Genomic DNA, 57,326 nt, shown 5'->3' with positions numbered 1-57,326 from the left:
GCACAACGCTGTAGAGCGCTCCGGTGGATTTCCGTCCACGAGAATCAAAACCAAGAAACGCCGTGGTTGGCCCATCACGCTTCGGGGGTCACATCCGGCTAAGGAGAAGCGAAATGAAACTGAACGAATTGCGCGACAATCCTGGCGCCGCACCGAAACGCACCCGCGTTGGCCGTGGTCCGGGTTCCGGCAAAGGTAAGATGGGTGGCCGTGGTATCAAAGGCCAGAAATCCCGTTCGGGTGTGGCCATCAACGGCTACGAAGGCGGCCAGATGCCGCTGTACCAACGCCTGCCCAAGCGTGGCTTCAACAAGCCGAACCGCAAGGAATTCGCCGTTATCAACCTGGGCCTGATCCAGAAATTCGTCGATGCCGGCAAGCTGGACGCCAAAGCTGCGATCACTGAGGACGCACTGGTTGCCTCTGGTCTGGTTCGTCGCAAGCTGGACGGCATCCGCGTTCTGGCCAAAGGCGAAATCAGCGCCAAGGTGAACCTGGAAGTCACCGGTGCCTCGAAAGCCGCTGTCGAAGCGGTCGAGAAAGCGGGCGGCTCACTTAAGGTCACAAAAGCTGCTGCGGCAGAGTAAGCGCTTGTGAGCGGGCCCAGACCCGCTTACATAGACCTCACAGTTTTCCTAGACGCCGTCCGAGCCGGAAAACGGTTCCGGGCGGCGTTTGCATAAGAGAGACCGATTTATGGTATCAGCAGCAGAACAAATGGCAGCCAATACAAGCTGGGCTGCCCTTGGCAAAGCCACCGATCTGCGCAACCGCATCCTGTTCACGCTGGGTTTGCTGATCGTCTATCGTCTGGGCACCTTCATTCCGGTGCCGGGGATTGACGGACAGGCGCTTCGCGAGTTCATGGAACAGGCGGGGCAAGGCATCGGCGGCATGGTTTCGATGTTCACCGGCGGGGCGCTGGGTCGGATGGGTATCTTTGCCCTCGGCATCATGCCTTATATCTCGGCCTCGATCATCGTACAGCTGCTGACATCCATGGTTCCCGCGCTCGAACAGCTCAAGAAAGAGGGCGAGCAGGGGCGCAAAAAGATCAACCAATACACCCGTTTCGGCACTGTGGCGCTGGCCACCGTTCAGGCCTATGGTCTGGCTGTGTCGTTGGAATCGGGCGATCTGGCGACCGATCCGGGGCTGTATTTCCGCTTTTCGACCATGATCACTCTGGTTGGCGGCACCATGTTCCTGATGTGGCTGGGTGAGCAGATCACCGCGCGCGGCATCGGCAACGGGATTTCCCTGATCATCTTCGTCGGCATCATTGCCGAGGTTCCGGCCGCGCTGGCGCAGTTCTTTGCCTCGGGCCGCAGCGGCGCGATCAGCCCCGCCGTGATCGTTGGTGTGATCGTCATGGTCATCGCCGTGATCACCTTTGTGGTCTTCATGGAGCGCGCCTTGCGCAAGATCCACATCCAATACCCGCGCCGTCAGGCCGGTATGAAAGTCTATGAGGGTGGATCCAGCCACCTGCCAGTCAAGGTCAACCCAGCGGGCGTGATCCCGGCGATCTTTGCCAGCTCGCTGCTGCTGCTGCCGGTGACGATCTCGACCTTCTCGTCGGGGGCGGCCAACGGTCCGATCATGTCCTGGATGCTGGCCAACTTTGGCCCCGGACAGCCGCTGTATCTGCTGTTCTTTGCTTCGATGATCGTGTTTTTCGCCTATTTCTACACATTCAACGTGTCGTTCAAACCGGATGATGTGGCGGACAATCTGAAAAAGCAGAACGGCTTTGTTCCCGGTATCCGTCCGGGTAAGAAAACCGCCGAATATCTGGAATACGTGGTCAACCGCGTGCTGGTTCTGGGCTCGGCCTATCTGGCGGCGGTCTGTCTGTTGCCTGAAATCCTTCGGGGCCAGTTTGCCATCCCGTTCTACTTCGGCGGCACCTCGGTTCTGATTATCGTCTCTGTAACCATGGACACGATCCAGCAGGTTCAGAGCCATTTGCTGGCGCATCAATACGAAGGGCTGATCGAAAAGTCCCAACTGCGCGGCAAAAGCAAGAAACGCGGCAGGAAGGGACCCGCTCGTCGATGAACATCATTCTTCTTGGCCCCCCGGGGGCAGGTAAAGGGACGCAGGCGCGTCACCTGGTCGAAACACGCGGCATGGTCCAGCTGAGCACTGGTGACATGCTGCGCGAGGCCAAGGACAGCGGCACCGAGATGGGCAACCGCGTGGCCGAGGTCATGGCCAAGGGCGAACTGGTCACCGATGACATCGTCATCGGCCTGATCCGCGAAAAGCTGGAACAGGGTGCCGAGGGTGGTTTCATCTTTGACGGTTTCCCGCGCACGCTGGCGCAGGCGGACGCGCTGGGTGAATTGCTGGACAGCACCGGCAACAGCCTGGACGCGGTGATCGAGATGGAGGTCGACGATACCGCGCTGGTCCAGCGCATCACGGCCCGGTCGACCTGCGGCGGTTGCGGTGAAGTCTATAACGACATCACCAAGCCGATTCCTGCAGATGGAAAATGCACCAACTGCGGCAAGGAAAACGACTTCAAGCGCCGCGCCGACGACAATGAGGAAAGCCTCAAGACCCGTCTGATGGAATACTACAAAAAGACCTCGCCGCTGATCGGCTATTACTATGCCAAAGGTGCGTTGACCAAGGTCAACGGGCTGGGCGAGATCGCCGAGGTTCAGGGCTCGATCGCGCAGGTTCTGGACGCCTGAAAAGGTTGAACCGTTTATGGGCTTGACCTGAACCGGAAAAGCCCATATCGACCCCCATCCCCATAGGGAATCAAGACCGCAAGCGGGATTCGTTCCGTTTGCCCCGACTACCTCGAAATAATGCTGGATCCTCTGGCGTCACTGCCAAGATCAAGTGTTGTGAAAAAAGGTTCCGGAGTTACGGAACCGCAACAAAAAGGAAAGTGACACGTGGCACGTATTGCCGGCGTAAACATCCCGACCGCCAAGCGGGTACCTATCGCCCTCACCTATATCACCGGAATCGGCAACACCTCGGCCAAAGCGATCTGCGAAGCCGTGGGCATTGAAGCGACCCGTCGCGTCAACGAACTGTCCGACGCCGAAGTTCTGAAAATTCGCGAATACATCGACGAAAACTACACCGTTGAAGGTGATCTGCGTCGTGAAGTTCAGATGAACGTCAAGCGCCTGATGGACCTGGGCTGCTATCGCGGTCTGCGTCACCGCCGCAACTTGCCGGTTCGCGGTCAGCGCACCCACACCAACGCTCGTACCCGCAAAGGCCCCGCAAAGGCCATCGCTGGTAAGAAGAAATAAGGGAGGGTCTGACTGATGGCACGTGATAAGACTCGCGTTAAGCGCAAAGAGCGGAAGAACATCGCATCGGGCGTCGCCCATGTGAACTCGACCTTCAACAACACCAAGATCCTGATCTCGGACGTACAGGGCAACGCCATTTCGTGGTCGTCTGCCGGTACCATGGGCTTCAAGGGATCGCGGAAATCGACCCCCTACGCCGCTCAGATGGCTGCTGAAGATGCAGGCAAGAAGGCGCAGGAACATGGCGTCAAGACGCTGGAAGTCGAAGTTCAGGGCCCCGGTTCGGGTCGTGAATCGGCTCTGCGCGCGCTGGCTGCCGTGGGCTTCAACATCACGTCGATCCGCGACGTGACACCGATTGCTCACAACGGCTGCCGCCCGCCGAAGCGTCGCCGCGTCTAAGCGATTTTGAATTGAGCTGGGGCCAGTGTTTTTGCACGGCCCCAGCACGTCATTTTGAACCTCGGGCGTCTGCACCTTGTTGGTCATGGGGCGCGGACAGGAATGGAGGGATTACATGATCCACAAGAATTGGGCAGAATTGATCAAGCCGACCCAGCTGGACGGCAAGCCGGGCAACGACCCTGCACGTCAGGCAACCCTGGTTGCTGAACCGCTGGAGCGTGGCTTTGGTCTGACCTTGGGCAACGCCCTGCGCCGCGTTTTGATGAGCTCGCTGCAAGGCGCGGCCATCACCAGCGTTCAGATCGACAACGTCCTGCACGAGTTCTCCTCGGTTGCGGGCGTGCGTGAGGACGTCACCGACATCATCCTGAACCTCAAAGGCGTGTCGCTGCGCATGGAAGTCGAAGGCCCCAAGCGCCTGTCGATCAATGCCAAAGGCCCCGCCGTTGTCACCGCTGGCGACATCAGCGAAAGCGCCGGCATCGAGGTTCTGAACCGCGACCACGTCATCTGCCACCTGGACGATGGCGCCGATCTCTTCATGGAACTGACCGTCAACACAGGCAAGGGTTACGTTTCGGCTGAGAAGAACAAGCCCGAAGACGCGCCCATTGGCCTGATCCCGATCGACGCGATCTATTCTCCGGTCAAGAAGGTCGCCTATGACGTTCAGCCGACCCGTGAAGGTCAGGTTCTGGACTATGACAAGCTGACCCTGAAGATCGAAACCGACGGGTCGATCACGCCCGAGGACGCGCTGGCCTATGCTGCGCGCATCCTGCAGGACCAGTTGTCGATCTTCGTCAACTTCGACGAGCCGGAATCGGCCGGCCGCCAGGACGAGGATGACGGTCTGGAGTTCAATCCGCTTCTGCTGAAGAAAGTGGACGAACTGGAACTGTCGGTCCGTTCGGCAAACTGCCTGAAGAACGACAACATCGTCTATATCGGCGACCTGATCCAGAAGACCGAAGCCGAGATGCTGCGCACCCCGAACTTCGGCCGCAAATCGCTGAACGAGATCAAGGAAGTGCTGTCCGGCATGGGTCTGCACCTTGGCATGGATGTCGAGGACTGGCCGCCCGACAACATCGAAGATCTGGCGAAGAAATTCGAAGACGCGTTCTGAAGTGGTGCCGGGCTGAACGCCGCCCTACTTCGGACCAACCCCTAGGCCGGGCTTCAGCCCGGCACACGCAACAACAAATGCCCGGACTACCGGGGACAACAAGGGCAATGATGCCCCAAGGAGAGCGCCTGACACGCATCGGGTGCCAGACAAAGCAAAACGCGAAAGAAGGAACTGAAAAATGCGTCACGCACGTGGTTACCGCCGACTGAACCGTACTCATGAGCACCGCAAGGCGCTGTTTGCGAACATGGCTGGCTCGCTCATCGAGCATGAGCAAATCAAAACAACTCTGCCCAAGGCAAAAGAACTGCGCCCGATCATCGAAAAGCTGGTCACTCTGGGCAAGCGCGGCGACCTGCACGCCCGCCGTCAGGCCGCAGCACAGTTGAAAGAAGACAAAGACGTCGCCAAGCTGTTCGAAGTTCTGGGCCCCCGCTACGCCGAGCGTCAGGGCGGTTATGTCCGCATCCTGAAAGCTGGCTTCCGCTATGGTGACATGGCGCCGATGGCGATCATCGAATTCGTTGATCGTGACGTCGATGCCAAAGGCGCGGCCGACAAGGCCCGCGTTGCTGCCGAAGAGGCCGCAGAAGAATAAGTCGATCCGACGATCTGACTGTCAGACCCCTGCGTCCCGGACGTGGGGGTTTTCTTTTTCCCGAACGCGGTCACGGATGCCGCGCTTGCATTACCGGCCCGGTGGCCGCATATCCTACGGGTCTCTGAAGATTGAGGTCGGAATGCTGCGCGCGACAGTTTTAGCTTTCTCCATTTTGTCGGCATCACTTGCCACGGCGGAAACACGGGTTCCGCAGTCCCAGGCTGAAATCAGCTTGGGTTTTGCCCCGGTCGTCAAACAAGCCGCCCCGGCGGTTGTGAACATCTATGCCAAGATCATCCGGCAGGGGCGCGCCAACCCGTTATTCTCGGATCCGTTCTTTCAGGATTTCTTTGGTGGCGGCTTTGGCACCCCGCAGCCGCGAGTGCAAAACTCGCTGGGTTCGGGCGTGATCCTTTCCGATGACGGTTATGTGGTGTCGAATTACCATGTTGTGGGCTCGGCGACCGAAATCCGTGTGGTGACAACCGACCGGCGTGAGTTTTCGGCGACAGTCGTTTTGGGGCATGAGGAAAGCGACATCGCCATTCTGCGGCTAGAGGATGCGTCTGACCTGCCATACCTGAACCTGCGGGACTCGGATCAGGTTGAGGTGGGCGAGCTTGCGCTGGCCATCGGTAACCCGTTTGGCGTGGGGCAGACGGTGTCGTCGGGCATTATCTCGGGTCTGGCACGGACTGGGACAGCCACGGGCAATGCGCGAGGGTATTTCATTCAGACCGACGCGGCGATCAATCCGGGCAATTCGGGCGGGGCGCTGATTGATGTGAATGGCGATCTGATCGGGATCAATACCTCGATCCTGACCCGCTCGGGCGGGTCCAACGGGATCGGCTTTGCCATTCCGGCCAATCTGGTGGCCGAGTTTCTGCGGCAGGCGCAGGCCGGCAATGACAGTTTCGTCAGCCCCTGGGCGGGGATCACTGGCCAGCATATGAGCGCTGATATCGCCGAGTCGCTGGGTCTGGCCATCCCATTGGGCGTGGTGATTTCAGATCTGCATGACCTTAGCCCACTGGCCGAGGCCGGTCTGAGGGTCGGCGATGTGGTAACGCACGTGGACGGGGATGAGGTGAACTCTCCCGCCGAGATGAAATTCCGCATGTCCGTTGCCGGGGTCGGTGGAACCTCGGTTCTGACCCGGTTACGCGGCGAGGATCGCGAAGATGTGGAAGTGGCTCTGATCAAAGCGCCTGAAACACCTGCCGCTGAAGAAACCACTCTGGACGACCGTACGGTGCTGCCCGAATTGAAGGTATCAGGGGTCAACCCGGCGGTTATCACAAAGCTGGGGCTGCGCCTGACCCAGACCGGGGTCGTGGTCATTGATCCCGGGCCATATGGTGCGCGCGCCGGACTGCGCACTGGGGATGTTCTGGACGCGATCAACGGTGCCGCCATTGAACGCCCGCGCGACGTTGTGCAAGCGCTGACCGATCCCAGCCGTCGGGTGCAGATGACGATCCAGCGCGGCGGGCGCACCCTGTCACTGCGGTTCCGGCTGTAACGCCATGAGCGACCTGTTCGACACCGGCGCGACCGAGCCTGCACCGGCCCCTCATCGCCCTTTGGCGGATCGGCTGCGCCCGCAAACGCTGGCCGAGGTGATCGGGCAGCAGCAGGTGCTGGGACCGGATGCGCCTTTGGGTGTCATGCTGGCCTCGGGCAGCCTGTCCAGCCTGATTTTCTGGGGGCCGCCGGGTGTCGGCAAGACAACGATCGCCCGGCTTCTGGCGCAGGAAACCGATCTGCATTTCGTTCAGATCAGCGCTATTTTCACCGGGGTTCCGGACCTGAAAAAGGTGTTCGAGGCGGCAAAGATCCGACGTCAGAACGGGCAGGGTACTTTGCTTTTCGTGGATGAGATCCATCGCTTCAACAAAGCCCAGCAGGACGGATTCCTGCCGCATATGGAGGATGGCACCATCCTGTTGGTCGGGGCGACGACCGAGAACCCGTCCTTCGAGTTGAACGCCGCTGTGCTCAGCCGGTCGCAGGTGTTGGTGCTGGAGCGTCTGAGCCTTGCAGATCTGGAGCGTCTTGCCCAACGGGCCGAGAAGGAACTGGGCAAAACCCTACCTCTGACTCCGGCGGCACGCGATGCGCTGCAGGAAATGGCCGACGGCGACGGGCGTGCCTTGCTGAACCTGATCGAGCAAGTCGCCGCCTGGAACGTCGATGCACCGCTGGACCCGGATGCGCTGTCGACACGTCTGATGCGCCGCGCGGCCAAGTACGACAAGTCGGGGGACGAGCATTACAACCTGATTTCGGCCCTGCATAAATCAGTGCGCGGCTCGGACCCGGATGCGGCGCTTTACTGGTTTGCGCGGATGCTGACCGGCGGCGAAGACCCGCGCTATCTGGCGCGGCGCATCACCCGGATGGCGGTCGAGGATATCGGTCTGGCTGATCCTCAGGCGCAGGCGATTTGTTTGCAGTCGTGGGAAACCTACGAACGGCTCGGCTCACCCGAGGGCGAGTTGGCGCTGGCGCAGGCGCTGGTCTATCTGGCGCTGGCTCCGAAATCGAACGGGGCCTATGTGGGCTACAAGGCGGCGATGCGGCTGGCCAAGCAATCGGGCAGCGAGCCGCCGCCCAAACACATCCTGAATGCGCCGACGTCGTTGATGAAGGATCAGGGTTACGGCGCAGGTTACGCTTATGATCATGATGCCGAAGATGGTTTTTCAGGCCAGAACTACTTTCCCGAGACGATGAAACGGCCCGTTCTGTATCAACCGGTCGAGCGCGGGTTCGAGCGTGAGTTGAAGAAACGACTGGATTACTTCGCCAAGCTGCGGTCGCAACGAAACAACGGGTAACGCTGGGTCAGGTCCGCTGCTGCCGTGGCGTCACAGGAGACAGGTGGCGCAACTCGGGTTTCCCTTGGATCAGTGACTGCAAGGGAGGACGCGTCATGCCCGTATCAATCAAAAAATCCGAGGATGTCTGGACCGTCATTCATGACCGGCCCGAGGCCCGCAATGCAGTGGATGCCGATCACGCGAAGGCCTTGGCAGATGCCTTTCTGGAGTTCGAGCATAGCGACGCCAAGGCGGCGGTGTTCTGGGGCAAAGGCGGCAATTTCTGCGCCGGGTGGGACCTGAAGATGGCCGCAACCCTGGCCGATCCGGAACTGGGTGAAGCATATTACGAGAGACACGGCTTTCCCATCGGAGCAGCCCCATCGACATTGGGACCAATGGGGCCATCGCGTCTGGATTTGTCGAAACCGGTGATCGGTGCGATTGAGGGGGCCGCCGTGGCGGGCGGGATGGAGCTTGCCTTGTGGTGCGATATCCGGGTGATGGCCGAAACCGCCTATCAAGGTGTTTTTTGCCGCCGCTGGGGCGTGACCTTGATGGATGGCGGGACAGTCCGCCTGCCGCGTCTGGTCGGGCAGGGCAAGGCGCTGGAAATCGCGCTGACCGGGCGCAAGGTCGAGGCCGAGGAATGCTATCGCATCGGGCTGGCCGAGAAGGTTGTACCCCATGGCGAGGCGCGGGCCGCAGCCGAGGCCATGGCCCACGACATCGCCCGTTTCCCGCAAGAGGCGGTACGGGCTGACCGACGCTCGATCATCGAAACGCGCGGGATGTCTGTGCGCGATGGGCTGAAGCTCGAATGGGCCAACGGGTTGGAAGCGATCCGCCGCGAAGGCACCGCAGGCGCGGGGCGGTTCCGGGACGGGGCCGGGCGGCACGGAGATTTCCGGAACATCTGACGGGCCGCTGATTGCTTGACTCTAGCGCCGTTGCGGGCGACAGACGCGCATGTTTTCTAGGACACTGGCAATAGCGCAATCCGGGCGGGTCAGCCGCACGGCGCAAGGGGCAATGGCATGAGTGGCGTACAGATGATTACGGTCGCAGACGGCGACGGCGACCAGCGTGTGGACCGCTGGCTGCGCCGCCTGTTTCCGCATGTCAGCCAGGGGCGCATCGAAAAGATGTGCCGCAAGGGCGAGTTGCGCGTGGATGGCAGCCGGGCCAAAGCCTCGACCCGGTTGGAGGTGGGGCAGGTCGTGCGCGTACCGCCCTTACCCGACGCGGATCACAAACCAGCCGAGGTCAAGCGGAGCGTGTCCGACGCGGATGCGAAGATGATCCAGTCCTGCGTGATTTACCGCGACGATCATGTTCTGGCGTTAAACAAACCGCATGGCCTGCCAGTTCAGGGCGGCAGCGGCCAGACACGTCATGTGGACAGCCTGTCCGAAGCGTTGCGCTTTGGCTATGATGAAAACCCGCGTCTGGTGCATCGCCTGGACAAGGACACATCCGGTGTTCTGCTGCTGGCGCGGACGCGTGAGGCCGCCAAAGGGCTGACCGCCGCCTTCCGGCACCGCGACACGCGCAAGATCTATTGGGCTTTGGTTGCCGGCGTGCCCACGCCTTATCTGGGAGAGATCAAGACCGGTCTGGTCAAGGCCGCAGGCCATGGCAAGCAGGGCGAGGGTGAGAAGATGATCCCGGTGCATATGGGCGACATCGACAGCACGCCGGGTGCAAAACGCGCCCATACGCATTATGCGACGCTTTACCGTGTCGCCGGTCGCGCCGCCTGGGTGGCGATGGAACCGATCACTGGCCGGACCCATCAATTGCGTGCCCATATGGCGGCGATTGGGCATCCGATCATCGGGGATGGGAAATACGGCGGATCGGGTCAGGAAAACCTCGGCGATGGCTGGGGCGCGCAACTGGGTGGGATCATCAGCAAGAAACTGCACCTGCACGCGCGGCGTGCGTCTTTTCAGCACCCGATGACGCGCAAACCGATCACCATCGAAGCGCCCCTGCCTGAGCATATGAAGCACAGTTGGGACACGTTCGGCTGGACCGAAGACCTTGCCGCCGACGACCCGTTTGAGGAGCTGCAATGAGCGCACCCCTGCGGCTGGTTCTGTTCGATGTCGATGGCACTCTGGTCGACAGTCAGGGCAGCATCGTCCATTGCATGACCGCCAGTTTTCAGGCGGCTTCGGTTGTTGTCCCGCCCCGAGAGGCGATTCTGTCGATTGTCGGCCTGTCCCTGCCACAGGCCATTGCGCGGCTGGCGCCGGATCAGTCCGACACGGTGCAGGCGCAATTGGTCGAGGGCTACAAGCAAGCCTTTCACGCCCACCGGCTGGACCTGGGTGCCGCCAGTTCGCCGCTGTATCCTGGTGCGCGTGCGGCGATTGAAGCCCTGTATGCGGTGCCCGAAATCCTTTTGGGTGTCGCAACCGGCAAATCTCAGCGCGGTCTGGACGCGTTGATCGAGGGGCACGGGCTTGAGCGCTATTTTGTGACCCGTCAGGTGGCGGATCATCACCCGTCAAAACCGCACCCTTCGATGGTGCAGACCGCGTTGGCGGAAACCGGGGTCGAGGCGGCGAACGCGGTGATGATCGGGGATACCAGCTATGACATGGACATGGCCGCCGCTGCCGGAGTTGCCGGGATCGGTGTGTCCTGGGGTTATCACGATCCATCAGCGCTGACCTCTGCCACCTGTATGATCGAAACCTTCGACCAGTTGCCCCGCGCGCTGGACGCTATCTGGACCTGAGACATGAGCGATTGGAAACCGAAACGCTTTTGGACAAACAGCACCGTGGTCGAGGCCGAAGGTGGCCACACGGTCGAATTGGACGGTCGTCGGGTCAAGACCCCGGCCAAAGCGGCGTTGATCCTGCCGACACATGCGATGGCACAGGCCGTGGCCGCCGAATGGGAGGCACAGGAAAAAGAGGTGGACCCTGCCACCATGCCCTTCACCCGCTCGGCCAATGCCGCCATCGACAAGGTGCGCATTCAGCACGGCGAAGTGGCGGACATGCTGGCGGATTACGGCGACTCTGATCTGCTGTGCTACCGCGCCACGCACCCGCAAGAGCTGCAGATGCGACAGGCTATGGAATGGGACCCGGCGCTGGACTGGGCCGCCGAACATCTGTCAGCCCGGTTGATCCCTGTCGCGGGTGTCCTGCACAAGCCGCAATCGCCAGAGGCGTTGCAGCATCTGCGCGCCCGCGTGCATAACATGGATGCGTTCCAGTTGGCGGCGTTCCACGATCTGGTCAGCCTGTCCGGGTCCTTGGTCCTGGGCTTTGCTGCCGCCATGAACTGGCGCAATCCGGACGAGATATGGCGCATTTCGCGTCTGGATGAGGACTGGCAAATCGAGCAATGGGGCCACGACGACGAGGCCCATGCAGCCAGTGAGGTAAAGAAAGCCGCCTTTCTGCACGCCAAGAGGTTCTTCGACCTGTCAGTTTGATCCGTCACAACCTGATTTTTGGGCGTAAGTGCATGAACCAGTGGGCCTGATCCATCGTTTTCACTGATCCGGCCCTTGACGTTTGTTTATGATTGCGCCCAAACTCATGCCCACTAAAGGGGAGACACCTTTGGGGTAACCTTACCGGCATCCACTTGCCGGACAGAGCCGCCTTTCAAAGGGCGGAAAATCAGGAAGAGGTAAAAATGAAAAAATCCGTAATCTTGGGCGCGGCAACAGTTGCCGGTCTGGCCGCAAGCGCTGCAGTGGCGGGTACCATTGACGACGTCAAGGCGCGTGGGACTCTGAACTGTGGTGTGACCACCGGTCTGGTTGGCTTTGCGGCACCCGATGCGAATGGCGAATGGAAAGGCTTTGACGTCTCGCTGTGCCGGGCTGTTGCAGCTGCTGTTCTGGGGGATGCGAACGCTGTCGAGTTCGTGCCAACCACGCCGAAAACGCGCTTTACCGCTCTGGCCGCTGGCGAGATCGATATGCTGGCCCGGAACACCACCTGGACCTTCAGCCGCGATGTCGACCTGAAGTTCGAATTCACCGGCGTCAACTACTATGACGGTCAGGGCTTCATGGTTCCCAAGGCACTGGGCGTCAGCTCGGCCAAGGAACTGGACGGCGCGACCGTCTGCATCCAGACCGGCACCACCACCGAGCTGAACCTGGCCGATTTCTTCCGCGCCAACAACATCAGCTACGAGCCGGTTCCGATCGAAACCAACGCCGAAGCGCAACAGCAGTATCTGGCTGGCGCATGTGACGTTTACACCACCGACGCTTCGGGCCTGGCCGCAACCCGCGCCACGTTCGAAAACCCCAGTGATCACGTCCTGCTGCCCGAAATCATCTCGAAAGAGCCGCTGGGCCCGCTGGTCCGCCATGGCGACAACGAGTGGGGCGATGTCGTCCGCTGGACACTGAACGCGCTGATCTCGGCAGAAGAGCTGGGCGTGACTTCGGCCAATATCGATGAACTGGCTGCGGGCACCGACAACCCCGAGGTTAACCGTCTGCTGGGCACCGAAGGTACCCTGGGCGAGATGCTGGGTCTGGACGCCGATTGGGCCGCCCGCGCGATCAAGGCGGATGGTAACTACGGCGAAGTGTTTGCTAAGAACATCGGTGAAGAAACTCCGATCGGTCTGGCACGTGGCCTGAACGCTCAGTGGACCGAAGGCGGCCTGCTGTACTCGCCGCCGTTCCGCTAAGTCATCAACAGGAGAGGGCGGAGGTCACCTGCGCCCTCTTCCAATATAAATGCTGTGGACAGGAACAGAGCGGGGACAACCTCGCCGGGGAAAAGCTGTCCGCAAGCCACGGGGATTCCATAACATGTCGACTATGACAGACCCACCGAAAGCTGATTTTCGGTTGTCGATGCTCATAAACGATACCCGCTACAGATCGCTTACGTTTCAGGTGATTGCAGCAGTCGTTATCGCTTATTGCATCTGGTATCTGGGACATAACCTGTTCCAAAACCTACGCGCCGCCGGCCTGAACATCTCTTACAGTTTTCTCGGAGATTCAGCCGGATACGACGTTGCGCAGTCTTTGATCGAATATGACAGTCAGGACACGCATGCACGTGCGGCTGTTGTCGGTCTTCTCAATACACTTCTGGTCGCGTTCCTGGCCTGTATCACGGCCACGGTGTTTGGTGTGATCGCGGGGGTTCTGCGACTGTCCAACAACTGGCTCGTATCGAAACTGATGGCGGTTTATGTCGAGATCTTCCGGAACATCCCGGTTCTGATCTGGATCATCATCATCTTTACGATCATGACGGCCGTGCTGCCGGGGCCAAGGGCGTTCCGGGGCGAAGACCCGTCTTCGACCATGCTGTTTGATGCGTTCGCATTCACCAACCGGGGTGTCTATATCCCGCGGCCCGAATTCACCAACGGTCTGTTTGGCGCGACAATTCTGAACTGGCTGCTGGTAATCGCCGGTCTGGTGGGTTCGTGGTTCGCTGCGCACGAAGTCGAAAAACGCGCCACGCTGAAACAAGAACAGACTGGCGAGCGCCCCCAGACGTTCATGATCAAACTGGCCATCTGGCTGGGTCCGCTTGTCGTTCTGATGGTTCTGATGGGCCTGACATGGGACATCCCCGAGTTGAAGGGTTTCAACTTCAGCGGTGGTATCAAGGTCGGTGGCCCGCTGATCGCCCTGTGGTTCGCGCTGTCGATCTACACTGGTGCCTTTATCGCTGAAAACGTGCGGGCGGGTATTCAGGCGATCTCGAAAGGTCAGACCGAGGCTGCTGCGGCCCTTGGCCTGCGTCCGGGTCGGATCATGAACCTGGTGGTTCTGCCTCAGGCGTTGCGGGTGATCATCCCGCCGCTGATTTCGCAGTACCTCAACATCACCAAGAACTCGTCGCTGGCCATTGCCGTGGGGTATGCAGATATCACCGCGACCTTGGGTGGAATCACGCTGAACCAGACCGGTCGCGCGATCGAATGTGTTCTGCTGCTGATGCTGTTCTATCTGACGGCCTCGCTGACGATCTCGATGGTGATGAACATCTACAACGCATCCGTCAAGTTGAAGGAGCGCTGAGCCATGGCCGATCAATCAACAAATCCGATCGCCTTTGTGGCTGACGGGACAATCCCGCCCTCGCCACCGCCCGCAAACCAGACGGGTGCCATCAAATGGCTGCGCGAGAACCTGTTTTCGGGCGTCACCAACACCATCCTGACACTGCTGTCGCTGGTCCTGATCTATCTGTTGCTGAAGAACTTCCTGCCATGGATGCTCAACGGGGTCTGGAACGCAAACTCGCTGGCGGAATGCCGCGAGATTCTGGCGGGCAAGACAGGGGCCTGTTTCGCGGTTCTGACGGAACGCTGGCCGCAGCTGATCTATGGGTTCAAATACCCGGCTGAAGCTTACTGGCGCCCGAATCTGGCCTTTGTGCTGATGCTGGTGGCGTTTGCGCCGGTGCTGTTCTTCGATCTGCCGCGCAAGCTGCTGATCTTTACCGGCCTGTACCCGTTCATCGCCTTCTGGCTGATCTGGGGGGGTACGATCCTTGCGCCACTGGTCGCGCTGGTGGGCTGTGTGGCAGCAGGTGCCGTGTTCCAGAAACTGGGCAAGAGCAGCTTTGCCGCCGGGTTCTTCGGCGCGATTGTCGTTGCGCTGATCATATGGAATGTCGGCGGGGCGCTGATCCCGGAAGGTGCGTCGGAAAATGCCTGGCTTTCGGCTGTTCCCAGCCGTGACCTGGGTGGCTTCATGCTGAACATGATGCTGGGCGTGACCTGTGTGTCGCTGTCGGTGCCGCTGGGCATTGCCCTGGCGCTGGGCCGTCAGTCCAACATGCCGCTGATCAAGTGGGTCTGCGTTATCTTCATCGAATTCATCCGTGGCGTGCCTTTGATCACGCTGCTGTTCGTGGCTTCGGTGATGCTGGCCTATTTCTTCCCGCCTGACAGCACGGTCGACCTGTTCCTGCGCGTTGTGATCATGATCACCATGTTCTCAGCCGCCTATATCGCCGAGGTGATCCGCGGCGGTCTGGCCGCGCTTCCGCGTGGGCAGTACGAAGCAGCAGACAGTCTGGGCCTTGATTACCCGCAGGCGATGCGGCTGATCATCCTGCCGCAGGCTCTGAAGATCTCGATCCCCGGTATCGTGAACGTGGCCGTGGGCCTGTTCAAGGACACCACACTGGTTTCGGTCATTTCGATGTTCGATCTGGTGGGCATGATCCGGGGTCCCATCCTGGCGTCGACCGAATGGAACGGCGTCTATTGGGAGCTTCTGGGCTTTGCCGCGCTTCTGTTCTTCGTCGTCTGTTACGGCATCTCTCAATATTCCCAGTGGCTCGAGCGTCGCCTTGCCACGGATCATCGTTAAGGAGTTCAACACATGTCTGAACTTGCAGTAGAACGCGAAATCGACCGCTCGAAAATGCAGGTGAGCGACGAGGTCGCCATCGAAATCAACAACATGAACAAGTGGTACGGTTCCTTCCACGTGCTGCGCGACATCAATCTGACCGTCAATCAGGGCGAGCGGATCGTGATCGCGGGGCCGTCGGGGTCGGGTAAGTCCACCCTGATCCGCTGCCTGAACGCGCTGGAAGAACACCAGCAAGGCAAGATCGTAGTGGACGGGATCGAACTGTCGAATGACCTGAAAAACATCGACAAGATCCGGTCCGAGGTTGGCATGGTGTTCCAGCACTTCAACCTGTTCCCACACCTGACCATTCTGGAAAACTGCACGCTGGCCCCGATCTGGGTGCGCAAGACGCCCAAGAAAGAGGCCGAAGAGCGTGCGATGCATTTCCTGGAAAAGGTGAAGATTCCGGAACAGGCCGACAAGTATCCCGGTATGCTGTCCGGTGGTCAGCAGCAGCGTGTGGCGATTGCGCGAAGCCTGTGCATGATGCCGCGGATCATGTTGTTCGATGAACCGACCTCGGCGCTGGACCCGGAGATGATCAAAGAGGTGCTCGACACCATGATCGAGCTGGCCGAGGAAGGCATGACCATGCTGTGTGTGACCCACGAGATGGGCTTTGCCCGTCAGGTCGCCAACCGCGTGATCTTTATGGATGCCGGTCAGATCGTGGAACAGAACGAACCAGAAGAGTTCTTCAACAATCCGCAGAGCGAGCGGACCAAGCTGTTCCTCAGCCAGATTCTGGGGCACTGAACCGGATCAGATTTTGGAAAGGCGGGGTTTTGCCCCGCCTTTTTCTATTTCAGCAACTCGCGCGGAATGGTGAACCCCAATACCGCCCCGCTGCGCCATGTTGCATCTGCCCAGTTTGTGATGTCGAACCGGATAACCGCTGTCGCACAGGTGGGGTAATCGTAGAACCTGGCGTGGTCTGGGCCTTGCCGCACGATGTGCTGTGCGAAACCCGCGATGCCCGGATTGTGCCCCAGCATCAGCACCGTTTCCCCTGTTGCGCCTGACAGGACGGTCAGGATCTCGTCTGGCCCGGCATGATAAAGGGTGCGGGTAAAGCCGACCGTGGCGGCCTGCAGGCCCATCCTGTCCCATGTCTCGCGGGTCCGGGCTGAGGTGGAGCTGATGACCTCATCCGGCAGCCACCCGTTTTCGCGCAGCCATCCGGCAATCGCCGGGGCCGACTTGCGCCCGCGTTTGTTCAGCGGGCGGTCGTGATCGTCAAGCGCTGGATAATCCCAACTGGATTTTGCGTGACGGGTCAGGATCAGAGTGCGGGTCATGACGGGTGGAACGCTTTCATATGGTGGGCGGACTGTTCCGGGTCGCGGCCCGCGCCTCTGCTAAGTGGGCAGGCCAGCCGGGCAAGGCATCCGCCGGTCATGCAGCTTTGCCCCTCGGGTGTATTCAGATGGCCATGGCAGGCATCGACGCTGTAAAAGGCTTCGGCATTCAGCGCCCCGACCGGGCAGGCCGTCGTGCAGGGGGCCGGGCAGGTAAGGCATGGCGAGGCGGCGTTGACCTCGGGGATGTCGAATTCCTGCGCAAAATGCAGCGCTCCACGGTACGAGATCATCATGCCGACCGTGTCATGAACCAATGCGCCAACCGGGCTGCTGAAGGTGCGTCCGGATTTCAACGCCCAGTCGATGAACGGGGCGTAAGGCGGTCCGCCGAATGGGAAATGGGCCACTGCGCCCAGTGACTGTGCCATTCCGCCGATGACACGCCTCGACCAACGGTCCACCGGATCAGGACCTTGCCATTCGGGAGACGCTTTCAAAACCGGCCAAAAAGCCGAACCCGCCCCGAGTAAGACCAGAGTCCCCCCGTCCAGCCCTTTGGCACCGCTGATCCGTGGATGGGTCGCACCCATGACGATCAGACCCGCTTGATGCGCAACGCGCCCCACCCAGCCAAAGCTGATTGCCGCCATGTAAGAGGAGGGTGGGGGATATCCGGTCATCTCTCCTCCGCAGACTGGATCAGTCGGGCCGGATCAGCGAACCCGCGCCGTGCTCGGTGAACAGCTCCAGCAGGACCGCATTGGGTGCGCGCCCGTCCAGAATGACCACGGCCCGCACACCGCTGTGCAGCGCGTCCAGTGCCGTTTCGGTCTTGGGGATCATGCCGCCCGCAATGGTGCCGTCCATCGTCATCTCGCGGATTTGACCGGCTTTCAACTCGGTCACAACCTCTCCACCTGCGTTTTTCACACCGGATACATCGGTCAGCAGCAGCAGGCGATCCGCTTTCAAAGCCGATGCAATCGCACCGGCTGCGGTGTCGCCGTTGATGTTAAAGGTTTCGCCATTCTTGCCCGCACCCAGAGGTGCAATCACCGGAATCACATCATGTGAGAACAGATCGTGCAGAATTTTCGGGTTCATCTCGGACGGCGATCCGACAAACCCAAGCGACGGATCGGCCTGATCGCAGACAATCAGGTTGGCATCCTTTCCGGAGAGCCCCACGGCACTGCCACCCTGACCGTTGATCGCCTGCACGATGCGTTTGTTCACAAGGCCGGACAGCACCATCTCGACCACCTCAACAGTGGGTTTGTCAGTGACGCGCTTGCCGTTCACGAATTCGGACTGGATGTCCAACTGACCCAACATCGCGTTGATCATCGGTCCGCCGCCATGCACGATCACCGGGTTCACACCCACCTGCCGCATCAGAACCACGTCGCGGGCAAAGCTTTCCATCGCTTCGTCACTGCCCATGGCGTGACCGCCCAGCTTGATGACGACGATGGCCCCGTCATAGCGCTGCAGATAGGGCAGGGCACTGTTCAAGGTGGCGGCGGTGGCGATCCAATCCCGGTTCATGTCACGTGTCTTCATGGCTAAGTCCCTCTGGCGTTCCGTGTTAGGAGGTTTGCACGGCGCTGCCAAGGGCCAAGCTATTCCAGATGCGCAATGATCGAGCGCAGGGTGGGAATTCCGTCGCCTTTCTCGGACGAAGTCAGCACGATTTCAGGGAAGGCCGCAGGGTGTTTGGACAGCGCAGCGCGCACTTGATCCAGAACCTTCTGGCGATCATTCGCTTTGACCTTGTCGGCCTTGGTCATGACGCATTGAAAGGTCACGGCGCTGGTGTCCAGCAGCTTCATGATCTCGGCGTCGACGGGCTTCACCCCATGGCGCGAATCGATCAGCACAAAGGCGCGGCGCAGGGTCTGTCGGCCGCTTAGATATTGCTTGAGCAGCCGTTGCCATTTCTCCACCACCTTGACCGGCGCGTTGGCGTAGCCATAGCCGGGCAGGTCCACCAGATACAGTTCCGGGCCTTGGGTGAAAAAGTTGATTTCCTGCGTGCGGCCCGGCGTGTTCGACGCGCGCGCCAGACCCTTGGTGCCGGTCAACGCGTTGATCAGGCTGGACTTGCCCACGTTAGAGCGCCCGGCAAAACAGACCTCAAGCCGGTCGGGGGCGGGCAGACCGTTCATGGCCACAACCCCTTTGACGAATTCCGAAGGCCCGGCGAACAGCTTGCGCCCACGCTCTTGCGCGAACTCGTCCGGGTCTTCGGCAAGCGGGAAGGGCAGCGATGTCATAGCAGGTTAACCTTATCGTCAAGGCGGATCTCGCCGCCCTGAATGACCTCGGCATAGACGCCGAAATCCTGATGATCCCAACTGTTGAGCGCGCCCAGGGTATCTGCGTCCCGCTCACCCGTTTCGGGATTGGCTGTTGTCGCCAGACAGCGGGTGATGCGTTCGCGAATGTGGAAAACGGCCTGACCGATTTGCACGTCGCGACCCAGCCAGTCGAATTCTTCCCATAGGGGCAGGCCCTCGAACCAGATATTGCCGCGCCAGCGCTTCGGTGACAATTCCCGGCCCAGTTTCTGTTCGATCGCGCGGTGCGAGGCCATGTTGCACAAGCTGATCGAGGGGTAATCGCTGTCGGTCATGCCACGCCCCGGCACCCGGACAATTCGGGCGGACGCTGCGCGATCCGCAGGCATCAGCGGTTTGACCCAATCCAGAAACACATCCTGCTGCGTGTCGGGCGCGAAGCTCAGATCCGGGCGTTCGGGGTGATGCAAGGTGACGCGGTCCCCTTCCATCCGGGCCGAGATCGCCATCAGCTTGGGCGCCTTTGAACCACGGCTGAAATTGGCGCAAGGCGCCCATTCGGTGCCATCGGTCTTCGCCGCCTCGTGCGCGACGGCCCAAACGCGATCCCCGGGCATGGTCTGCCCGGGGATTACTGTGACCTGATCCAGGGCTTCACGCCCATGGCTTTTGATCGGGTGCCGCCAAAGGGCTGAGACTGTCCCGATCATTTTCCGTCCGTCTTAGGCGTCCGCTTGAAGCCGGACTTGATGTTGCCGAACACGTCAGGCTTGTAGCCCTGACTGCGCATGATCAGGTATTGCTGGGTGAAGGTGATTGTGTTGTTCGCAATCCAGTAGACCACCAGCCCGCTGGCAAACCCGCCCAGCATGAACATGAACACCCATGGCATCCACGCGAAGATCATCGCCTGCGTCGGATCGGTTGGGGCCGGGTTCAGCTTTTGCTGCAGCCACATCGAGATACCCAACAGCAGCGGCAGGATGCCGATGAAGATCAGCGCCATGAAGCTTTCGGGTGCAGGTCCCGCCCAGGGCAGCAAGCCGAAGAAGTTGAAGATCGAGGTCGGGTCCGGTGCGCTCAGGTCCTGGAACGGGCCGAACCATGGGGCCTGACGCAGTTCGATGGTGACAAAGATCACTTTATACAGCGAGAAGAAGATCGGGATCTGCATCAGGATCGGCAGACAGCCCGCAGCCGGGTTTACCTTTTCCTTTTTGTACAGTTCCATCATGCCCTGCTGCATCTTCTGACGGTCGTCGCCAGCGGCCTCTTTCAGGGCCTCCATCTGCGGCTGCAATTCCTTCATCTTCGCCATCGAGACGTAGGATTTGAACGCAAGCGGGAACAGGATCGCCTTGATGATCAGGGTCAGACCGATGATCGACCAACCCATATTGCCGATCAGCACATTGATGTTGTGCAGCAGCCAGAAGATCGGCTTGGTCAGGAAGTAGAACCAGCCCCAATCGATGCTGTCGATGAACTTCTGCACGCCTTCCGCCTGATATTCGCGAATGGTGTCCCATTCCTTGGCACCGGCAAACAGCTGCGTCGTCACCTGCTCGGTCGCGCCAGGCGCGACGGTCAGGGTCGGAAGCACGGTTTCGGTTTGGTAGATCTTGCGGCGGGCGTCGTATTTGGCGGCTGCCTTGAACGTTGCGCCTTCCGCAGGGATCAGCGTCGTCATCCAATAGTGATCGGTAAACCCGACCCAACCGCCTTCCTTGACCTGAAACACCTCGGCCTGCGCGCGCTCGTTGGGGTCGATGTCAAAGTCCCGTACATCGCCATAGTCGATTTCATCCAAAACGCCGTCGGCCATGACCATGACGCCTTCGTGCAGGATGAAGAAGTTCTTGAGGCCGGGAAGGTCGCCATCTTCGCCAATGCCGTGCCGCGCCAGAATGCCATAGGGGGCCATGCTGACCTCGGCTGCGGTGGTGTTTTCAACCGATTGGGTCACCGAGAACATGTAATTTTCATCGACCGAGACGGTGCGGCGGAAGGTCAGGCCGTTGCCATTGTCCCAAGCCAGCGTGATCGGAGTGTCCACGCCCAATGTTGCGCCCTGCTCGAGCGTCCAGAGGGTGTTGGGGCCGGGGACATCCGTGCCAGTCACGCCCGAGCCCGGAGCCCAGCCATACAGCGCGTAATAAGCCGAGTCTGATCCCACCGGGGCCAGCAACTCGACAATGGGCGCGCCGTCTTCGATGGAAACCTTGTAGTCTTTCAGGAACAGCTCATCGATGCGTCCGCCCGACAGCGAAAGGCTGCCTTTCAGGCGCGGGGTGTCAATCGCGACCCGCGGGGCCTGTTCTTCGGGCAGTGTCTCTTCGGTGGCGGCGGTCGCTTCGCCCACAGCACCGGTCGCTGTTGCGCTGGGTGTCTGAATCTCGGACTCTTGGGTGGCGGCGATCTCGGTCTGATCGGTGGCAGGTGTGGGTTCCGGCGGGGGGAACAGCACGAACCAGACCAGGATCACGAGAAAGCTGAGCGCGGTTGCGAGGATGAGATTCTTGTTCTGATCGTCCATCTGGGACAGCCACCTTGAGCAGTGAAAGACACCCGCAGGGTTCAACAGAGTGCAGGCCCAAAGGTCAAGCGGAATCGGTTGTTATTTCGTCACGGCAGGGGTCTGATCGGCCTAAAGTTCGCCTTATGACCCCGTTTGGCGCCCAATCTTCGGAACACCGTTGACCTTGTTGCCATGTGCGGCAATCCAGTCCAGCGTTTTTTCAAACGGCATGGGCTTTCCGATCCCGAACCCTTGAACGTGATCGCAGCCCAGTTGTGCCATCAGGGCATGTTCACCCGGTGTCTCGACGCCCTCGGCCAGAGTTTCCACTTTCAGCCGTTCGGCCATGGTCAGGATCGCGCTGGCCAGTTGCTGTTGGCTTGGGTCCTGATCGGATTTCGCGACAAAGGATCGATCGATCTTGATCCGGGACACGTGGAACCGTTTGATCGACGCGATCGAGGCATGGCCGGTGCCGAAATCATCCAGATCAATGCAGCATCCCAGCGCCGCAAGGCCGGTGACGTTGCGGGTGATCACATCGTCCGGTCGGCGGGAAAACACGGTTTCCAGAACCTCGACAGCAAGACGGTCCGGTGTCAGGTCAAACTGATCCAGTTCCCATTTGAGGCGGTCAATCAAACCGGGGTCGCGCAACTCGTCAGATGAGAAGTTGATGCCGATCCGGGGCACGATGACCCCGGCCTGATCCCAATCGCGCATGGCCTGAAAGGCGTGGTGGCGGATGGCCTGACCAAAGCGTTCCATCAATTCGGCCTGTTCGGCAAAGGGCAGGAACACATGCGGCCCCAGCACGCCTTTTTGGGGATGTTCCCACCGGGCCAAAGCCTCAAACCCCGTGACGCGGCCTGTATCGGTCGAAACCTGCGGCTGGAACCATGGGCGGATTTCGCCGCCATTCAGGGCTGCGTCGAACTCTTTCCGCAGGTTGGTGCGAATGCGCGACCGGCGGCGGGTATCCGAGGAAAAGGCGCGAATCGTTGAGGGGCCGTTTTGCTGCGCCTCGACCAAGGCGCTGATCGCGGCTTCTTTCCAGTTTTCGGCTGCACCGTCCGCCTCTCGTGAACTCAGGCAGAATCCGATAGAGCAGGACGCATAGATACCTGTGCCATTCAGCATGACAGGGTCTTCGACGGCGGATTGAATGCGCCCTGACATCTGGATACAGGCCTCAAGGTCCAAATGTTGCGACGGGCGCAGGGCGATCAGGATCTTGTTTTCGCCCAGACGTGTTGCAATATCCTGGCCACGGATCATCGACAGGACGCGCGCGCAGACCTGTTCCATGATATGGTTGGCCGCTGCCTGCCCGTGCAGATCAAGGATCTGCGTGTGGTCATCCAGCGCGATGGCAAGGCAGGCCGACACATCGCCGCTTTGTTTTGAACGATCAAATATCCCGCTCAGTTCAATGTCGAACCGATCATTGGCCAGCAGACCGCCCGAGTGTTGCCCGCGCCCGGCTTTCGCTTCAAGCGTGCTGGCCCCGGCGATCAGCAGCGGAAGGCCAAGTGCTGTTGCAACCAAAGCACGCTCACCCCCGATCCAGAACGCACCTAGGCTGAGCGCGGGGACAAATGCCAAAGCAGACGAGGTGTTCAGAAGGGACGTCAGGCTACGCGCCAGACGGTCAAGTGAAGGTCGGTTCCGCATCGGTCTTTTGGCCCCTTGCAGTGATCGCACGGGCCAACCGTAGGAAATCAGTCTGAGTCAGTCGTTAACGCAACCGAGGAATTTCATCCGAATTTTCGGCTTTTTCGTCCGGTTTCAGCGCAAGATTGGCGAAATCGAACAGTTTCGGGTCCAAAAGATGCGAGGGGCGGGCATTGGTCAGGGCGCGAAACATCACCTGACGACGACCGGGGCTGTTCTTTTCCCATTGGTCGAGAATCTGTTTGACCTGCTGGCGTTGAAGCCCGTCCTGACTGCCGCACAGATCGCAGGGGATGATCGGGTAACGCATGGCGTTGGCGAATTTCTCGCAATCCGCTTCGGCCACATGGGCGAGGGGGCGATAGACGAACAGGTCACCTTCTTCATTCACCAGTTTCGGCGGCATGGTCGCCAGACGCCCACCGTGGAACAGGTTCATGAAGAAGGTCTCAAGAATATCGTCGCGATGATGGCCCAGCACCACGGCCGAGCATCCCTCTTCGCGGGCAATACGGTACAGGTTGCCGCGGCGCAGGCGCGAGCATAGCGCGCAATAGGTGCGCCCCTGCGGGACCTTGTCCATGACGACGGAATAGGTGTCCTGATACTCGATCCGATGGGGCACGCCCATACGCTCCAGAAACTCGGGCAGGACGGTGGCGGGAAAGCCGGGCTGGCCCTGATCCAGATTGCAGGCCAGCAGATCCACGGGCAACAGGCCGCGCCATTTCAGCTCATACAGAACCGCCAGAAGGGTATAGCTGTCCTTGCCGCCCGACAGGCAGACCAGCCAGCGGGGCGGCTTGCCGTCCTTGTCATGGGCGGTCGGGTCCACCATGCCATACTGCTCGATCGCTTCGCGCGTCTGGCGCACGATGCGCTTGCGCAGCTTCTTGAACTCGGTGGTCGAGGGCGCGCCAGCGAAGAGCGGGTGGATATCGTCTGCATCATCAAACATGGGCCGTGGTTACAGCGGACCGTTGGTCCGGGCAAGGTGTTGCGCGTTCGCCGGTTTGGGAAACCACCCCGAATATGCTATCTTCGCGGGATTTGGAGTTGGAGCTAGTAATGGACTATTTTTTCTCGGTCCGCGGGCGCAGCGGAGATCATTATTCGAACAAACTGGGCACGGCGCGGTATCTGGCGATTCCGTCGAACGTGAAGACACCGGCCCGAAAACACGAAGTTCCGGTGTCGCAATGGGTCGGAAAAGTTCAGGACGAAGCCGGTGCCACGGATGATGAGAAAGGCAACATCGTCATCTTTGTGCACGGCTTCAACACCGAACAGTACGAGATGCTGGAGCGGCACCGGAAAATCCGCAAGGGGCTAGAGGCGCATGGCTTCAAAGGCGTGCTTGTCAGCTTTGACTGGCCCAGTGACGGATCGGTATTGGGCTACAGTTCCGACCGGGCCGACGCGCGGCGCTCGGCAGACAAGCTGTTCACCCATGGGATCAGACGTCTGTCGCGCATGCAGACGGCGGATTGCCGATACAACATCCATGTACTGGCCCATTCCATGGGGACGTTTCTGGTGCGCGAGGCGATGGACTTTGCCGATGATGACCACGAAATCGCACAGCACAGCTGGATGACCAGCCAGATAGCTTTCGTCGCGGCGGATGTGTCGGCAAAGTCGTTCCGCGATGGCAGTTCCAAAACCTCGTCCCTGATGCGCCACTGCACACGGCTGACATGCTATTACAGCCCCTTTGATGAGGTGCTGTCAGTGTCCGAGGTCAAACGGGTCGGCGTGTCACGCAGGCTGGGGCGTGTCGGCATGCCGGACGATCATCCGGAAAAGGCCGTGAACCTGTATTGCGGCGCGTATTTCAAAGACAATCGCGATGACTATCCGGACGGCCCATCGGCCACCCATAGCTGGTACTTCGATTCGTCGCGGTTCTATGAAGACCTGCACCACACATTGACGGGCAAACTGGATCGCGAAGTCATTCCAACCCGAAAGTTCACTGACCGGGGCAATCTGGCGCTGTTTTAGTCGGACGGTTTGGTGGTCTTTTCGGGCACCGGGTCATAGCCATCGCCGCCCCAGGGGTGGCACCGGCCAATGCGTCGCGCGGCGAGCAATGTGCCTTTGATCGGGCCATGCTTTTCAAGCGCTTCCAGCGCATAGGCCGAGCAGGTCGGTTGATAGCGGCAGTTGAAACCGACCCAGGGGCTGAAGATCAGCCGGTATGCCCGGATGGGCAGCGCGATGATATGGGACAGAAAGGTCACTTGCGCGGCGCATGTATCTTGCGCAGCGCGTATCTCAGATCATCCAGCAGCGCCGCGAATGGGCGATCTGCCGTGACATTGGCGCGGCCGATCAGGACGTAATCCCACCCGTCCTGTCCATGTTGTGGCAAAACGGCTCTTGCCGCTTCGCGCAAGCGTCGCTTGGCGCGGTTGCGGGCGACCGCGTTGCCCACTTTCTTGGAACAGGTGAACCCAACGCGCAGCCCCGAGGCTTCGTCAGGCACGCGCTTGCGGGCCTGCACCATCATCGACGACGTGCCCTGTCGGCGCGCGCGTGCCGCTTTCAGGAAATCCGATCGGGTTTTGAGAACCGTCAGAGATACAGGCGCGCAAACGGATGCCGCCGGGGGCGTTTCCCGGGGGTGGTTTCTACCATCCTCAGGGGCCTCCGGCGGCGTCATGTTCACAACCTGATCGGTGAGCGGCTTATGCGCTCAGCGATTTGCGACCGCGTGCGCGGCGTGCGTTCAGGATCTTGCGGCCGGCCTTGGTGGCCATGCGCGCGCGGAAACCGTGGCGGCGTTTGCGAACCAGGTTCGAAGGCTGATAGGTGCGTTTCATCGCTCCGTCTCCAATCTATAGCGGTCGGGTGCGGCGCGGATTCGCCTGGCCCTAGTGTTCGAAGCCCGTCCTCTACTGCTAAGCGGGGGGTAAGTCAAACCCCAAGACCGGGGTTTTGACGCCTTTTGCAACAATTCTGTATCCCGGCCCCGGAAAAGGTTTCAAATTCCGGGTTTTGCGCCCGAAACCCTCACATTCACTGCCACATAGTTCAAGGCCGCGTGAGGGCCCTGTTGCTTGGCCTTCGGGCAGCGCATGTTGGGTCAGGAATGAAACAGACAAAGCCGGATGGCCAGATGAGCGAAACGACCCAGGCACCGCGCAGCGGAATTGCGCGTCATATCCCCTTGCTTGTTATCCTTGCCGCTGCTGCGGTCGGGTTCTTTACGCTTGGCGATTACCTGAGCTTCGAGACCCTGCGCGACAATCGCGAGGCGCTGCTGGCCTGGCGCGATGCAAATTACTGGGCAATGGCGGCCGCTTTTGTGGCGATCTACATCGTGATCGTTGCATTCTCGCTGCCCGGCGCGGCTGTGGCATCCATGACCGGCGGGTTCCTGTTCGGCCTGTTCGCGGGCACGGTATTCAACGTTTTTGCAGCGACCGTTGGCGCATCTGCCATCTTCCTGGCTGCGCGTTGGGGATTGGGCGAGTCGCTGACGGCGCGGCTGGAATCCTCGGAAGGTACGGTCAAAAAGCTGAAAGACGGGCTGCGTGAGAATGAGATCTCGGTCCTGTTCCTGTTGCGGCTGGTTCCGGTCGTTCCCTTCTTTGTCGCCAATCTGGTGCCCGCGCTGGTCGGCGTGAAGTTCCGCAACTTCCTGATCACAACCGCGCTGGGTATCATTCCGGGCGGCATTGTCTACACTTGGATCGGCGTCGGGCTGGGCGGGGTGTTCGACCGGGGTGAAACCCCAGACGTGTCCCTGTTGTGGGAGCCGTTTGTGATCGGGCCTATCATTGGTCTGTGTGTGCTGGCTGCTCTGCCGATTGTGATCAAAGCCCTGCGTGGCAAAAAGGACGCCTGACTCATGACCGAACTGAAGACCGATATCCTGGTGATCGGTGCCGGGTCAGGTGGCCTGTCCGTGGCTGCGGGGGCCGCCCAGATGGGGGCCGACGTGATTCTGCTGGAAGGTCACAAGATGGGTGGCGATTGCCTGAATTTCGGCTGCGTCCCGTCCAAAGCGCTGATTGCCAGTGGCAAGGCCGCCTATGCGCAAGCCCACGCATCACCCTTTGGGGTGTCGGATGTCGTCCCACAGGTGGACTATGGTGCCGCCAAGGACCACGTGCACGACGTAATCGCACAGATCGAACCGATGGACAGTCAGGACCGGTTCGAAGGTTTCGGCGTGAAGGTCTTTCGCGAGTTTGGGACCTTCCTGTCGCCAACGCAGGTGCAGGCGGGGGACAATGTGATCACCGCCCGCCGCGTGGTGATCGCGACGGGCTCATCGCCGCTTGTGCCTCCGATACCGGGTCTGGAGACGGTACCGTTCTACACCAACGAGACCATCTTTGATCTGCGTGAAAAGCCCGATCACCTGCTTATCATCGGCGGCGGCCCCATCGGTATGGAAATGGCGCAGGCGCATATCCGGCTGGGCTGCAAAGTTACGGTGATCGAGGGCCTGAAGGCGCTGGGCAAGGATGATCCCGAAGCCGCCGCAATCGTGCTGGATACCCTGAAGGCGGAAGGCGTCGATATCCGCGAACAGGCGATGGTCGCCGAGATCAGGGGCGCAGACGGCGCGGTCGAGGTTGTCACAGAAACCGGAGAGGTCTTTGCCGGTACCCACCTTCTTATGGCCGCCGGACGCAAGGCCAACGTTGAACGCCTGAACCTCGAGGCGGCGGGGATCGACCGCACCCGGACGGGTATCAGGGTCGATGACGCTCTGCGCACCAGCAACCGCAAGGTCTATGCCATCGGCGACGTCGCTGGCGGGCTGCAATTCACCCATGTCGCCGGGTATCATGCCGGTATCATCATCCGATCCGCTCTGTTTGGCCTGCCATCCAAGGCCAAGACCGCGCATATCCCATGGGCAACCTATACCGACCCGGAACTGGCCCAGGTTGGCCTGACCGAAGCGCAGGCGCGCGAACAGCATGGGGACAAGGTGGAAATCGCCCGGTTCGATTATCACCACAACGACCGCGCCATTTCCGAGCGCAAGACGAAAGGGTTTATCAAGGTTATGGTCGTAAAAGGCCGACCTGTCGGTGCAACGATCGTGGGGCATCAAGCCGGGGAACTGATCAACTTGTGGTCTCTTGCGCTTGCCAATAACCTTAAGATGGGTCAGATCGCCGCGATGGTTTCCCCCTATCCGACGATAGGAGAGCTTAACAAACGTGTGGCGGGTGCTTATTTCTCGCCGAGGCTGTTTGAGAATCAGACAGTTAAACGAGTGGTCAGGTTCGTCCAGCGCTGGATCCCCTGACCTAAAGAAGGAGCGCCAATTGAACTCGCTTTCGGGCCGTTTCCTGATCCTGACGACGGTCTTCGTGATGTTGGCCGAAATCCTGATCTTTGTCCCCTCGATTGCGCGCTTTCGCGAAGACTTTCTGCTGAACAGGCTTGAGCGTGCGCAGATCGCCTCGCTTGCGTTGCTGGCCGACGACATGCTGGCCGATGAGCTTGAGGCCGAACTGCTGGCCAATGCCGGTGTCTATAACGTGGTTTTGCGGCGTGACGAGGTGCGGCAGTTGATGCTGTCCTCGCCCATCCCCGAGCAGATCACCAATACCTATGATCTGCGCGATGCGGGCCCCTGGATTCTGATCCGCGACGCGGTGAACCGTATCTTCACGGTCGAAAACGAAGTCGTTCGCGTGATCGGAGAGCCGGTCAAAGGGGCCGGGCTGTTGATCGAGGTGACCATCGACAGCGCGCCTTTGCGCATGGCGATGGTGGATTACGGCCTTCGGATTCTCGGCCTGTCCTTTGTAATCTCGATCATCACGGCGTCGCTTTTGTTTCTGGCGGTTCGCGTCGTCCTTGTGCGTCCGATCAAAAGCGTTGTCGGCTACATGCAGCGCTACGCCAGCGCGCCTGAGGACGCGCGGGGTATCATTGCACCTGCCTCCAAAGTCACGGAACTGCGCGAGGCGGAAGAGGCACTGAAAACCTTGCAGACCGATCTGACCCAGGCCCTGAAGCAGCGCGAGCGTCTGGCGCAACTTGGCGGAGCCGTCGCCAAGGTCAGCCATGATCTGCGCAACATCCTGACCTCGGCGCAGCTGTTCACCGACAGGATCGAATCCAGCGATGACCCGCTGGTTGGTCGTCTGGCGCCGAAACTGGTCAACTCGATCACCCGGGCCGTCTCACTGTGCGAAAGCACCCTGGCCTTCGGCCGCGCTGAAGAGCCCGCGCCGACCCTGACAATGGTCCGGGTTCGAGACGTGGCGGCGGATGTGGCGGCCAGCGAACAACTGGCCGTTGCGGATGCCCACGTCGAAATCGTCAACGAAGTCCCCGAGGACCTGGTCGTACGCGCCGACCCCGAGCAGTTGTTCCGCGTCATCATGAACCTTGTGCGCAATGCCAGACAGGCCCTGGTCGCATCAGGCCAACCCGGCCGCGTGACCATCGCCGGATGCGAGTTCGAGACCAGCTGGTGCATCGAAGTCAGCGACACGGGCCCCGGTCTGCCGCCAAAGGCGCGCGAGAATCTGTTCACACCCTTTCAGGGCGGCGTCCGCAAAGGAGGCTCGGGTCTGGGCCTTGCGATTTCACAGGAACTGGTGCGCGGCCATGGCGGAGATCTGCTTCTGAAAGACACCAGCGCAAGCGGAACAACCTTTGAAATAAGGCTTCCCCGCGGCGACGTGACTTTTTGAAAGTTTTTTGAAGAATCGACTTGCACGTCCACCGCCCCGGGTCTAAATACCGCCTCACCAACGCGGACCGATAGCTCAGCTGGATAGAGTACTTGACTACGAATCAAGGGGTCGGGGGTTCGAATCCTCCTCGGTCCGCCACTTGGTGCTTCTTGAACGTCACACGAACCTGACCCAACCGTCATAGTGCGACCAGGAGCGAGGTGATCGCTCAACATCAGACGGCGCACCAAGCCGAAAACTACTTTTGCAATGAAATTGGTATCGAGTTGTAGATCCACGAAAGCGCGTTGCAACTCCTTCACGGGACAACAGCAATTTGGTTACATCTCGTCGCCACTTGTTGCCTTATATTGGCAATTGCTAACATTTGTTGTGGAAATCTTAAGAGCCATACCTTATTCACAGTACTGTGCAGTCGCCTGCTGTACCGAACTGTCTCCGTATGGTGTGCGTTCCATGGGTTCACATGGATAGGTCAGCAGAGCGCGCCTTCATCTAAATTCCCAAACATCGCTGATGCAACCTTGTTGAACGCCACACGAACGTGACCCAACCGTTACAGTGCGACCAGGACAGGGTGAGCGCCAAACATCAGATGGCACACAAGGCCGGATAGTAACATTGCAATGAAATTTGCTTTGAGCTGCAGATCCGTCTACCGGCTACCGAAGTTCAGACAACCACCCGGCTCTTGATATTTGACCACTATGGTTCCATATGAGAGTCGAGGCGCGAGCTTGTATTGCCCTCTTTCCGAGGCCCACGCGTAAGCGCGGGTTTTCGTGTTTTTGGAGATTGGCCTGGATCAACATTGCGTGGAGTGCATTCCTCGTTAGATTATTATTCTGATACTTGACGAACCTGTTGAACGTCACACGTGCCTGGCCCAACCGTCATAGTTGTACCAGATAATCGATGGACGCTCGACATAACATAGCACCCCAAGTCAATTTTTCTTTTATCAACGGGTGAGATCCAGGACTGCAGATCAGTCGCTGTAACTCGCAACTGTTCGATCTTTTGTGTAGTCTGTTATCTGCCAATTGCGGCCCAAACCGGCCATCGACCAAGGTCTTGCTTCGCAGCAGTGCGGCTCGTCAGATCGGACTTTCGCTGCGAGTGCGAAATCAGGATCTTCAAGAATTGCGGGCCACAGGCGGAGCATCAGTAACCACAGCCCGATTAGTCAGCGAGTCGCGCTCGGGCGATGGCAATGTATGGAGGAGTAGTATCGACAGTCTTCGGGCCATTGCGATGAGCGCGACGAAGATTTCGGATGAGTCGATCAATCCCTTGTCTGTTTGAAAGCTGCCGCAAGGCTGGGCTGGGCGCGTCAAAGAAAAATCCGAATAAGGGATCGTTCTCAGAAGATCCCCGGCTGTGCTCTGCCTTGGAGGCCGTCGCTTGGTCATTTTTTGCTGCGGACGCTATCGCCCGAGACCAGGCTACTGAAGTGTGAGCACGATGGTACAGATCAATCCGGCGGAGAAGGGCGAGCGCTAGTACTTCCGCCGTGTTTGCGATTCTCGCGAAGCCCCTTGCGCGCGCCCGAACGGCGCAGGGATAAACATAGGTTGCAAAAGCCCGAAGAAGTCGTCCTTGAGCTGCGAGTGTGCGCCCAGCCTCTAATAACAAACGAAGAAGTGTGCGCTCTGAACACCCAGTCCGAAGTACCTCTTCAAAAACCGTCTCGAGAACTTCCTCAGCTGTGTTTGCACTGAATTTCCGCACGGCGTGAGCATTGGCAATCATGAAGCCAATGGCTTCATGCTGACCTACCCCGTGTGCTGCCTTGTAGACTTCGTTCGTAGCCTTTGCGGCAATGATCTCAGGGGCCACGCCCATCTTTGCCATCGAAGCGAAACGGATATGGGTCATTTCCGGAGTCGTTGACCCGACCTTCTCGAGGGACATAAGCGCCAGCCCATAATCACCTTCTAGGTAGTTCAGGTGAGCCGCACGCGCAGAGAGGCGCTTCATGAACGTGTTGCTCGACGCCTTGTTCTCAATCTCTGGCAGACTGTCATGCATAGCTTGCGCTTCCTCAAGAGCGCTCCAGACTTGTTCCAGACGCCCGACTTCTGCCAAAACCAATGACTCGTCGAATTTTGCCGAGATCCGGTCCACCGGAGATGTCTCATCAGCATCGAGCTTTTGAAAGCAGGCGAGGGCCTGTTTGAGCATCCCAAGGTCGAGCAGAGCGTACCCGCATTCGCGAATGTAGGATGTATGGAATGATGGATGTAAAGCGGGGTGTGGGTGTCCGAGTTTACCTCCGTCGCTCATCAGTTGCAGCAACTCCGCGGCATACCCAAAAGCTCCGTGACGTTTGGACAGCGCGCGGGTGGCGCTCCCCACCTTAGGCCCTCGATTGAACCAGCTGTTCCGGTTAATATATCGCTGATAGACCTCGGAATAACAAAAGTTCACGACGTCCTCAGGGTCGCAGCCCTGCTGTTTTAACGTGGGCGCGGGCGGGAACTTGGACCATTGCCCGGTCACATCAGCAAGTGCCGGACGCGCGTCCGCATCAATTTGACCAACCGCTAACATCAGATGCCTGATCGTTTCGCCGGCGAGGAAAACGCTATGACGATGCTGCAGCGGAAAGTACGGAAACTCTTCGCGCAGCACATTCTTGTTATGGTTCTGGTTCCATAGGCGCCAAGCGATGCGATAGTGGGCCTCGGCGCGCTGCTCGGGCTCCGTCGTGTGCCAGTGGTCCTGAACAAGTGCCTTGATCCCTATGCCCAAAGCGAAAACACGTTTTTCGACGACCCGCCCCGCTCGGTTGAATGTGTTAAGAGGTGCCCTCAAGGGCGTCCTGTGGTCATCAACGATGGACTCAAAAGTGTCGAGTTTGACCTCTCGCAGCCGAACGTCACCCTTTGGACAATGCGTGGAAGGCCTGACAAGCGCGTCATAGCCACCATACGAAAGCCAGTGGAGAGCGGTGGAACAGTATCTCAGTGAATTCAATTCGGACCGGCGCGCGCCGACTCCCGCTAGGCGAAGATACCCAATAATGTCGTCATGCAATATCTCGATGTCTTCCGGCCATGGGCGCGGACCAGCCAATGCCTCGAAGCCGCGCGTGGGATCAAAGTATCCGAAGTTGCTTGGGTCCGACGCAAAGAAGGCCCTCAAGCGGAGGTTGGCGGGCCAGACTTCGCGATCAAGGCGTACTTGATCGGTCTCATAGTGCCATTTGGCGCGTTTCAGTCGATTGCCCTCGATCATTGCTTCCGGGACACCGCGTACAGCCCGGTAATGAGCCTCCATCTCTCGATAATCTTCAAATCTTGCGCCAGTATATCGCAGTGCGTCGATCAGTTCGGCCGCAAGCGCCGAAGAGGCGGCTCCAGCTCCACTTCTGTCCAAGACATATTCCATGGCCCGCGATCGACCGATGGTGATAAGCCTGCAAGGACCGGAACCGTGGGTGTTGATCAGTGCGTCGACAAAAATGCGCGACGCTTGCCCATCGGCGTGCGCCTTGTTGCCTTTTGCCGGTAGGTGACATGCGTCGCACAATACCAATAGAAGTTTTTTATCGCGCACGATGTCTGCAAGTGTTGGCGGCAACTGTCCATCAGAAGGATTTGCGCCAAACATCGCAGCCAATTGCCGCATCTCAGCGACAAACGGCTCGTCCGGGTTCGTGCACCTAACGAACACGATCTCGGAATAAATGTCCGACAGATCGGGATGGCTTGCCAGAGACCGCGCCGCCAGTGTTGCACCTGACCATGGCTCTGCTGGCCAATGGACGACCGGGAATTCTCCCGCGAGCAGTGCCAGTTTGAGCTTTCGTGCAGCAGCGCGCTCTTGGCTGCCCATGGGAGGATGCGCGGCGGTCCGATCGACAGGCACGCGTTTGACTGGATGCAGCGTTGAAAGTCCTAAATCATCAACTTGAGGGACAAGACCATCGCCAGATTTCGAGGTCAGCAGCGCGTCGATGTCTCGCGTACCATCAGCGGCAAAAATATCACCGATGTCCAACACCGTTGTGATCTTTTGGCGGAGCGTTGAAGACTCCCGTAGAGCGCGCTCTAGCCATTTACCCGAGATCTGGCGCGAAAGAATGCGCGCAATCGTAGGCTCTGATCCTCCTCTTTCGGGGAGTCGATTGACCTCACTGAGGAAGTTTCTCAATTGCTTGTAGCTCAACTTGCGGAACGTTTCCGGGTCGACCTTCTTTATGTAACTCAGCCGGTCTATGTGGCTCAGGTTGACTTCATCAAGCATTATGCCGCCTCCCTTGGCTTCGGGCGCGCATTTGGAGAATTCGTGCGCTCCGAACTGCAATGACCCTATTTAAAGATCATAGCCGTTCTCAAGCCCAGCTTCTTGCAAGACTGTTTCTTAATCTAGCCGACGATAACTCCCGGAAATCTTGCAGCGCACGAAAGCTCACCGATTGCATAGCAGGTCCGTTTTATGATTCTTTCGCGCGGCCGAATTCGCAAAGGGGTGGCGTGCAGGCATACCACCGGCAATGGGTTGCCTCTTGTTGCCCAGAAGCGAACTTAGACACTGGGAATCTACGATGCTTTATGTTGCCCTGACTGCCACGGTCGCCATGCTATATACCCACGCGGCAATCGAAGCTTGCAAAGAAGACTGTCCGAACCTAGCGCATCGTGTGCGCGAAATGGGTCTGGCGCTTGCATATTGGGGCATCTGTTGTTCCAAGGGCATTGAGCTTTGGGTCTATTCTTTGGCCATCCAGCACTCGGCAACCTGAAACCAGCCAGCGCGCTTGCCCGACTGGCTCACCCCCATTGACGATAATCTTGGAATACGGTTGGTCACGCAACCACTCAAGCCAACGTTTTGATCGTTCCATATCGGGTTTCGGCAGGTTGTCTGTTTCACCGCCACACATGCGAACAATTTCGGCGCTTGTCACAGGCTGCGGAGACACTCCCCGCAACCTGCAATCTAATGGTCGTTACTCATTCGACGTCTTTGTCAGCCCGTTGGCTGGCGTAGGCTTTGAGCATCATTTCCGTGTACTCGACAATGCTCTTGGTGTGCTCACCCAGCCCTGGCCACGCAAAGGGCAACTCCCGCAGACAAATTTCTTGATCAACGTTTATCCCGAGTTGACCGGCAACTGAGAGTGCTGAAACAAGTTTCTTGTGCTCCGGCCAAGCGACGCGCCCCTCCTTTAAGCGCCTTCCACCAGTACATACTTCTTAGGCATGGCGTATCTCTACTTAGATGACAGCAAACATCACCGCTTTGGTTTTTCCTTGGCGGCTTTTGTGATTTGCGACACTGACCCGTCGGAACACATCGGCTCCGTTTTCCGAAAACTTGGATATGATCCCGAGACTTTTGAGTTCAAATCGTCTTCAAAGATGGCGAAAGACGAACGTCTCCAAGCCTTACGAAGAGACTTAAAGTCCTTCATTGGAAGACATTGCAAAATAGCCGTCTGCGTTGTGGGCAGAGATAATAGGCTGGGGCCTGCAGCTCTCGAACTACTGGCTGCGGCCCTTTCACACTCCCAATTGGAAGGGCAATCGCACGAAGTATTCTTTGATGAAGGCTTGTTTCAATCCTCTAAAGCTGCTTCGCATCTAGTGGATGACGATCCCAGATTTCGGCTCTGCAAATTCCACTTTGAGCAGGACTCACGAAAGCACTTGGGCATTCAATTGGCAGACATCGTTGCTCACACATGCAGCACGATGCTTCTTGAGACACTAGGCAACATCACCAAGAAAATTGTTCTGAATATACCTGGAGACAGTGTTTATGATGGTCTAGAAGTTGAGCTCGGCTTTGAGATGTGGGCTGGAATTCGTTATGCCTTTTTGGCAAACAACAAGCCGAATCCGAAGGACGACTTGGATCTAGCCAACGTGGACGTCTACCCCTGGGGATTGTTCATCGACGATAGTGCTAATGAGCAGATTTGCATTTCAGCAATGGAGCGATTTGGCGAGAACTACCTTGGCTGCATCCATTGACGGCTCATTGCGGGCACTAAACATCACCAACTACGCTACATGCAGACTCCTCGAAGCGGTCGTCGAATGCATGCGCAGAATTTTGAGGGCCTGACCTTTGCAAACAACAAAATGCTGCTTAACACTCATTTAGAGGTTCCAGTGAAGTCCTTCGACGGCGTCTTGGTCGTCCGCAACCAGCAGGTGACCCGGCAATGGCTCCTTGGTCCTGTGTTTGCCAATGCGGTACGGAGCCATCGACTCTTCCATGGCGCAGGACTCATCTTGGCGGGTTGTAAACTCCACCTGAAAGTAGTTTCCATAAATCCAACGTAGCCGTGAAGTTGAGGCTGTGAACTCCCGTGCGATTAAGTGGTTCTGGAAGTGTCGGCGTTGGTCAATCAATTGATGGCCCAAGCTTTCCATGCCGACATGCACCACTCCAGGGCGGTCATCGGGGAGTTGACCTTCGGCGCTGGCAATCTTTCTTTTGAAGTGATCAGCCTTGGCTCGCTGAGCCGCTGTCGAAATACTCACCCAGTTCACCAAAGACGCGTGATAAATTACTTCAGCATAAGATGGTTTAGATTCAGCGCGGCAACGGTGCGGATACGACAGCGTTCATCTGCGTCAGCTGATCCGCGACCTTTTTGGTGGTACGCGCGCTTTCCAAGCTGTTCCTGACGGTTGCCAAACGTTGCCAAACTTAGCTCGGCAAAAGCGGCGAAGGGTCTCAGAGTTGGTGCAACTGGTTCTATCAGGCCGCTTGAGTGCGTCGGGGCGCCTTGGAGGGGAGTTTAAAATCAGCAACCTGCTTGTTTCCAAAATTGAGATGTCTGAAATCTTCTCCGATCGACCTCGAAAAAGATCGGCCAGGAAGCAGCGGAACAAAGAGTAAAAACGCCAGCGAGTAGCGGGTATGCTACAGGAATTGCGGATGAGATCGATCGGGTTGTGAACTACATTGCGCTCATCCGCCGTTTGAAAAAGCAGGGTCTCTATGATTTGGGCAGGTCGGACGAAGAAAGTCCGGATGGGGGATGCGATGGATTGAAGGCGCAAAGATCGGCGGTGGATGAACTCGCACCCGGCCTTGGCTACAAGCCTACCGGGTTGGGGATAGAGATATCGGTCAAGACCGGCTGCGGTTTGCCACAGGGATATGGCCGCTTGCCTGACGAAATTGACTCGGTGGACGCCTCGGAAATAAACTGTTTGATGTTTGACAGCGGTTTCGGGAGACAACGGCTATGGTGAGATCCAACAGTCCTTCGGACGCAGAGCTCTCCGCTATGGTTTGTGAGATGTTGGCGCAATCGATAGAGCGAGCGAAATTGCCCACTTGGCGCGTGGCGCTGGCACCAATGTTGTTCGGGGCGGCATTCACCTTGACCCTAATGGTCCTTACAAAGTGGCTCATAGATATCGGCTTGCTTTGATGGCTTCGGCTTAGCGGGTGGCTGCGCCGGATATGATGCGGTTTCCGATGATACGGCCAGTTTCTTCTAAGGAGAAGCTGCATGGCGAGGAAAGATTGGTAACCCAAGGAAACAAGTGTGCCTGTCTCCCCGGGTGAGCTGTCCACTCAACCAGAAATCGCTTCACATAACACCCGTTCAGTGATTTTGCTCTCGGCTATTTTGCCGTCAAATCGTCCGGCGGTTGCGAAAGCAGCCAATCGGGGGCTACTTCGCGGCAACTGAAGTGTGGGTCCAGTTTAGCTTACTCTGCCGCTGCGCCAATGGCCGCTGTAGCAAAAAACTCAGACCAAAAAACAGCCTATTTAGTACCAGTCAGAAACGCCGGGCATAACCCTTCGATGCATATGGCTGAAAAGCCTGTTCAACTCTGTTAAGCTCGCTTTGACGGTAAGCTTTGCTCCAAGGATTCGGACGAAATGGACCCACGAGGTTACCGGGCTCTCGAACTGATTTACGACACGGCGGTCAATCCAGGATGTTGGCGGCGTGCATTAGACGCGACGGCAGCAGCCATCGGCGCAAAGGCTATCGCACTCGTGATCCGTGGAAAAATGGCCGGGGCAAAAGACTTGACGATGATGTCCAGCGTTTATCTGGAATTTTCACGTACACCGGCAGGGTGGTACTACGGCACATGGCTTTCAAAAATGCAAAACCAGGACTGGGATTTTCTCCAATCCCAGCCAGCGCATCACCCGATCCTAGATTTGGAAACAGGGTTTTCAGCCGAGGCTCTTGATGCCCGCAAAGACTATGCGTTTCTTAGAAAGCGAACCGGTGTTGCCCGCCGGCTTGGGATACGTCTTAACTCCGATTCTGTGTGGTTTGATGCCATGAGCATCGGATTTGATCAGCTGGAGATAGAAATTCCACACGCGGCTAGTGAAAGATCGCGGGATCTGCTTCCGCATCTAACAAAAGCGCTAGAAATCGGCCGTATGTTTGCGCTCTTGAAAGCCCGGTACAAGGCTGCGCTTTCGGCATTGGATCGGATTCAGGCAGGAATAGCTATCGCACTGCCAGATGGACAGATCATTGTCACGAACACTGAGGCGGACAGAGTGCTGAGTCTCAAGGATGGCGTTGTTTTGTCGGGTGATAGACGGCTAGTAACACCTGACCCCGACACAACATCCAAGATCCGAGCTCACATCCTCGACGTGGGTTCTACGGCGCAGGGTCAGGCCAATCGGCATGAATCCTTGATTTCAGTCAAACGCCCTTCAGGATTGACCCCGCTGCTCCTGGACATCGGCCCAATCAGCGACAGCAAAGCGGAACTCGAACAGGGGCTTGATGGGGCGCTTGTCACTATCATCGATCCTGAGCGTGTTCCGTATCTTCGACTGGAACGGTTCACCGAGCTCTACGGGCTGACCCAAGCAGAAACCGATGTGTGTCGGTGGATTGCAGATGGTGCGACTATTGCAGAAATTGCAGAACGGCGAGGTACTAGCCCGATAACCGCGAAGAACCAAGTTTCGATGGTACTCGCCAAAGCCGGGGTTGGCAGCCGAGTCGAACTGATAAGGCTTATCCTTCGTATTCTACCGCCGGTGGCCTAAAGGCAGTGCAGACCTTCCAGGTAAGAACAGCGTGTCATGATCCATTCGGATCATGACGAAGCAGCTTAAATGCGCCAACCTCCATGTGTTTTTCAACCCAATAGTGGGTCATCATTGGTAAGGAGGTAAGTATGAGAACATTTATTTCTATCGGTTCTAGAATTTCGGTGTGCATGGTGCTCATCGCTACATCACAAGCGATGGCCAATGGCGTCCAACCTGACATTATCTCGCTAGATCTGGCCTCTGAGTGCACAACCAACCCGGTGTCTTCTAGTGGCAAAGGACACACATGTTACGCAGATAATTGGACGTGCCAAACTGCCCCCGAAAAATACGTAATTGCAAAAGAAAGCGTTTCACCGAGATTTACGAGTGTAAACGGTCCTGGAGCTAGGTGCGACCTCCAATTCTCAGAAGAGACAGAGGTAATTCCTGGCACCAAAATTTATCAACCAAAGAAGGTCTGCATGCGAGCCACCGCGCAGTCCGGCAGCGGGATGAATCGTGCTGGTGTTCGCGGGTGGGCCAAATGCGTCCTTGATGGCAACATGACAAGATATCTTCAATGAGCAACTGCCTTGGCACGGGCGGAATATCATCCCCTTTGCCAAGGCTTGATCCGAGCGTTTAAACAACGGAGCTGACGAAATGGCATCGATGTTCACAAACAAGTTGTTTTGGGCCGCAGCCCTGACGATCATCACGATGGCAGCGGCAGCAGACGCAGCAAATCTGAACTTCAAATATTCGAGCGAGATCGACTCGAAACAGTTCGGCTATACAAACGTCGTGATTGATGATGCAGGTAAGGTCAATGCGACCACAAAATTCTCGAATGGCAAGCGATACGATGGTGACCATTTTGTCACGCAGGTTATAGTGTACGGGCCGAACAACGTTCCCCTTCTGAGTATGTCGTACGGTGCAGGGATCAATGCCACCGGCGGTATCGGCTCTGCAAAAGAAGTGATTGTTTCGAAGGTCGGCCAGCTCTCCGCCGATATGATCGATGATGTACAGTGGGTTGGAGTCCGACACTTAACCAACGACACCAAGGACGACATGAAGATTTGGGAGGCAGTTAAGGTGCTCTTCGAGGCTATCCTGCAAGCGAACTCTGGTGATGGCGGATCACAAGCAGCTGCTGCGTCCTCGGCTCGTATTGACGGTAAGGCAGTCCACTATCGGAGTGCGGCTTCGTCCAACAAGGTCTTTTCCAAAGAAGAGTTCGATCTAGGCCTACTGCCGCGCGCATCCAAGGGCTTGCAGGCACTCCGTCAAGGTGGTGGTAGTCGTGGAAGTATGTCGCACCGAATCTACCAACTTCCCTAAGTATGTGAATTGGTGCCACGTCCGATATTGGGCAGTGCTGACAGATCGTTTGAGTGCAATTAGGTTTTCTACTTGGCTCAGATTGGAACCAACTTCAAAACCACCATCCCAAAACATAGCTTCAAATGCATTGTTTTGTCGCTGGCCAGTCTTCCACCGGAACCATTAAGAAATCTCGTGCTACAAACCCTTGGTGAGATTTGGTTTGATTTTGTCACGTTTTTGGCTGCTACCGAAGATCGGACGTTCGTGTTGATCACAGCATTTCGACAAAATTGGGCTCTTTCAACGCTTTGGCCGCTACGTCGGCGAAAGGTAGGTTTTGTAAATTCGCGCTGTTTAAGCCGTCAAAGCGCGGTTTTGGGCTTGAAGAAGATTATAGTCAAGTTGCAAATTTCATGACGTCCGCACCGAAAGCTGAAACTTGGCAAAATCAAGCTGTGGAAGTGGTATGCAAATCAGGTGCGTAACTTGATTTTATCTGATAGGCTCAAATCATGCTTATCGGCTCCAGGGCCCCGACCGTCAGATCGGGTCTTTATATTAAGCGAACATTGATCGTTTTTGCCGGGAAAAGGCAACGAACAAAACCGTGAACAGCCCTCCGCAGCTTGAGAAGGCAACCGGCGCGTTGGGGATTGGCGATATGCCCATTGGTCTTGACCGTAGGCTTGAAGTCTAACGCAGTATTACTGGAATTTGTTATGCGGGTTTTTTTGACATTCTTGGTGTTTTTCCTATCTATACTTCTACCTCGCGCAGGTGTTCCTCAGCACATCGATTCCAACATTCCAAATCGTCTCATGGGGACGAACGAAGCCCTCGAAAAAGGTGTGACGTTCAGTTGGTATGGAGCCGCATCAATAATAATCGACGACGGAGAAACGAGCGTCCTAATCGATCCATTTGTTTCCCGCAGTAGCAACCGACCAGTTGATATACTTCTCCAGAGAGATGCTGTAGTTGAGAAGTCGAAAGTGCTTGATAGATGCATGCAGCCTCGTTTTAAACGTGCGACAACGATCTTGGTCGGCCACACTCACTATGACCACGTTCTGGATGCGGCTGAGTTTGCCGATTGCACAAAAGCCCACGTATATGGGTCCGCTGACGCAAAAAGAGTCGTTTTTGCTCATGGCTATAGGAAGTTTTCGGTTGTTCAGCCGGGTCAGACAATCGGGGAACTTCAGACGGGCGGCTCATTTACAATAGAAATACTGAGTGGAAGGCATGGCAGGGCGCCATTACTAATAGATCCTCTCGACAGGGAAGTCGGCGCTGAGTTCGCAGTACCTGCGCCGATCACGGCCTACGGCCGCGGTGAGGTATTGAACTTTCTTGTTTCTCACTCAGCAGGAACCATCCTGCACATCGGGAGCGCTGGAATTCCTCGCGATTCAATAGAAGGCTTACAAGGTAGAGTTGACGTGCTTTTGCTATCACTAGTAGGGCGGCCAGCAACAAAGTACTTTCTCGCCAAATTGGTTGGCGATCTTCAGCCAAAGCATGTTGTCCCAATTCATTTCGACAACTTATTCGATCCAATAGGTGAACCTATTAGAGTAACCTCTCTTGCTAGACTGAATAATTTCTTTCGCGTGGTGAAAACAGATCATCCTGATGTGAATGCCGGAGTGGCTCTCTTCGACGAGTTGTGGCGGATCCGTGATGGAGATATTGTGCGAGTTGATCAATAGATTCCAGCCTCCTTGATTTACAGCCAAAACAGAATGGTGGCTGCGAGAGCGATTACAGATCGGAGGAATTCTGAAAATCGGGCCTATCGAGTCGCGACCCGCCACTGGTCCTTCAGGAGTCCGACACTAACAGTAACGGCGTGCAATTTCGTGTTTGAGCTACCATTGGTGTGCCCTATCAGCCTGCCGTACCTTCCCCCTTTAAACCGCGGGTTGGAGACAGGGCGGTGCACACTTAGTTTTGATGCGTCAATCATGATTTTCTAGTGCTCGCTTCCTTTCGAAGCCTGCCGAGTTTTGGTGCCTCCTCAATGTAACGACGCCCTGATCTGACAAAGGTTGTCGGCGAAAATCTAACTCATCTGACTAGTTGCAATCTGCGAAACTATTTTCCTCGAGGCACTCTTCGACTTTAGCGTCCAACCAGTTTCGATAGAACGCAAGCGAAGTGTAAATCCCATAGAGATCTTGGCGAGCGCAGCCCTTGCCCCAGCTAACCGCACCAACGAGGACAGGATCCTGTAGGTTTAAGGCTAGCGGCACATCTCTACTTGGTCGAAACAACAATGGGCCGCCGCTGTCACCGGAGCAAGAGTCAAATCCTCCCGAAAAGAAGCCAGCACAGATCATGCCTGGTTCGATTGAGTAACCATGTAGCCCATAGGCAGACGCACATGTTTCATGGTCTACTTGGGGCAAGCGCACTTGTCGGAGTTTTGCAGTGGGTGGCATAACCTCCGCCACCCGACCCCAGCCTTGAGCTAACAATGCCAAGTATGGTCGTCCTAACCAGTTTGTGTCTTGGGTGCCCGGCAAACGTATGCTTGCGCGTCGCGTTAAAGAAAGATCTTCGGTTGCTTCATTCAACACGAGCAGGGCCAAATCGTTTGACAAGTTGTCTCTGTCAAAATCAGGATGACCAATAACAGCAATGACGTCTCTCTGTTCACCACTTTCAGAGTCCGCGAGGTCAAGGCGACCAGTGATTGCGTCGATGTCTTCAGGTCTCACAAATCCTGTGCCATCGGAGTTATCAACACAATGTGCTGCGGTGATAGCCCATCGGGCACTTGAGATATTGCTCCTCCAATCAACGTTACCGTTGGGCAAGATCTGCGGGGCAACCAACGACGCGCCACAGATAAACCTCTGACCATCCCGTGTGATGTTAAGTCGAACGGCCCAAGGAGCGTCACCGAGTGTAGCCTCTTCGCCACCAACAATTCGCTCGTTAGCGTCGCGTTGTGCGGCCCGCGACTGCGCCAAAACCTCCTGCCCAGCTAGAGCAAAAAGTGCGAACCCAACAACCACAAGTCTTGAAATGCTATTCATACTATACTCCCCCCGTGTCTATTGGTGCTTGGAAATCCATCTTTTGATTTCTTCACGCTCAAGACTGGTGTTTATGGCGCCGCGCCCACAAAATCCGTCCGGGTTAGTAGCGAGACCCCTAGAAGTAATTGCAACCAACCGTGGTGGAACACCAAAACCACCATCTGGCACTGGCGAGTCAGCCGTCTCGCGAATAAAAATGGGACCTCCACTGTCACCAAAACAGCTATCCTGACCAGCACCTTCCTCGAAACTCGTGATTATGTTTTCTTCTCCGGCGTGGCAGCCATGTTCGCGCGCATCTTGGTCTGTGCACAGCCGAGAAATGAACTTAAAGCGGGCTCGATGTTTTTCGCCTGCTGTATCTATGCCATCTGCTTGGCCAAATCCAACGCCGTAGACAAACGGTGCAGGTTCCAGTCTAGCGATTGGTTCGGTTGGCAAGCCGTACTCAGACATAAGAGGCGGTAACCGTTCCTCCAGATGAAGGATTGCAAGGTCGCCTGATGGGTATTGGCCAATACGCCCATCATTGCGCCAAGTCTCGTAGTCTTCACAGAAGCTGCCGCTAAGGAACGCCGCTTCGGCCTTGACCGGCATTGAAAATGCTAATTCGCCGGCTGGCCGTACTTCACGGGCGGCAAAGATGGTGTTTCCAAAAAATACGTAGGACGGTGTATTATCACATAGACAGTGTGCGGCCGTTAGCACACTAGCTTTACCAATGAGTACACCGCTACAGAACACTCTGCGGTCCGAGCTCTGCAATCCCACGGTTGAAAAATATGACTTCGGAGCGAGGCGGTTGAATTCTGAAATCCTTGGCTTAACCTGAATTGGTTTTGCAATGATCTGTGATCCTCGATTTCTGTCGTCTTTTTTTTCGACCGCAATCGCGTTGAGACGATATTTCGGCAATTGATTACCAACGAAGGGCCAAAGTTCTGGATTGCCGATACAACCGGGAGGAACGCAAATGGGTCCAGTTGGATCTCCGCCGCAGATGCACCCTAAGCAGCACCGGTTGACGTTGCCTGCGTTTATAATGAATGGCATTGGGTCGAGGTACTGCGCCGGATAAGCGCGAAGGATTTCTTCCACTCTGATTTGCCCCGTTTGATCAAGACGTTCGTAAATCACTTCAGAGTTTTGACCGTATATACCAATTCGTTTCAGTAGCTCTTCGATCGAGTTGTCAGCAAGCAGGGGTAGGGATTGCATCCGTTCAGGAAGCCAATGGAACTCACCGTCAATTGGGGTTCGGGGGAAGACGGCAGCACCCAATTTCGGACTGGATCTCTCTTGCAAACCATTGGGCAACGACGGTACAAAATATGGAGGAGCGTTGTGCCTCGGATTGAGAAGGTGATTTTCCCAACCGCCACCGCTAGGACTTAGTTCGCCAAGTACGCCAGACTGATCACCCGGCACAATGAACTCCTGTGCAGCGAGGGCGCGTGAGAAAGCAAGAAAGAAAATGACTGGAATCAGTGCTGGAGTCTTCCGCCACCAATTGAATGGCAATGAATTGATTGGCATCATCACTAATTCTCCTGAATTAAAAAGAAATCTCTTTGGAGTGGTTGTGAGTAATCATCCATCACATCTACGAAATAGATCCCAAAGTTAAGTTGCCTAATTCAATAGTGGTTAGAAGGACCTACAGTTCTTCCAATATTGGTAAGATGACTTGCGGTTTATCAAGATAACCGACTATTCCGTGGCGGTTTGCTGTTTGGTTGTCGATGTTGTTTATGTTCGCAATCTGTGGCGTGATCGGGAAATTCTGCTGGTCAAGTGGATTGAGTGCTACAACATCGCGTTCGTCGAAGGCATTTACCCAAAAACCTACTGTGTCAGGATAACGCAACGGACGAAAACGGCGACTAATTGCACTAATGCCAAGAGGTGAGCCGAGCGTAAAATAGAGTGGCGCATGCAAGGCAGGGTTATTTCTTAAGATGTTGTACATAACTACCGTTCCCAAAGAATGGGCGACTATAATGGTTGGTCGTTCATCCAACCTTTCCAACACAATACCATCAATGATTGATCTAGCCCCGGGGGACTGCAAATAAATGAAAACGTCCCGCATGAAGGTTTCAAGGAAGCCCTGAGTCACTGCTGGAGTGTGTCTGTCGATAGCCTTGATGATTGCTTGCACCCACTCCCAATTCCAAGGTGCACGCTCACGCGGGTTGTCGCCATAGATTTCGTCTATCTGCTGGTCCGTTATGCCCTTCGATGTTCGGATTTCACTCACAACTTCTTCTTGAAAAACGAGATACTCGTCTTGAAATGCCCCTCCACGGGTGGTGATCTCCGAAGTCAGTGGAAGTTCGTAATCGCGTACAACTTCATCAAGCGCGTCACCGTAGAAAGGTAAAACGATTTCCAAATTTTGTGGCAAACTTGCACCCGCAAACTGAGCCCCTTGGAGAAGCGCTCCAGTCCACTCTTGCAACAGCTCGGCTTCAGACCTTCCACCTTGAGATCTACCGTGTACCAAAAGCAAGCGGGGCGCCGGTTGCGCGACTGCCGGGCTTACAGAAAGCAGGGAACTAATTGCTGCCACCTGCATTAATTCACGGCGATTGGGATTGAACATCGTCCTTCTCCGTTCATTGAGTTAGATATGAGGACACGCCTCGAAAACTTGGTCCTCAGTCGCGTTGGATAAAATCGCCATTCCTCTTTCAGAAAAAGTCGTCCAAAGGCTGTTTGTTAAAAATGGTCTGGCAACACGGTACGCTTCGGACAGAGGAGCACTGCGCGGACGGATAAGTTCCCATCCCTGCCGCAGCATTGGTGCAGCCGGAGCTAAAGCTGGTCGCCCAGAACAAGCTTCATCGAATATTCCTGAAGCCAAAGCCGTATCGTAGAGGGACAGTCCATCAAAGCTATCCTGCATGATCTGATGTACGCTTTGTGCGCCGCTACTAGAAGGAGCCATTGCGTACGCATATGCCGCATAGATACCAAGTGTCGGATCTGCGCCCTTACCCATACGTATCTGGCTTGCGAACCGCTCTGCAGCGAATTCACGTTCTGCAGTGTCACCGTCGAAGCGAAGCGCGCCATTTCGAGTGGCCTCGGCAGTCAAAGCTCGCAGCAATGCAATTGGGTCACCAAGTTCAAACCTGAATCCTACAGGTGTGTAGCGCAAATCATCTATGCCTTCTTGATTTAAGGTCATGTGAACACCGAAGTCGCGGAGAAGCGCAATTACAGTTCCTGAACCATCGTCGAAGGTAATAAGCGCGCCCGCGCCGGGCTCAGAACCCAAATCGACTACCCAAGCATCGAAACTTTCACCTCTCTCCACCCTAAGCGCACTTTTGATAGCAGGGCCGGTGACGTTTTGAACTCTACGACCGTATGAAACTAGCCCTGTCTGCTCGAGCATGTAGTCTTCCGAGTTTCGGATTGCTGCATCAACAACGAGTTGCCCGGCTTCTTGTTCATTGCTTTGTGCGGAAAGACGTGTGATTGGTTCACCATATGAGATGCCTTGGACCACTGCGCGCTGAAAAATGTCACTTACTGCATTTGTGACCGATGCTTCGGACAAATCCACGTCCTGCCCTGGGGTACTTTCGCTTAGCGCAATTGCTGAGCGCGCCATAAAAGCTGGCAAATCGGAATCGACCATAGCGTCGGGAACTTGGTTGAGTTTGAAAGAGTACTCCTGCGCTCTTGCCTGTACTTCTCGGACGAGAAACTTCTCAAGTTTGCGATTGGGAACGACGTAGTCACCACTGGGCAGAGCAACGATCATATCTGAATCCGGTTCGCGAAAGGCCTTGAGAAACGCGGCCGTAAAGATACCTTCGTGCTGCGCTACACTTGTTCCCGCTGGCAACTCATGTGCTGCTTTCCCCATCTTTGCTGCTAAAAAGAGGTCTACTTTTACATCAACATCCCAATTTACCGATACTGCGGACGGAAAAATGGGTTGCCCAGTAACCCCGCTAAGATTCAACGTCTCCGCAACCGATCGACAAGCATCCGAGATGAGTACGACATTCGGGATTCCCGATTGTTTGGCAAAGAAGAAAGTTTCCCAAACAGAAATAGCTTCCGACGATTGCGTAGCCGCCTTGGACAACAACCAATACTCGCTAGTGCCTCCGAGCGTGCCGTGCCCTGAAAAATAGATGACAAGTTGGTCGAGAGTGCCGAGTTTAACCAATCGCTCAATTTCATCAGCAAGATGGTGCGCACGAACAAGGTTGTCTTGCGCGTCTGTAAAGAGACTGACATCGAAGCCTTCTTGATTCAGGAAGTTTGCGACCTCATTTGCGCCTGAAACTGCCGCGCGTAAGTCCGGCAATCCTGGCGTTTTGTCTAGACCGATAACAACGGCGGCACGCTTGGCATCGGTAGTTATAGGCTGGGCGAGCGCTGTATTGATGCCGAGGCTTCCGAAAGCTGTTGCCCCGCCAATCAGAAATTCACGTCGATCTAGGTTTGAAAAACCAAACATTGCCAAATGATCAAGTTAATAAATTCAGGTTTTATGATGCCACAAAATGTAGAATTTTTCAATTCTGCCTGAATTTCGAATCTGCCGCACGGGCAAGCTAGGGTCAGGATGCATTGATTTTCAAAGCGCTGCATGATTCACGGCTAGGAAAACGGAGCGGTGATATGAGTGACCTTTTCTGGCTGACCGACGAGCAATTGGCCAAGCTTTCCCCTTTCTTCCCGCGGTCGCATGGCAGGCCACGGGTCGACGGCAAAAGGGTACTTAGCGGGATTACCTTCATCGATCGCAATGGGTTGCGGTGGCGTGACGCTCCCAAAGAATACGGACCGCACAAGTCGCTTCATAGCCGGTGGAAGCGTTGGAGTGAGAAAAGTATCTTCGCTCGGATGATGGTCGGCTTGGCAGCCGAACACTGCGAGGATAAGACCGTGATGATCGACGCGACTTATCTGAAAGCACATCGTTCCGCGACCAGCATGGCCGCGAAAAAGGGGGGCGTGTCCGCTTGATTGGCCGAGCCAAGGGCGGCATGAACACCAAACTGCATGCTATCTGTGACAGCCAAGGGCCGCCGCTCAGCCTTTAACGAATGCTTGCGACCTGCCATTGCTGCGACGGGCAACTGAACAAGTGCCTGTTGTGCGATGTTCACGTTGTGGTCGGGGCACGCCAGGTATGGGCTCCCAACAGACCTTAGCCGCAACGTCATTGATTGGCTGCTACCGGCATTGGGTCAGAAATGCTTGACGATTGGGTCAGAATTGAATGACGTGATCGGACGATTTATTGAGGTTTTAGTTGTCGACTGAGTCAAAGATCGGTGACGTTCCACAGTGCTTGTGTCAGGCGACACATAGTTCTGCCACCAGCGACAGAACCTTGCCATTTTCGCCTCACGTCCTTCATCCAGCACCTAGACCGATTTCAATGATCCTGACTTCCCTTTTGGGAAATCAGGGCTGATTTGCAGATCAGACGCCGAAGGCGCCTGTTCCTGCTGATCTGCCACGTGGCGAACGCGGATGGGGGCAAGGCAATGCTATTCGACAATAGTGGTGCGGCCCGCAGGCACAGCCGAGGACACGGTGTTGTCTAATAGGGTTGCCCGAGGGGGAAGGCAGCGTCTTACCCCTGACGGCCGGAGGCGTTTGGCTTGTCCAAATCCCGCTGGCCCCAAAACAAGTGCGGTGGAGCTGGCTGCGCCGTTACTTTTTGTGCCAGAACACGTTGCTTTTCTAAAGAATGCGGGTGGAGAACGGCCATTCGCTGCGGCCTGTAGCAGTCGAAGAAATCTTACTGAACGGCTTCAACCAATATGGGAGGCCGTAGGCAAGCTGGGCGCGAATAGTCCCGCGCTTAATCTAAAGGCCTATCTCGATGAGATTTGGAGCGAAGACAAAACAACTACTGCTTCTTTGGGGATTGGAAAGGGTCTCGCCCGACGAGACGAAAAAATTGCGGAAGATCTTGAGGCCCAATTCAAGATGATTGCGGTCGCCTATGCCACCGGTGAATTGGATGAGATCGACCGCGTAGTTAACTACCTATCGTTCATACGTCGCATGAAAAAGCAGGGCGTTTACGAGATTGGACACTGGAGCGATGAGGACCCAGATGGGTGACGGTGTAACTAGAAGGTGGTTCACGTAACATCCGTTCAGCAATGTCCAATGGCTTTTATCTAAGGCCTTCCCTCCGAGAACTCAAAACCTGACATTTTGGCGGGACGCGGCGAATGACTCGAAGGAGCCCAAAGTGACAAATGCTGCAGCTTGTACCGATGTCCGCTTCCACTTTAGCGCTAGGGGTCGGTCCTCAAAGTCTCTTGCTTTGCAACATACAAAGCACTTCTCGATAAGACCCATGCAAAAAGTGGATCTCTGATCGGGGATTTTGGCTATGCCGGCGGCAAATCGAGTCGGTTCCTGGTTGCTACACAGGTCAACTATCGCGCTAGCATGAATTTGAGATGTTTCTACAGCCCTAATGACGGGCTAAGCATGGCTAAAATATTTCTGGTTCTGCCGAAATCACCTAGCGAATGTACTAATTTCGAGTGGCGTCCGTGCGCCTACAGTCCTGGTCTGATGTAATTCAGGATCGAATTCATCCTGACAATTACTTTGCGGATCACGTGCGTTGCCGCTGCAGACTCAGTGTAAATCGCCGCCAAACCGGCTGCGCCCGGAGGAATCGATGCCAGTACATCAGGGTCGTCCGGAATTATGGTAACGATGAAGGGCTCGCTTACGATCTCCCCAGCCTGAAAGACAGTTCCGCTGACTTGAGCTTGTCCCTGTGAAGAAATATCGAAGATCGTATCCACCGTGCCGGTTACCAGCTCTCCCGGTCTGATCTTGAAGGCAATTTCAGCAGGTTGACCTGGCCGAAGATGGCGGAGGTAGATCTGATGTACCTGAACGACCAAGGCTTTTTCAGCAGTGTCAACGAACACTCCCGCGGGCGAAAACGGGAACGATACCACTCTTTGACCTTCTGTGATGGCAAGGTTGTTCACAAAGCCTTCTGAAGGAGCACGGACAATTGTCTCTTGCAGATTCCACTGCGCCTGATCAAGCGCCGCTTGCGCCTCCGCAAGCTTAGCGACAACGCCATCCGGTGTGAGGGCATCGAGTTCGACCTGTGCCCGAGACACGGCCGCCTGTGCTTGATCAACTGAGCCTTGTGCCGCTTCGAGATTGGATTGACGGGTTTCAAGCCGATTTTCCGAAATAGCCCCGCTTTCGACAAGCCTACTATCATCCTCAAAGCGTGATTGAGCCAAGTCTCTTTGCGCAATTGCCTGACGCAGTTGCGCCTCGGCGGAGGCAAGGTTCTCACGGTCCTGCCGAATGTGTGCCTCGACACGTGAAACAGTTGCTTGCGCTCGTTCAACCGCAATTTCGAAGGGTTCCGGATCAATACGGAACAACACGTCACCCTCTTGCATCGGAACATTCGGTTCTGCCACGACCTCGACAACCTCGCCAGCAACGTTAGGCACGATTGAAACTGCTCTGGTTAGAACCTTGACCGGCCCGGAGGGTGCACCCCACTGCATGGGAATGAAAAGGAAGATGAGCAGGATAACCATCCACCCAATGGTGGAAAGCCACGTCGCCTTGGAGTTTGGAAGAACCTTGAGTTTTACAAGAATGAAAAGGACAGCAACATATATGAGGGTCAGGAAGACAATCATGACGCGCCTTTCGACCGAGCACTGGTTTCAGCTTCGGTTGCTGAATTCGTTATTGTTTGCAGCGGCGACTTTGTGAATGCCCAAATCAATGCAAGCGGCCAAAATATGCCAAAAGTAATCGCTCCCACCCAGCCAGCGACATTGATCGCATCTGCTTGGGGATGCTCGCGTTGCTTCGCGATTTTCCCCGGTAACATTGCCAGGATCACAAATCCTACGATGGCTGTGAGGATCAGTATGACAAGCACGACCCACGCAAAAATGTCCAAGCCGCTCACTCTAAATGCCTCCCTGTATTAGCTGTGCCCACCGAGCTATGTTGGTCTAATTCGCCGGAACAATTTCCGGAACACGGTAGGCTCGAAATTCTTCGACATCCGGTCGATATGCCCGAAGCAGCAGGTTCCAACCGTCTTCGGGTGTGAAGGCGAAGTTGGGAGCAAGTGCGCGACAGTCCTCGCCACCGAATGCAACGTCAAACGAGCCGTCGTCGTTGCTGACAACGCCCTGGTTTGAGCTGACGATGCTATCCGTGTCCGACATCAAGTATTTCTGCGGCCCATATACCGTGATGGAAAAGAATGCATCGACTGGCACTTTCGGGAAAGTTGCAGTGTAGCAAGCGCCTCCCACAGCGTTTTCAGGACCACCGATAGCGTACATTGCGTTTTCGTCCGCTGACAAACCCCAGGCGCCTGCCGTCACATAGGTGAAATACTCCCAGTCCTCGACATCGGCGACCCGCTTCTGCATCGCACCGAACGATGAAGGCAGCTTGGAATACTCAGCCAGCAGGGCGGCGCGCACCCTTTCAAGCACCTCCGCGTCAAAACTCGGCAGATCATTCTCTGGTGCGGCGCCAGAGATTACATATTGTGGCTGAAGTTCTTCTGTCACAACACGCACATCATCTGCCGTAGCATCCGTTCCGGTCCGAATGCCAACGGCAACGAAATCGGTCTCGAAATCCTCGGACGAAAACGTGTATTGGCCGTCCCCGTACAGGTAGAACGGCGTCATGTGGTCTTCCGTAATGATCTGGATCGATAGAAACCGGTCGCCCACATCTGGCACATCCAGCGTAAACCCCTGTCGCGCGTTAACGATTGCAATCGAATAGATCGTGTCGTTATTTGGCGAAACGACCCAGCGGTCGTCGGCGGTAGACAGGTTCGTGAAGTGAAAGAATTGGTTTATGCCAGAGCGGCCCATGAAGTTCGCGAAAAACGCCCGGCTATCTGCGTTGATGTATTCGGCGGCGCTCATCCCGTAGTCGTTCGGATCTGTGGACCAGCCGGAACTGTCTATGTCCGGGATATCCGCTAGCACCGTCGGTACGATCAGAGTGCTGCACAACAAGGCGGCTGTAATCTTGTGGAACTTGCTGGATGCGCTTTTCATTTTGTTTCAACCTCGACTGTCAAGTCAGCGCCGGGAACCGGAACATAGGCGCGAAGGACGCCATAAAATGGCGTTCCGGTCGGAATGCCGTTCTGCCCCTCGCCGGACGGGCTGAGCGTTACGGTATAGGTGCCGTCTTCATTCGGCTCGGCTGTATAGCTGGTTTGATCATAGATGCCCTTGTCGTTGGGGATCAGCAGTTTGTTGGCGGACGCATAGACCGTAACGGAGAAATAGCCGCCTTCTTCGACGATGTTTGCAGGGACTGTCAGAACGTAGGTGTCTTCACCGTTGAACGGCTGGCTGTTTTCGTCAAACGCAAGCAGGCCGTACCTCACCACGTTGGACGGCGTGCCAAGCTGTCCTTGGAACACGCCGACCGCAGCGTGAATCTCGCCCACATCGCCTGAAACCGACCCGAATATCTTGTCGGTATCTACAAGTGGCACCGCTGTTTCGATGAGCGTCAGTGCCGCCGCCTCGGTTTCAGGCGAAAATCGCTGCACGTCGCGGTCCATGTTACCCTGGCCGCCTTCCATCACAATCTCGCTGCTCAGCGCCATGACCTCGTCAAGATTGTCGACGACGACCATTCGGGTGAAGGCAAGCCCTTGGTCGGTCTCAAGGGCCAGTTTATGAAAGTCGCCCTCGGGCAGTGTTTGCCCGGGCCGAAATAGCAGGATCGGTAAATCCGGGTTCACAATGACGCCTGGTATGTTGTGCTTCATGTCGAAAACCGACACCGAGAAGTAGCGGTCGTATCGCGGCGCGCGAATGATCGCAGGACCCTCGGACAAACTGAACCAGTTATAGCCATAATTCACTGTCGCCTGTGGCGTGATCACCGTGTCATCGGTGGGGTCGACGAGTCCCGTGAACTGAAAGCTGCCCGGCTCGTTGGTTTCAAGCCAGCGCTGCATCATGCGCACTTGTTCCTGGTTGGGATACTCGCGGATATAATTTTCGATGGTGTCCTGAGCAAATGCAGGAACAGCAAAGAACGGCAGAAACAATATCAGATTGCACAGCTTGCGTATCAACATGTCGTTTCGTACCTTCTTGATCCAATGATTTCGAGTTTATCACCTTGAACGTAACACTGAGCCAATCTTGGTCAAACTTCTGGGGATTGGGCGCTGTTGTGACGCACAATATATACGGGAGTTGTATGTCCGTAGAAAACGAATGAGTTTGACTTGGCCCAAAACCCTTCAAGAATGAGCCTTTGTCTCACCAAGTTTCGGCACCATTGTTGATCATACACCGCCGCGTTCGACTGGCTTCCCCAAAGCGGTCATTGGCAAACTTTCGGCGAATGGCCGTTTCGTCCGCCAATCGGAACTGCAAAACCTATTTTAGAAAGTCCGGTTCGGGCCGGAGAGGGTCCACTTCTTGGAGTAAAGAGATGGACGGTTCTGAGCCCTGCGTGAAGTTAACTATCCTTCTGCTGTTTCAATTTTCCACGCCTTTAGCAACTGCGGAAGTGCAACGTCCCAATCAACAACACCTGTCCGTTTGGCCCAGTCGTTGTATTGGCCAACTAAGTCTGCCTCTAATTCGACGTTACTCCCTCTCAAATCAGTCAACTCTGTGCGATCCGCTTCGACGTCGTAAAGTTCCCAATCTTGCCCATGCTGCCTGACAAGTTTGAACTGACCCAGCCGCACCGCCGAATTTCCCTCATGTTCGAAGAAGATAGGCTCTTCTCGCGCCCAATCCTGGCCGCGGAACAGGTCCATCAATGACTGCCCTTGCATGGGCTGAATTTCGTGGCCACCAACCTCACTTTGGTACTGACAACCCGTTGCGTCCAAGATAGTCGGCAAAATATCGACGACATGACAGGCCGCATGTGCGGTCGCACCGGAAGCGACCCCTTTCGGCCAATGCGCTATCAGTGGTGTCGAAATCCCGCCTTCATGGACGTAGTGTTTGAACAACCGAAATGGCGCATTCGAGACATTTGCCCACGGCTTGTCGTAGCTCTGGTATGTCTGGGCACCGCCCGGCATCACGTCGGGGCGGTTTCCCATTTCAATGGTTAGGCCGTCATTTGTCGTATCTGGGAAGAACTTTGCCCACCCGTCTTCCGCCATGAATTCAGCGCAACCACCGTTGTCGGACAGGAACAAAATCAAGGTGTCTTCAAACTGCCCAAAACGCTTTAACGAAGCGATGAGCCTGCCGATAGATTGATCCATCCGGTCAACCATCGCAGCATAGGTGGCCATCTTCCGTGCCTCCCAATCGGTATTCTGTTCAACCTCCCAAGGGTGAACAGCAACATCACGCGGAGATATTTCCCAGTTCTTCTGAAACAGGTTCATGCTGTTCATGGTTTCGTGTCGTGCGGTACGGATTGCGTCCCAACCGCCAGAATACACCCCGTCATATCGAGCGATGTCCTCGGGATGGGCATGCAGCGGCCAATGCGGTGCAGTATGTGCGAGATAAAGAAAAAATGGCTGATCGTCGGGCGTTTCTTCGATCATTCCAATCGCTTTGTCCGTGATTGCATCTGTGAAATAAAAGTCATCAGGGAATGTCATGACACGGCTGTCATCTTCGAGCATGTAATGCGGTGAGAAGAAATGGGTGACGCCATCGACGATCCCATAGAAGCGATCAAAACCGCGCTGTCTCGGCGTTGGGTGCTCAACATCTCCAACACGCCAACTGTCAACTTCGCGCGCCATGAAATCTCCGGCGACATGCCATTTGCCGGACATCAAAGTCCGATAGCCACCAGCACGTAGGTGCTCGGCAATGGTGGCGCTGTCATTCCGCAAAAACCCCTGGTATGCGGGCGTTCCCAGGTTGGCCCCCATGTGGCCCACGCCGGCGTTGTGCGGGTACAACCCTGTCAAAAGAGACGCCCGCGTAGGACAACAGCGGGCACAGTTATACATTGCCGTAAGCAGCACACCATCCCTTGCAAGGCCATCGATATTTGGAGTGCGTATTTCCGACCCGGTGGCACCCAAATCTGCAAAGCCCAGATCATCGGCCAGGATCAGTATCACATTCGGTCGTTTTCCTGTCGGCATTCGGGGGCTCCATTGCTACACTTGTGATCTTACCGCACGATTGAAGATGATCTTGTCCCCAAGCGACCCGACCACAGAAGTGTAGAGCCAAGGTTCTTTGATCATCCTGTCCGAGCGACTAGTTTGAGAACATGGCCTCCGTAGCACAACTAACCGACTGGATGATTACCGAAGGACGCCGCTCAGGCGACCCTGAGAAAGTAGTTTCTTATTTCTGCTCGTTCTTAAGTAAGGAAGGTGTACCGCTCTGGCGGGTCAATATCGGTCAGCGCTTCGCCAATCCGCTACTCATCGCATGGGGGGTCGTTTGGACCCCTGACGGAACAGACAGCTACGACGTAACTCATGAAACGACGTTGACAAAAGGGTATGTTGGTAGCTCATTTGAGTACATTCTGGAGCACAGAAAACCTCTGCACAAAAGCCTGCGACAGCTGGACCCAAAGACTGAGCACTCATCGTATGTTGAATTCGCTGGGTTAGGTGGCACAGATTACTATGCCACTTTGATGTATTATGGCGACGGATCTCTGCACGGCTGCACTTTTGTCACGCAGAAGCGAGAAGGCTTTTCACCGCAACATCTGGCGTTGATTGAGGCGGCACTGCCTGCTCTGTCTTCCGCTTTGGAACCCGTCACGATGCGCAAGTCAGCCCAGGGGCTGCTACGAACATATCTCGGCGACGGGCCCTCCGACGCCGTGTGGAACGGGCGGATCAAGCGAGGCGAGCGAACGACCCTTGATGCGGTCGTCATGTTTTCTGATTTACGAGGTTTTACGGCACTTTCAGAAGTCGCGCCAGAGGCAGATGTTTTTGACGCGCTGAGCGGCTACTTTGATCTGGTTGTTCAGTCTGTGGAAGACAACGGAGGCGATGTTCTCAAATTTATGGGTGACGGAATTCTTTCGATTTTCACCATCGAAACTCAGGCTAATCACGCAGAACGATGCCGAAAGGCAGCGCAAGCCGCAAAAACTGTATTGGCCGGTTTGACGACGCTAAACCGTCGCTGTGTCGAGGCTAAAAAGCCATCTTTGGATGTTGGGATCGGGATCAATGTTGGGCAAGTCAGCTATGGCAACATCGGCAGCCCAGGAAGGCTTGATTTCACGGTTCTTGGGGGCGCAGTGAACGTTGCCAGTCGAATTGAAGGGTTAACTAAGTCTATTGGCCGCAGAGTGCTGGCGACATCAGCGATTGCTGATGCCTCCCCTGATCTGTTTTCCCCTTGTGGGTTTCACGAAGTTCGTGGCCTTGCTCGTCCAATCGAATTGTTTTCTCTCGTCGAAGAAGAGCTTTGATTTCGTGCTGAACTGATTTTGGCTGCATCGCAAAAAGCAGGAAACGGGTATTGGGCGCCAATTGTCAAAAGGCTGGTTTGTCCCACATTTGGGGGTTTGCAAAGCCCGACGGTGAAGGTTCGGTTCGGGCTGGATACTGATTCAACTTGCGGCACAGACAGTCTGCAAGCTCACGCGATGTTTGGCTCAAGTGTTGAGCCGATTTATGTCCACGTCCGCAACTTCAGCCGCGAAGGCCTGTAAGGATTCATCAAGCACAACATCGCATCCCGGAACCACAAGATCGTTGGTTTGAGTGGCACCGACTTAGCGGGGGTTCGCTGACGCATAGTGACTGTGCGTTCTCGTTAGTGGCGAGCAGTTGCCCGACCTCCCATCTTTGGCCTGAAAGGAGACAACC

General features: G+C 56.5%; 53 protein-coding genes, 1 tRNA gene and 2 pseudogenes. 33 read left to right on the top strand and 23 right to left on the bottom strand.

Features of this window, described 5'->3' with window-relative positions; translation table 11 throughout:
- The first annotated feature begins 113 nt into the window (after positions 1-113).
- The 17 genes from rplO (at position 114) to ACR0LW_RS20005 (ending at position 16,396) form a co-directional block, all read left to right on the top strand.
- Positions 114-587 carry a 50S ribosomal protein L15 gene (gene rplO, locus ACR0LW_RS20085; RefSeq protein WP_170456127.1) on the top strand — a complete coding sequence of 158 codons (474 nt, stop codon included), beginning with the start codon at positions 114-116 and terminating at the stop codon, positions 585-587.
- Positions 588-696: 109 nt separating this feature from the next.
- Positions 697-2,061, top strand: coding sequence for a preprotein translocase subunit SecY (gene secY / locus ACR0LW_RS20080; RefSeq protein WP_170456125.1), 1,365 nt, complete (start codon positions 697-699; stop codon positions 2,059-2,061).
- Complete coding sequence (locus ACR0LW_RS20075; protein WP_480884152.1) at positions 2,058-2,705, top strand: adenylate kinase; 648 nt, start codon at positions 2,058-2,060, stop codon at positions 2,703-2,705. The genes secY and ACR0LW_RS20075 overlap by 4 nt, the downstream gene beginning before the upstream one ends.
- A gap of 210 nt (positions 2,706-2,915) precedes the next feature.
- Positions 2,916-3,284 carry a 30S ribosomal protein S13 gene (gene rpsM, locus ACR0LW_RS20070; RefSeq protein ID WP_170456119.1) on the top strand — a complete coding sequence of 123 codons (369 nt, stop codon included), beginning with the start codon at positions 2,916-2,918 and terminating at the stop codon, positions 3,282-3,284.
- 15 nt (positions 3,285-3,299) lie between these two features.
- Complete coding sequence (gene rpsK / locus ACR0LW_RS20065; RefSeq protein ID WP_008757289.1) at positions 3,300-3,689, top strand: 30S ribosomal protein S11; 390 nt, start codon at positions 3,300-3,302, stop codon at positions 3,687-3,689.
- Positions 3,690-3,804: 115 nt separating this feature from the next.
- Positions 3,805-4,821, top strand: coding sequence for a DNA-directed RNA polymerase subunit alpha (locus tag ACR0LW_RS20060; protein ID WP_170377644.1), 1,017 nt, complete (start codon positions 3,805-3,807; stop codon positions 4,819-4,821).
- A gap of 181 nt (positions 4,822-5,002) precedes the next feature.
- Entirely contained in the window at positions 5,003-5,422 is a 420-nt protein-coding gene (gene rplQ / locus ACR0LW_RS20055; protein ID WP_170334079.1) for a 50S ribosomal protein L17, read from the top strand.
- 142 nt (positions 5,423-5,564) lie between these two features.
- Positions 5,565-6,950 carry a trypsin-like peptidase domain-containing protein gene (locus ACR0LW_RS20050; protein ID WP_480884149.1) on the top strand — a complete coding sequence of 462 codons (1,386 nt, stop codon included), beginning with the start codon at positions 5,565-5,567 and terminating at the stop codon, positions 6,948-6,950.
- A 4-nt stretch (positions 6,951-6,954) separates the two neighbouring features.
- Complete coding sequence (locus ACR0LW_RS20045) at positions 6,955-8,268, top strand: replication-associated recombination protein A (protein ID WP_480884147.1); 1,314 nt, start codon at positions 6,955-6,957, stop codon at positions 8,266-8,268.
- A gap of 95 nt (positions 8,269-8,363) precedes the next feature.
- Complete coding sequence (locus ACR0LW_RS20040) at positions 8,364-9,170, top strand: crotonase/enoyl-CoA hydratase family protein (protein ID WP_480884145.1); 807 nt, start codon at positions 8,364-8,366, stop codon at positions 9,168-9,170.
- Positions 9,171-9,287: 117 nt separating this feature from the next.
- Positions 9,288-10,331, top strand: a complete 1,044-nt coding sequence (locus tag ACR0LW_RS20035) for an RluA family pseudouridine synthase (RefSeq protein WP_170624830.1) — start codon at positions 9,288-9,290, stop codon at positions 10,329-10,331.
- Entirely contained in the window at positions 10,328-10,999 is a 672-nt protein-coding gene (locus tag ACR0LW_RS20030) for an HAD-IA family hydrolase (protein WP_480884143.1), read from the top strand. Before ACR0LW_RS20035 ends, ACR0LW_RS20030 begins: the two co-directional genes overlap by 4 nt.
- Positions 11,000-11,002: 3 nt before the next feature.
- Positions 11,003-11,710, top strand: a complete 708-nt coding sequence (locus ACR0LW_RS20025) for an ATP12 family chaperone protein (protein WP_480884140.1) — start codon at positions 11,003-11,005, stop codon at positions 11,708-11,710.
- Positions 11,711-11,916: 206 nt separating this feature from the next.
- Entirely contained in the window at positions 11,917-12,933 is a 1,017-nt protein-coding gene (locus ACR0LW_RS20020; RefSeq protein WP_480884138.1) for an amino acid ABC transporter substrate-binding protein, read from the top strand.
- Positions 12,934-13,057: 124 nt separating this feature from the next.
- Positions 13,058-14,290 carry an amino acid ABC transporter permease gene (locus ACR0LW_RS20015; RefSeq protein WP_480884136.1) on the top strand — a complete coding sequence of 411 codons (1,233 nt, stop codon included), beginning with the start codon at positions 13,058-13,060 and terminating at the stop codon, positions 14,288-14,290.
- 3 nt (positions 14,291-14,293) lie between these two features.
- On the top strand, positions 14,294-15,592 hold the full coding sequence (locus ACR0LW_RS20010) for an amino acid ABC transporter permease (RefSeq protein WP_480780901.1): 1,299 nt from the start codon (positions 14,294-14,296) through the stop codon (positions 15,590-15,592).
- Between the two features lie 12 nt (positions 15,593-15,604).
- Positions 15,605-16,396 carry an amino acid ABC transporter ATP-binding protein gene (locus ACR0LW_RS20005; protein ID WP_480583087.1) on the top strand — a complete coding sequence of 264 codons (792 nt, stop codon included), beginning with the start codon at positions 15,605-15,607 and terminating at the stop codon, positions 16,394-16,396.
- 44 nt (positions 16,397-16,440) lie between these two features.
- Here the strand turns inward: ACR0LW_RS20005 and ACR0LW_RS20000 are convergent, their stop codons facing one another.
- From ACR0LW_RS20000 to ttcA, 8 genes are all read right to left on the bottom strand, one after another.
- Positions 16,441-16,938, bottom strand: coding sequence for a SixA phosphatase family protein (locus ACR0LW_RS20000; protein ID WP_480884134.1), 498 nt, complete (start codon positions 16,936-16,938; stop codon positions 16,441-16,443).
- Complete coding sequence (locus tag ACR0LW_RS19995; RefSeq protein WP_480884132.1) at positions 16,935-17,621, bottom strand: ferredoxin; 687 nt, start codon at positions 17,619-17,621, stop codon at positions 16,935-16,937. The genes ACR0LW_RS20000 and ACR0LW_RS19995 overlap by 4 nt, the downstream gene beginning before the upstream one ends.
- 19 nt (positions 17,622-17,640) lie before the next feature.
- Entirely contained in the window at positions 17,641-18,504 is an 864-nt protein-coding gene (argB, locus tag ACR0LW_RS19990) for an acetylglutamate kinase (RefSeq protein WP_170456097.1), read from the bottom strand.
- A gap of 59 nt (positions 18,505-18,563) precedes the next feature.
- Complete coding sequence (gene yihA / locus ACR0LW_RS19985; RefSeq protein WP_170456095.1) at positions 18,564-19,217, bottom strand: ribosome biogenesis GTP-binding protein YihA/YsxC; 654 nt, start codon at positions 19,215-19,217, stop codon at positions 18,564-18,566.
- Complete coding sequence (locus ACR0LW_RS19980; RefSeq protein ID WP_480583079.1) at positions 19,214-19,951, bottom strand: MOSC domain-containing protein; 738 nt, start codon at positions 19,949-19,951, stop codon at positions 19,214-19,216. The genes yihA and ACR0LW_RS19980 overlap by 4 nt, the downstream gene beginning before the upstream one ends.
- Positions 19,948-21,777 carry a membrane protein insertase YidC gene (gene yidC, locus ACR0LW_RS19975; RefSeq protein WP_480884129.1) on the bottom strand — a complete coding sequence of 610 codons (1,830 nt, stop codon included), beginning with the start codon at positions 21,775-21,777 and terminating at the stop codon, positions 19,948-19,950. The genes ACR0LW_RS19980 and yidC overlap by 4 nt, the downstream gene beginning before the upstream one ends.
- A gap of 123 nt (positions 21,778-21,900) precedes the next feature.
- Positions 21,901-23,433 (bottom strand): putative bifunctional diguanylate cyclase/phosphodiesterase, encoded by a 1,533-nt coding sequence (locus ACR0LW_RS19970; protein WP_480884127.1) that lies wholly within the window; start codon positions 23,431-23,433, stop codon positions 21,901-21,903.
- A gap of 64 nt (positions 23,434-23,497) precedes the next feature.
- Positions 23,498-24,391, bottom strand: a complete 894-nt coding sequence (gene ttcA / locus ACR0LW_RS19965; protein WP_170634811.1) for a tRNA 2-thiocytidine(32) synthetase TtcA — start codon at positions 24,389-24,391, stop codon at positions 23,498-23,500.
- 110 nt (positions 24,392-24,501) lie between these two features.
- Here ttcA and ACR0LW_RS19960 point away from each other — a divergent pair, with 110 nt between their 5' ends.
- Positions 24,502-25,437, top strand: coding sequence for an alpha/beta hydrolase (locus ACR0LW_RS19960; protein WP_480884125.1), 936 nt, complete (start codon positions 24,502-24,504; stop codon positions 25,435-25,437).
- Here ACR0LW_RS19960 and yidD read toward each other — a convergent pair.
- Genes yidD through rpmH form a run of 3 tightly spaced genes read right to left on the bottom strand, consistent with a single transcriptional unit; the run spans position 25,434 to position 26,258 of the window.
- Positions 25,434-25,676 carry a membrane protein insertion efficiency factor YidD gene (gene yidD / locus ACR0LW_RS19955; RefSeq protein WP_170524917.1) on the bottom strand — a complete coding sequence of 81 codons (243 nt, stop codon included), beginning with the start codon at positions 25,674-25,676 and terminating at the stop codon, positions 25,434-25,436. The two genes, ACR0LW_RS19960 and yidD, sit on opposite strands and share 4 nt — an antisense overlap.
- A complete protein-coding gene (rnpA, locus tag ACR0LW_RS19950; RefSeq protein ID WP_480583063.1) occupies positions 25,673-26,098 on the bottom strand; it encodes a ribonuclease P protein component in 426 nt (141 codons plus the stop codon). Before rnpA ends, yidD begins: the two co-directional genes overlap by 4 nt.
- A gap of 25 nt (positions 26,099-26,123) precedes the next feature.
- Entirely contained in the window at positions 26,124-26,258 is a 135-nt protein-coding gene (rpmH, locus tag ACR0LW_RS19945; RefSeq protein ID WP_005980833.1) for a 50S ribosomal protein L34, read from the bottom strand.
- A 296-nt stretch (positions 26,259-26,554) separates the two neighbouring features.
- Between rpmH and ACR0LW_RS19940 the strand changes: the two genes are divergently transcribed.
- The 4 genes from ACR0LW_RS19940 (at position 26,555) to ACR0LW_RS19925 (ending at position 30,251) form a co-directional block, all read left to right on the top strand.
- Positions 26,555-27,286, top strand: a complete 732-nt coding sequence (locus ACR0LW_RS19940) for a TVP38/TMEM64 family protein (protein WP_480583060.1) — start codon at positions 26,555-26,557, stop codon at positions 27,284-27,286.
- A 3-nt stretch (positions 27,287-27,289) separates the two neighbouring features.
- A complete protein-coding gene (locus ACR0LW_RS19935; protein ID WP_170456082.1) occupies positions 27,290-28,708 on the top strand; it encodes an FAD-dependent oxidoreductase in 1,419 nt (472 codons plus the stop codon).
- A gap of 19 nt (positions 28,709-28,727) precedes the next feature.
- Positions 28,728-30,110: an ATP-binding protein gene (locus ACR0LW_RS19930; protein WP_480583054.1), complete on the top strand. Its 1,383-nt coding sequence runs from the start codon at positions 28,728-28,730 to the stop codon at positions 30,108-30,110.
- Between the two features lie 64 nt (positions 30,111-30,174).
- Positions 30,175-30,251, top strand: a tRNA-Arg gene (locus ACR0LW_RS19925).
- 1,044 nt (positions 30,252-31,295) lie between these two features.
- Here the strand turns inward: ACR0LW_RS19925 and ACR0LW_RS19920 are convergent.
- The gene (locus ACR0LW_RS19920) at positions 31,296-34,364 is read right to left on the bottom strand and encodes a hypothetical protein (protein ID WP_480884122.1); all 3,069 of its coding nucleotides are present in this window, start codon (positions 34,362-34,364) and stop codon (positions 31,296-31,298) included.
- Positions 34,365-34,665: 301 nt separating this feature from the next.
- Between ACR0LW_RS19920 and ACR0LW_RS19915 the strand changes: the two genes are divergently transcribed.
- The 3 genes from ACR0LW_RS19915 (at position 34,666) to ACR0LW_RS19905 (ending at position 36,097) form a co-directional block, all read left to right on the top strand.
- Positions 34,666-34,863: a hypothetical protein gene (locus ACR0LW_RS19915; RefSeq protein ID WP_480884120.1), complete on the top strand. Its 198-nt coding sequence runs from the start codon at positions 34,666-34,668 to the stop codon at positions 34,861-34,863.
- Positions 34,864-34,912: 49 nt separating this feature from the next.
- Positions 34,913-35,239 carry a hypothetical protein gene (locus tag ACR0LW_RS19910; protein WP_480884118.1) on the top strand — a complete coding sequence of 109 codons (327 nt, stop codon included), beginning with the start codon at positions 34,913-34,915 and terminating at the stop codon, positions 35,237-35,239.
- A gap of 84 nt (positions 35,240-35,323) precedes the next feature.
- Entirely contained in the window at positions 35,324-36,097 is a 774-nt protein-coding gene (locus tag ACR0LW_RS19905; RefSeq protein WP_480884116.1) for a DUF3800 domain-containing protein, read from the top strand.
- Positions 36,098-36,226: 129 nt separating this feature from the next.
- On the opposite strand, the gene ACR0LW_RS19900 is transcribed toward ACR0LW_RS19905, so the two are convergent.
- Positions 36,227-36,613: a hypothetical protein gene (locus tag ACR0LW_RS19900; RefSeq protein ID WP_480884114.1), complete on the bottom strand. Its 387-nt coding sequence runs from the start codon at positions 36,611-36,613 to the stop codon at positions 36,227-36,229.
- Between the two features lie 417 nt (positions 36,614-37,030).
- Between ACR0LW_RS19900 and ACR0LW_RS19895 the strand changes: the two genes are divergently transcribed.
- The 5 genes from ACR0LW_RS19895 to ACR0LW_RS19875 all read left to right on the top strand — a co-directional run bounded on the left by ACR0LW_RS19895 (position 37,031) and on the right by ACR0LW_RS19875 (position 42,154).
- Positions 37,031-37,333 carry a hypothetical protein gene (locus ACR0LW_RS19895; RefSeq protein ID WP_480884113.1) on the top strand — a complete coding sequence of 101 codons (303 nt, stop codon included), beginning with the start codon at positions 37,031-37,033 and terminating at the stop codon, positions 37,331-37,333.
- Between the two features lie 640 nt (positions 37,334-37,973).
- A complete protein-coding gene (locus ACR0LW_RS19890; protein WP_480884111.1) occupies positions 37,974-39,122 on the top strand; it encodes a helix-turn-helix transcriptional regulator in 1,149 nt (382 codons plus the stop codon).
- Between the two features lie 651 nt (positions 39,123-39,773).
- The gene (locus ACR0LW_RS19885; protein ID WP_480884109.1) at positions 39,774-40,457 is read left to right on the top strand and encodes a hypothetical protein; all 684 of its coding nucleotides are present in this window, start codon (positions 39,774-39,776) and stop codon (positions 40,455-40,457) included.
- 72 nt (positions 40,458-40,529) lie between these two features.
- Positions 40,530-40,859 carry a hypothetical protein gene (locus tag ACR0LW_RS19880; protein WP_480884107.1) on the top strand — a complete coding sequence of 110 codons (330 nt, stop codon included), beginning with the start codon at positions 40,530-40,532 and terminating at the stop codon, positions 40,857-40,859.
- Between the two features lie 257 nt (positions 40,860-41,116).
- Positions 41,117-42,154 (top strand): MBL fold metallo-hydrolase, encoded by a 1,038-nt coding sequence (locus tag ACR0LW_RS19875; RefSeq protein ID WP_480884105.1) that lies wholly within the window; start codon positions 41,117-41,119, stop codon positions 42,152-42,154.
- 17 nt (positions 42,155-42,171) lie between these two features.
- On the opposite strand, the pseudogene ACR0LW_RS19870 reads toward ACR0LW_RS19875, so the two are convergent.
- From ACR0LW_RS19870 to ACR0LW_RS19850, 5 genes and pseudogenes are all read right to left on the bottom strand, one after another.
- Positions 42,172-42,276: pseudogene (locus ACR0LW_RS19870) on the bottom strand (IS5/IS1182 family transposase); the annotation flags it as partial.
- A 244-nt stretch (positions 42,277-42,520) separates the two neighbouring features.
- Positions 42,521-43,486, bottom strand: a complete 966-nt coding sequence (locus ACR0LW_RS19865; protein WP_480884103.1) for a S1 family serine peptidase — start codon at positions 43,484-43,486, stop codon at positions 42,521-42,523.
- A gap of 18 nt (positions 43,487-43,504) precedes the next feature.
- Complete coding sequence (locus ACR0LW_RS19860; RefSeq protein WP_480884101.1) at positions 43,505-45,028, bottom strand: trypsin-like serine protease; 1,524 nt, start codon at positions 45,026-45,028, stop codon at positions 43,505-43,507.
- Positions 45,029-45,146: 118 nt separating this feature from the next.
- Positions 45,147-46,094: an alpha/beta hydrolase gene (locus ACR0LW_RS19855; RefSeq protein ID WP_480884099.1), complete on the bottom strand. Its 948-nt coding sequence runs from the start codon at positions 46,092-46,094 to the stop codon at positions 45,147-45,149.
- A gap of 21 nt (positions 46,095-46,115) precedes the next feature.
- Positions 46,116-47,972 carry a caspase family protein gene (locus ACR0LW_RS19850; protein ID WP_480884097.1) on the bottom strand — a complete coding sequence of 619 codons (1,857 nt, stop codon included), beginning with the start codon at positions 47,970-47,972 and terminating at the stop codon, positions 46,116-46,118.
- 164 nt (positions 47,973-48,136) lie between these two features.
- Here ACR0LW_RS19850 and ACR0LW_RS19845 point away from each other — a divergent pair.
- Positions 48,137-48,552: pseudogene (locus ACR0LW_RS19845) on the top strand (IS5 family transposase); the annotation flags it as partial.
- A 610-nt stretch (positions 48,553-49,162) separates the two neighbouring features.
- The gene (locus ACR0LW_RS19840) at positions 49,163-49,597 is read left to right on the top strand and encodes a hypothetical protein (RefSeq protein WP_480884095.1); all 435 of its coding nucleotides are present in this window, start codon (positions 49,163-49,165) and stop codon (positions 49,595-49,597) included.
- 449 nt (positions 49,598-50,046) lie between these two features.
- On the opposite strand, the gene ACR0LW_RS19835 is transcribed toward ACR0LW_RS19840, so the two are convergent.
- The 5 genes from ACR0LW_RS19835 to ACR0LW_RS19815 form a co-directional block, all read right to left on the bottom strand.
- The gene (locus ACR0LW_RS19835) at positions 50,047-51,174 is read right to left on the bottom strand and encodes an HlyD family secretion protein (RefSeq protein WP_480884093.1); all 1,128 of its coding nucleotides are present in this window, start codon (positions 51,172-51,174) and stop codon (positions 50,047-50,049) included.
- Complete coding sequence (locus ACR0LW_RS19830) at positions 51,171-51,452, bottom strand: DUF3302 domain-containing protein (protein WP_170452293.1); 282 nt, start codon at positions 51,450-51,452, stop codon at positions 51,171-51,173. Before ACR0LW_RS19830 ends, ACR0LW_RS19835 begins: the two co-directional genes overlap by 4 nt.
- Positions 51,453-51,498: 46 nt before the next feature.
- Positions 51,499-52,575, bottom strand: coding sequence for a DUF1254 domain-containing protein (locus tag ACR0LW_RS19825; RefSeq protein ID WP_170452295.1), 1,077 nt, complete (start codon positions 52,573-52,575; stop codon positions 51,499-51,501).
- The gene (locus tag ACR0LW_RS19820; RefSeq protein WP_480884091.1) at positions 52,572-53,618 is read right to left on the bottom strand and encodes a DUF1214 domain-containing protein; all 1,047 of its coding nucleotides are present in this window, start codon (positions 53,616-53,618) and stop codon (positions 52,572-52,574) included. Before ACR0LW_RS19820 ends, ACR0LW_RS19825 begins: the two co-directional genes overlap by 4 nt.
- A gap of 393 nt (positions 53,619-54,011) precedes the next feature.
- Positions 54,012-55,622, bottom strand: a complete 1,611-nt coding sequence (locus ACR0LW_RS19815; protein WP_170624453.1) for an arylsulfatase — start codon at positions 55,620-55,622, stop codon at positions 54,012-54,014.
- A 131-nt stretch (positions 55,623-55,753) separates the two neighbouring features.
- Here ACR0LW_RS19815 and ACR0LW_RS19810 point away from each other — a divergent pair, with 131 nt between their 5' ends.
- Positions 55,754-56,926: an adenylate/guanylate cyclase domain-containing protein gene (locus ACR0LW_RS19810; RefSeq protein WP_170624455.1), complete on the top strand. Its 1,173-nt coding sequence runs from the start codon at positions 55,754-55,756 to the stop codon at positions 56,924-56,926.
- The last annotated feature ends 400 nt before the right edge of the window (positions 56,927-57,326 follow it).

The organism is Ruegeria sp. N4 (genome assembly GCF_056531425.1).
This window is presented reverse-complemented; position numbering and strand designations above follow the sequence as displayed.

Bases quoted from the DNA above. Each gene is read 5' to 3' on its own strand.
- ACR0LW_RS20015 (WP_480884136.1), top strand. From the start codon at position 13,058: ATGTCGACTATGACAGACCCACCGAAAGCTGATTTTCGGTTGTCGATG.
- ttcA (WP_170634811.1), bottom strand. From the start codon at position 24,391: ATGTTTGATGATGCAGACGATATCCACCCGCTCTTCGCTGGCGCGCCC.
- ACR0LW_RS20005 (WP_480583087.1), top strand. From the start codon at position 15,605: ATGTCTGAACTTGCAGTAGAACGCGAAATCGACCGCTCGAAAATGCAG.
- ACR0LW_RS19960 (WP_480884125.1), top strand. From the start codon at position 24,502: ATGGACTATTTTTTCTCGGTCCGCGGGCGCAGCGGAGATCATTATTCG.
- ACR0LW_RS19980 (WP_480583079.1), bottom strand. From the start codon at position 19,951: ATGATCGGGACAGTCTCAGCCCTTTGGCGGCACCCGATCAAAAGCCAT.
- ACR0LW_RS19935 (WP_170456082.1), top strand. From the start codon at position 27,290: ATGACCGAACTGAAGACCGATATCCTGGTGATCGGTGCCGGGTCAGGT.
- rplQ (WP_170334079.1), top strand. From the start codon at position 5,003: ATGCGTCACGCACGTGGTTACCGCCGACTGAACCGTACTCATGAGCAC.
- secY (WP_170456125.1), top strand. From the start codon at position 697: ATGGTATCAGCAGCAGAACAAATGGCAGCCAATACAAGCTGGGCTGCC.
- ACR0LW_RS20035 (WP_170624830.1), top strand. From the start codon at position 9,288: ATGAGTGGCGTACAGATGATTACGGTCGCAGACGGCGACGGCGACCAG.
- ACR0LW_RS19995 (WP_480884132.1), bottom strand. From the start codon at position 17,621: ATGACCGGATATCCCCCACCCTCCTCTTACATGGCGGCAATCAGCTTT.
- rnpA (WP_480583063.1), bottom strand. From the start codon at position 26,098: ATGACGCCGCCGGAGGCCCCTGAGGATGGTAGAAACCACCCCCGGGAA.
- ACR0LW_RS20010 (WP_480780901.1), top strand. From the start codon at position 14,294: ATGGCCGATCAATCAACAAATCCGATCGCCTTTGTGGCTGACGGGACA.
- ACR0LW_RS19820 (WP_480884091.1), bottom strand. From the start codon at position 53,618: ATGTTGATACGCAAGCTGTGCAATCTGATATTGTTTCTGCCGTTCTTT.
- argB (WP_170456097.1), bottom strand. From the start codon at position 18,504: ATGAAGACACGTGACATGAACCGGGATTGGATCGCCACCGCCGCCACC.
- ACR0LW_RS19835 (WP_480884093.1), bottom strand. From the start codon at position 51,174: ATGATTGTCTTCCTGACCCTCATATATGTTGCTGTCCTTTTCATTCTT.
- ACR0LW_RS19940 (WP_480583060.1), top strand. From the start codon at position 26,555: ATGAGCGAAACGACCCAGGCACCGCGCAGCGGAATTGCGCGTCATATC.
- ACR0LW_RS19885 (WP_480884109.1), top strand. From the start codon at position 39,774: ATGGCATCGATGTTCACAAACAAGTTGTTTTGGGCCGCAGCCCTGACG.
- yidC (WP_480884129.1), bottom strand. From the start codon at position 21,777: ATGGACGATCAGAACAAGAATCTCATCCTCGCAACCGCGCTCAGCTTT.
- ACR0LW_RS20075 (WP_480884152.1), top strand. From the start codon at position 2,058: ATGAACATCATTCTTCTTGGCCCCCCGGGGGCAGGTAAAGGGACGCAG.
- ACR0LW_RS20040 (WP_480884145.1), top strand. From the start codon at position 8,364: ATGCCCGTATCAATCAAAAAATCCGAGGATGTCTGGACCGTCATTCAT.
- ACR0LW_RS20060 (WP_170377644.1), top strand. From the start codon at position 3,805: ATGATCCACAAGAATTGGGCAGAATTGATCAAGCCGACCCAGCTGGAC.
- rplO (WP_170456127.1), top strand. From the start codon at position 114: ATGAAACTGAACGAATTGCGCGACAATCCTGGCGCCGCACCGAAACGC.
- yihA (WP_170456095.1), bottom strand. From the start codon at position 19,217: ATGACATCGCTGCCCTTCCCGCTTGCCGAAGACCCGGACGAGTTCGCG.
- rpmH (WP_005980833.1), bottom strand. From the start codon at position 26,258: ATGAAACGCACCTATCAGCCTTCGAACCTGGTTCGCAAACGCCGCCAC.
- ACR0LW_RS20050 (WP_480884149.1), top strand. From the start codon at position 5,565: ATGCTGCGCGCGACAGTTTTAGCTTTCTCCATTTTGTCGGCATCACTT.
- ACR0LW_RS19855 (WP_480884099.1), bottom strand. From the start codon at position 46,094: ATGTTCAATCCCAATCGCCGTGAATTAATGCAGGTGGCAGCAATTAGT.
- ACR0LW_RS19905 (WP_480884116.1), top strand. From the start codon at position 35,324: ATGGCGTATCTCTACTTAGATGACAGCAAACATCACCGCTTTGGTTTT.
- ACR0LW_RS19920 (WP_480884122.1), bottom strand. From the start codon at position 34,364: ATGCTTGATGAAGTCAACCTGAGCCACATAGACCGGCTGAGTTACATA.
- ACR0LW_RS20030 (WP_480884143.1), top strand. From the start codon at position 10,328: ATGAGCGCACCCCTGCGGCTGGTTCTGTTCGATGTCGATGGCACTCTG.
- ACR0LW_RS19860 (WP_480884101.1), bottom strand. From the start codon at position 45,028: ATGATGCCAATCAATTCATTGCCATTCAATTGGTGGCGGAAGACTCCA.
- ACR0LW_RS19850 (WP_480884097.1), bottom strand. From the start codon at position 47,972: ATGTTTGGTTTTTCAAACCTAGATCGACGTGAATTTCTGATTGGCGGG.
- ACR0LW_RS20000 (WP_480884134.1), bottom strand. From the start codon at position 16,938: ATGACCCGCACTCTGATCCTGACCCGTCACGCAAAATCCAGTTGGGAT.
- rpsK (WP_008757289.1), top strand. From the start codon at position 3,300: ATGGCACGTGATAAGACTCGCGTTAAGCGCAAAGAGCGGAAGAACATC.
- ACR0LW_RS19915 (WP_480884120.1), top strand. From the start codon at position 34,666: ATGCTTTATGTTGCCCTGACTGCCACGGTCGCCATGCTATATACCCAC.
- ACR0LW_RS19970 (WP_480884127.1), bottom strand. From the start codon at position 23,433: ATGCGGAACCGACCTTCACTTGACCGTCTGGCGCGTAGCCTGACGTCC.
- ACR0LW_RS19810 (WP_170624455.1), top strand. From the start codon at position 55,754: ATGGCCTCCGTAGCACAACTAACCGACTGGATGATTACCGAAGGACGC.
- ACR0LW_RS20045 (WP_480884147.1), top strand. From the start codon at position 6,955: ATGAGCGACCTGTTCGACACCGGCGCGACCGAGCCTGCACCGGCCCCT.
- ACR0LW_RS20020 (WP_480884138.1), top strand. From the start codon at position 11,917: ATGAAAAAATCCGTAATCTTGGGCGCGGCAACAGTTGCCGGTCTGGCC.
- ACR0LW_RS19890 (WP_480884111.1), top strand. From the start codon at position 37,974: ATGGACCCACGAGGTTACCGGGCTCTCGAACTGATTTACGACACGGCG.
- ACR0LW_RS19865 (WP_480884103.1), bottom strand. From the start codon at position 43,486: ATGAATAGCATTTCAAGACTTGTGGTTGTTGGGTTCGCACTTTTTGCT.
- ACR0LW_RS19825 (WP_170452295.1), bottom strand. From the start codon at position 52,575: ATGAAAAGCGCATCCAGCAAGTTCCACAAGATTACAGCCGCCTTGTTG.
- ACR0LW_RS20025 (WP_480884140.1), top strand. From the start codon at position 11,003: ATGAGCGATTGGAAACCGAAACGCTTTTGGACAAACAGCACCGTGGTC.
- ACR0LW_RS19815 (WP_170624453.1), bottom strand. From the start codon at position 55,622: ATGCCGACAGGAAAACGACCGAATGTGATACTGATCCTGGCCGATGAT.